Annotated in this window: 35 protein-coding genes and 3 pseudogenes; 19 read left to right on the forward strand and 19 right to left on the reverse strand. The window is 39.8% G+C overall.

Going from position 1 to position 46,727, the window contains the following annotated elements; translation table 11 throughout:
* The first annotated feature begins 260 nt into the window (after positions 1-260).
* Positions 261-749, forward strand: coding sequence for an LURP-one-related/scramblase family protein (locus BM057_RS06575; protein ID WP_177186188.1), 489 nt, complete (start codon positions 261-263; stop codon positions 747-749).
* A gap of 9 nt (positions 750-758) precedes the next feature.
* Here BM057_RS06575 and BM057_RS12080 read toward each other — a convergent pair.
* Positions 759-1,592: pseudogene (locus tag BM057_RS12080) on the reverse strand (sulfite exporter TauE/SafE family protein).
* A 74-nt stretch (positions 1,593-1,666) separates the two neighbouring features.
* Here BM057_RS12080 and BM057_RS06585 point away from each other — a divergent pair.
* Both BM057_RS06585 and BM057_RS06590 read left to right on the forward strand, forming a co-directional pair.
* The gene (locus BM057_RS06585; protein WP_092092343.1) at positions 1,667-2,581 is read left to right on the forward strand and encodes an aldo/keto reductase; all 915 of its coding nucleotides are present in this window, start codon (positions 1,667-1,669) and stop codon (positions 2,579-2,581) included.
* 84 nt (positions 2,582-2,665) lie between these two features.
* Positions 2,666-3,508, forward strand: a complete 843-nt coding sequence (locus BM057_RS06590; RefSeq protein WP_092092345.1) for an aldo/keto reductase — start codon at positions 2,666-2,668, stop codon at positions 3,506-3,508.
* Between the two features lie 92 nt (positions 3,509-3,600).
* On the opposite strand, the gene BM057_RS06595 is transcribed toward BM057_RS06590, so the two are convergent.
* The 6 genes and pseudogenes from BM057_RS06595 to BM057_RS06620 all read right to left on the reverse strand — a co-directional run bounded on the left by BM057_RS06595 (position 3,601) and on the right by BM057_RS06620 (position 9,256).
* Entirely contained in the window at positions 3,601-4,494 is an 894-nt protein-coding gene (locus BM057_RS06595; protein WP_218147454.1) for an ROK family protein, read from the reverse strand.
* 33 nt (positions 4,495-4,527) lie between these two features.
* Complete coding sequence (locus BM057_RS06600) at positions 4,528-5,352, reverse strand: MurR/RpiR family transcriptional regulator (protein ID WP_092092349.1); 825 nt, start codon at positions 5,350-5,352, stop codon at positions 4,528-4,530.
* A gap of 172 nt (positions 5,353-5,524) precedes the next feature.
* Complete coding sequence (locus BM057_RS06605; protein WP_092092351.1) at positions 5,525-5,971, reverse strand: NanQ anomerase/TabA/YiaL family protein; 447 nt, start codon at positions 5,969-5,971, stop codon at positions 5,525-5,527.
* 21 nt (positions 5,972-5,992) lie between these two features.
* A pseudogene (locus tag BM057_RS06610) lies at positions 5,993-7,531 on the reverse strand (sodium:solute symporter family protein).
* Positions 7,532-7,614: 83 nt separating this feature from the next.
* On the reverse strand, positions 7,615-8,517 hold the full coding sequence (locus BM057_RS06615; protein WP_092092353.1) for an N-acetylneuraminate lyase: 903 nt from the start codon (positions 8,515-8,517) through the stop codon (positions 7,615-7,617).
* A 37-nt stretch (positions 8,518-8,554) separates the two neighbouring features.
* Positions 8,555-9,256 (reverse strand): N-acetylmannosamine-6-phosphate 2-epimerase, encoded by a 702-nt coding sequence (locus tag BM057_RS06620; RefSeq protein WP_047392289.1) that lies wholly within the window; start codon positions 9,254-9,256, stop codon positions 8,555-8,557.
* Positions 9,257-9,560: 304 nt separating this feature from the next.
* Between BM057_RS06620 and BM057_RS06625 the strand changes: the two genes are divergently transcribed.
* The 4 genes from BM057_RS06625 to BM057_RS06640 all read left to right on the forward strand — a co-directional run bounded on the left by BM057_RS06625 (position 9,561) and on the right by BM057_RS06640 (position 16,293).
* The gene (locus tag BM057_RS06625; RefSeq protein WP_047392287.1) at positions 9,561-10,412 is read left to right on the forward strand and encodes an aldo/keto reductase; all 852 of its coding nucleotides are present in this window, start codon (positions 9,561-9,563) and stop codon (positions 10,410-10,412) included.
* 291 nt (positions 10,413-10,703) lie between these two features.
* Positions 10,704-12,656, forward strand: coding sequence for a fructose-specific PTS transporter subunit EIIC (locus tag BM057_RS06630; protein ID WP_342708097.1), 1,953 nt, complete (start codon positions 10,704-10,706; stop codon positions 12,654-12,656).
* Between the two features lie 95 nt (positions 12,657-12,751).
* Positions 12,752-14,716 carry a BglG family transcription antiterminator gene (locus BM057_RS06635; protein WP_092092355.1) on the forward strand — a complete coding sequence of 655 codons (1,965 nt, stop codon included), beginning with the start codon at positions 12,752-12,754 and terminating at the stop codon, positions 14,714-14,716.
* A gap of 104 nt (positions 14,717-14,820) precedes the next feature.
* The gene (locus tag BM057_RS06640) at positions 14,821-16,293 is read left to right on the forward strand and encodes a DUF438 domain-containing protein (RefSeq protein ID WP_092092358.1); all 1,473 of its coding nucleotides are present in this window, start codon (positions 14,821-14,823) and stop codon (positions 16,291-16,293) included.
* A 137-nt stretch (positions 16,294-16,430) separates the two neighbouring features.
* Here BM057_RS06640 and BM057_RS06645 read toward each other — a convergent pair whose 3' ends face one another.
* From BM057_RS06645 to BM057_RS06665, 7 genes are all read right to left on the reverse strand, one after another.
* Positions 16,431-18,458 (reverse strand): transglutaminase-like domain-containing protein, encoded by a 2,028-nt coding sequence (locus BM057_RS06645; RefSeq protein ID WP_177186190.1) that lies wholly within the window; start codon positions 18,456-18,458, stop codon positions 16,431-16,433.
* 40 nt (positions 18,459-18,498) lie between these two features.
* Entirely contained in the window at positions 18,499-18,648 is a 150-nt protein-coding gene (locus BM057_RS11670) for a hypothetical protein (protein ID WP_177186191.1), read from the reverse strand.
* Positions 18,638-19,081, reverse strand: a complete 444-nt coding sequence (locus tag BM057_RS06650; protein ID WP_245741862.1) for a DUF58 domain-containing protein — start codon at positions 19,079-19,081, stop codon at positions 18,638-18,640. The genes BM057_RS11670 and BM057_RS06650 overlap by 11 nt, the downstream gene beginning before the upstream one ends.
* On the reverse strand, positions 19,033-19,674 hold the full coding sequence (locus BM057_RS11540) for a hypothetical protein (RefSeq protein ID WP_177186186.1): 642 nt from the start codon (positions 19,672-19,674) through the stop codon (positions 19,033-19,035). The genes BM057_RS06650 and BM057_RS11540 overlap by 49 nt, the downstream gene beginning before the upstream one ends.
* Complete coding sequence (locus BM057_RS06655) at positions 19,565-20,635, reverse strand: AAA family ATPase (RefSeq protein WP_092092365.1); 1,071 nt, start codon at positions 20,633-20,635, stop codon at positions 19,565-19,567. The genes BM057_RS11540 and BM057_RS06655 overlap by 110 nt, the downstream gene beginning before the upstream one ends.
* A 191-nt stretch (positions 20,636-20,826) precedes the next feature.
* A complete protein-coding gene (locus tag BM057_RS06660; RefSeq protein WP_047392276.1) occupies positions 20,827-21,717 on the reverse strand; it encodes an SDR family oxidoreductase in 891 nt (296 codons plus the stop codon).
* 130 nt (positions 21,718-21,847) lie between these two features.
* Positions 21,848-22,582 (reverse strand): ZIP family transporter, encoded by a 735-nt coding sequence (locus BM057_RS06665; protein ID WP_092092368.1) that lies wholly within the window; start codon positions 22,580-22,582, stop codon positions 21,848-21,850.
* Between the two features lie 772 nt (positions 22,583-23,354).
* Between BM057_RS06665 and trpS the strand changes: the two genes are divergently transcribed.
* From trpS to BM057_RS06710, 8 genes are all read left to right on the forward strand, one after another.
* Positions 23,355-24,368 (forward strand): tryptophan--tRNA ligase, encoded by a 1,014-nt coding sequence (trpS, locus tag BM057_RS06670; RefSeq protein WP_092092371.1) that lies wholly within the window; start codon positions 23,355-23,357, stop codon positions 24,366-24,368.
* A gap of 689 nt (positions 24,369-25,057) precedes the next feature.
* Positions 25,058-25,438, forward strand: a complete 381-nt coding sequence (locus tag BM057_RS06675) for a VOC family protein (RefSeq protein ID WP_092092374.1) — start codon at positions 25,058-25,060, stop codon at positions 25,436-25,438.
* 133 nt (positions 25,439-25,571) lie between these two features.
* Entirely contained in the window at positions 25,572-26,123 is a 552-nt protein-coding gene (locus BM057_RS06680) for an NADPH-dependent FMN reductase (RefSeq protein ID WP_047392267.1), read from the forward strand.
* Between the two features lie 798 nt (positions 26,124-26,921).
* Positions 26,922-27,761, forward strand: coding sequence for a BglG family transcription antiterminator LicT (gene licT, locus BM057_RS06690; RefSeq protein ID WP_092092376.1), 840 nt, complete (start codon positions 26,922-26,924; stop codon positions 27,759-27,761).
* Between the two features lie 152 nt (positions 27,762-27,913).
* The gene (locus BM057_RS06695; protein WP_092092378.1) at positions 27,914-29,857 is read left to right on the forward strand and encodes a beta-glucoside-specific PTS transporter subunit IIABC; all 1,944 of its coding nucleotides are present in this window, start codon (positions 27,914-27,916) and stop codon (positions 29,855-29,857) included.
* Positions 29,858-30,005: 148 nt separating this feature from the next.
* Entirely contained in the window at positions 30,006-31,463 is a 1,458-nt protein-coding gene (locus BM057_RS06700) for a glycoside hydrolase family 1 protein (RefSeq protein WP_092092380.1), read from the forward strand.
* Positions 31,450-32,859: a glycoside hydrolase family 1 protein gene (locus BM057_RS06705; protein WP_092092382.1), complete on the forward strand. Its 1,410-nt coding sequence runs from the start codon at positions 31,450-31,452 to the stop codon at positions 32,857-32,859. The genes BM057_RS06700 and BM057_RS06705 overlap by 14 nt, the downstream gene beginning before the upstream one ends.
* Before the next feature lie 398 nt (positions 32,860-33,257).
* Positions 33,258-34,703: a DHA2 family efflux MFS transporter permease subunit gene (locus BM057_RS06710; protein WP_092092384.1), complete on the forward strand. Its 1,446-nt coding sequence runs from the start codon at positions 33,258-33,260 to the stop codon at positions 34,701-34,703.
* Between the two features lie 45 nt (positions 34,704-34,748).
* Here the strand turns inward: BM057_RS06710 and BM057_RS06715 are convergent, their stop codons facing one another.
* Positions 34,749-35,657 carry a 1,4-dihydroxy-2-naphthoate polyprenyltransferase gene (locus BM057_RS06715; protein WP_092092386.1) on the reverse strand — a complete coding sequence of 303 codons (909 nt, stop codon included), beginning with the start codon at positions 35,655-35,657 and terminating at the stop codon, positions 34,749-34,751.
* A gap of 319 nt (positions 35,658-35,976) precedes the next feature.
* Positions 35,977-36,366 carry a YbaN family protein gene (locus BM057_RS06720; RefSeq protein WP_092092387.1) on the reverse strand — a complete coding sequence of 130 codons (390 nt, stop codon included), beginning with the start codon at positions 36,364-36,366 and terminating at the stop codon, positions 35,977-35,979.
* Positions 36,367-36,627: 261 nt separating this feature from the next.
* Between BM057_RS06720 and BM057_RS06725 the strand changes: the two genes are divergently transcribed.
* From BM057_RS06725 to cydC, 4 genes are read left to right on the forward strand one after another with little or no spacing between them, the layout of a single operon-like run.
* Positions 36,628-38,028 (forward strand): cytochrome ubiquinol oxidase subunit I, encoded by a 1,401-nt coding sequence (locus tag BM057_RS06725; RefSeq protein WP_092092397.1) that lies wholly within the window; start codon positions 36,628-36,630, stop codon positions 38,026-38,028.
* Between the two features lie 3 nt (positions 38,029-38,031).
* On the forward strand, positions 38,032-39,069 hold the full coding sequence (gene cydB / locus BM057_RS06730; protein ID WP_092092389.1) for a cytochrome d ubiquinol oxidase subunit II: 1,038 nt from the start codon (positions 38,032-38,034) through the stop codon (positions 39,067-39,069).
* Positions 39,059-40,801, forward strand: a complete 1,743-nt coding sequence (gene cydD, locus BM057_RS06735) for a thiol reductant ABC exporter subunit CydD (RefSeq protein WP_047392256.1) — start codon at positions 39,059-39,061, stop codon at positions 40,799-40,801. The genes cydB and cydD overlap by 11 nt, the downstream gene beginning before the upstream one ends.
* Positions 40,794-42,590 carry a thiol reductant ABC exporter subunit CydC gene (gene cydC, locus BM057_RS06740; protein WP_092092391.1) on the forward strand — a complete coding sequence of 599 codons (1,797 nt, stop codon included), beginning with the start codon at positions 40,794-40,796 and terminating at the stop codon, positions 42,588-42,590. The genes cydD and cydC overlap by 8 nt, the downstream gene beginning before the upstream one ends.
* Before the next feature lie 447 nt (positions 42,591-43,037).
* On the opposite strand, the gene spxB is transcribed toward cydC, so the two are convergent.
* The 3 genes and pseudogenes from spxB to BM057_RS11680 all read right to left on the reverse strand — a co-directional run.
* Entirely contained in the window at positions 43,038-44,828 is a 1,791-nt protein-coding gene (gene spxB, locus BM057_RS06745) for a pyruvate oxidase (protein WP_092092393.1), read from the reverse strand.
* Positions 44,829-45,228: 400 nt separating this feature from the next.
* Positions 45,229-46,209, reverse strand: coding sequence for a polyprenyl synthetase family protein (locus BM057_RS06750; protein WP_177186193.1), 981 nt, complete (start codon positions 46,207-46,209; stop codon positions 45,229-45,231).
* Positions 46,210-46,407: 198 nt separating this feature from the next.
* Positions 46,408-46,727 (reverse strand): annotated as a pseudogene (locus BM057_RS11680) (IS4-like element ISTeha3 family transposase); the annotation flags it as partial.

Genomic DNA, 46,727 nt, shown 5'->3' on the forward strand with positions numbered 1-46,727 from the left:
AGTATGTGATAAAGGCTAGTTTATTGCACACTCGGCAGGCTAAATGAGTTCGAGTATATGATAAAGCTCTGTTTATCGCACACTCAGTAGGCCAAATGGGTTTGAGTATGTGATAAAGGACTGTTTATAGCACACTCGGCAGGCTAAAAGGGTTTGAGTATGTGATAAAGGACTGTTTATCGCACACTCGACGATTAAAGCAGCTTGAGTAGGTGCTAAAAAACTGTCAACGTATCAAATCTTTTAAAGGGAGAAAAAAGATGGAACTTTTTATTAAGCAAAAAGTATTTTCGTGGAAAGATCATTTTTCGGTAAAGGATCGTCAAGGTAGGGATTGTTATCTAGTTGAGGGAAAACTTTTTTCATGGGGAAAAAAGTTGCACGTTTTTGATCAGAGCGGGAAAGAAGTATTGTATATCGAGCAGCGTTTATGGAAATGGCTGCCGACATATGTTTTGTTTATCGAAGGAAAAGAAGCAGCAGTTGTGAAGCAAGAGTTTAGTTTCTTCAAACCTCGCTATACCATCGAAGGACCGAATTGGCGGATGGAAGGTTCATTTGGCGCCCATCAGTATCAAATCATGGAAAGCGGAAAAGTCATTGCAGATATTTCGAAGGAATGGTTTACGTGGGGAGATAGTTATGCTTTAAGGATCAATGACGAAGCCCATGCATTATTGGCGTTGGGCATCATCATTGTGATCGATTGTGTGATCGCCAGTCAGCAGGCTGCTAGCAGCGGATCTTAATAGGGGAAATCAAATAAAATCGATCCATAGGAAAATGCCAAGCAGGATAACTAAAATGAACACATAACGTTCAAATTTTTGGCTGGGGATTCGGTTATATAAGAAGTTGCCGAGCAAAATCGCCAGTATGATGGCCGGCAGAGAAAAGCCGTATAGCACAAAGAGTTCTTTAGACCAGAATCCGCCTAGAAAGTGTCCGAAAATAATCATCAAGCTGGAGACTAGAAAATGAGCCTGCAAAGTTCCGCGGAAAATGGCGGGGTCCCATTAGCGCATTGTGCCATAAACGACGATCGGAATGCCATTCATGTTATAAGCGCTCCCCAACATCCCGGATGCAAAACCAAAAGGCAGCGAACTGGATGGCTTTTGCAGCTTTTTGCCGACCTTGGTTTGGATCAACTTAGGATTGTTCAACGAATACGTACCATACAGAATGAGGAAAACACTTAAAATCGAAGTGGTCCATATTTTGGGAGCAAATTTGACGAGCAGCAGGCCAATGGGAATGCCAGCCAAGGTAGCTAACGAAAGCTGCAGCAAAACAGGTCGATCTACATTTTTCCAACCAGAAAGAACGGTCAAGATAGCGACTGTACAACCGACAAGACCAATCAGCGAGACAGAAGTGGAAAAACTGAGCGGCGGCAGTGCCAGCAACGGCATACTGACAACAGAATCGCCAAAGCCAAAAACGGCACGCATCAGCGAACCTAAAAATACTACACTGGCAACCAGTAAAATAAGGGTGAAATTCATGAGTGTCAACTCCTTTTTTCGATAGAGTAAGAAAAAGTAACCAATCTCTGTCATATCAAAAATAATGGATTCTAGTATCTTCATCGCTTGCTGAAAAGATAAAAAAAGACTATCGTATAAATAAGTGAAATGGCTATACCATAAGGAGGAACCATACAATGAACAAAATCAATTTAGGCAACAGCGGTCTTTTGGCTTCTGAGATCGGTTTGGGCTGCATGAGAATGAATGCTCTTTCAAAAAAAGAAGCTCAGACAATGATCGAAACAGCTATTGACCATGATATTAATTTTTTTGATCACGCCGACATATATGGCGATGGACAATCAGAAGAAATTTTTGCAGAAGCTTTAAAGCAAACAACTACTCAACGTGAAGAAGTGTTGTTGCAATCCAAATGTGGTATCGTCAAAAGCAAAATGTACGACTTTTCTAAACAGCATATTTTGGAATCGGTCGAAGGGAGTTTGCAACGTTTACAAACGGATTACTTAGACGTTTTGCTGCTGCATCGTCCAGATCCATTGATGGAACCAGAAGAAGTAGCGGAAGCTTTTGCGAACCTGCATCGTTCAGGAAAAGTCCGCAACTTTGGAGTCAGTAATTTTTATCCTTACCAAGTTGAACTGATCCAAGAAGCATTGCCGCAAAAACTAATCGTCAATCAGCTTCAATATGGACTCAAGCATACAGGCATGATTGACTTTGGCGTTCATGTCAATATGAAAGACGAACGCAGTCTCAACCATGACGGTGGTGTATTGGAATATTCTCGATTGAAGCAAATGACAATTCAAGCTTGGTCACCTTATCAATCCAGTGAAGGCGTCATGATGGACAATCCGAAATTCCCTGAATTGAATGCCAAAATGAAACAACTGGCAGAAGAAAAAGGCGTGACACCGATGGCAATTGCTTCCGCTTGGATTTTGCGTCACCCTGCAAAGATCCAAGTCATTGCTGGAACAATGAATCCAGAACGTTTAGAAAAAATTGCAGCAGTTTCAAAAGTAAACTTAAGCCGCGAAGAATGGTACGCCCTTTACTTAGCTGCAGGAAACGATTTGCCTTAAAAAGCTACAGCTCAAACGGCCAAATATATTGACAGCCAAGCTAATGAATGGGTTAAAATAGAAAGCAGCTTAATATGAAAGAGGATGATAGATGTGAAAAACGCAAATGTAACCGTCACTTTGACGAATGGGACGGAAATGCCGATCTTAGGCTATGGTACTTGGCAAAATACGGATCCTAAAGAATGTATAGATGGCGTAGAAGCCGCTTTAAAAGCCGGTTATCGTCATATCGATACCGCGCAAATGTATGGGAATGAACAGTTGGTAGGCGAAGGAATCCGAAACAGCCATGTAGCACGTGAAGAGATCTTTTTGACAAGCAAATTGGACAACATAAACCACGGCTATGAAAAAGCGAAACAAACCATTGAAGAATCATTAGAAAGATTGGGTGTTGACTATCTTGACTTGTTCTTGATTCATTGGCCGGTCGTTGAAGGGCATGAAGAAGACTGGAAACAAGACAATATTGAAACATGGCGCGCCTTAGAGGAAGCTTATGAAGCCGGCAAATTAAAAGCAATCGGCTTGAGCAACTTTAAAGTAGAACATTTGGAAAACTTGCTGCCAAACTGCCGTATCAAACCGATGGTCAATCAAATCCGTCTGCATCCAGGCGTTTTGCAAGAAGAAACAGTCGCCATGAGCCGCGAAAACGGTATGGTTGTTGAAGCTTGGTCGCCATTGTCTCCGATTCCGCAAATGAAAGAAAACGAAGCAGTGATCAAAATGACTGACAAATACAATAAAACGATCGCACAGTTGTTACTAAGATACTGCATCCAGAAACAGTTCGTTCCGCTAACAAAATCTGTCCACAAAGATCGTATCATCGAGAACTATGATATCTTTGACTTCGAGATCGATGAAGAGGACATGCATTACTTCGACCAGTTCGAAATGGAAGGCGACATTTTTATGTAGCTAAAGTAGAATTAGCAAAAAAACCATCTATAAAGATGGTTTTTTTGCTAATTTAATAGGAATAATCGAAATGGGTGTCTATTTCTTTTTTATTATACAGATGGGTGTTTTTCTTTGAAGTGGTAAAGAGCACCTATCATTCCGGCTGTATTTCCAAGATCAGCACAACGGATACTTTTTGGCATTAGACGTTCAGAAACAATGCTATTTTTCATCTTGTCATTAATCTTATTTTCAAGATACTCTTTTTGTGCAGCAATTCCGCCGCCAATGACGATCATATCAGGAGCAATCAGATAAGCAATAGTGAGTAAACCTTGATTCAGTGATGCAATCAATTCATCAATTGCACGAGCAGCATCAGCATCACCAGCTTTTGCTTTTTTAAAAATGATCTTTCCATTTAATTCCTCAACTGGAAAACTACTCATTTGGCTGTAATTGCGAACAAGTGCTGTGGTAGAAGCTTCGTCTTGAAAGGTATGGCCACTTGACAAAGGTAAGTAGCCTATCTCGCCGGCAGAGTGAGTAGAGCCTTTCCAAACTTTGCCATCTAATATGATAGCTCCTCCTACGCCTGTACCAACTGTCACGCAAACAAGAGAACGGCTACCTTTGCCGGCTCCTTTCCAAAATTCACCGAGGGCAGCGCAATTGACATCGTTTTCAACTTCGCAAGGGACAGCTGCTGTTTCTTCTATCCATTGTTTAATCGGAGTGTTGGTATATCCGGGAATGGTCGGACCTGCAAAAACAACAGTTCCTTTTTCAGCATCCACCACACCCGCGGTTGATACAGCGACTCCTGCAATGTCATGATTTCTTTTCATTTCGATAATGATTTGATCAACAGCATCTATGATGTGGTTGTCTGTTTCAGTTTTTGGGGTCGGTATTTCATATGTAATAGTCAAAGGAACCCCTGAAGAATCAAAAAGACTATATTTAATGGCAGTCCCGCCTATATCTAATGCTAAAATACTCATTGTCACTCACTCCTTGTTTATTAGAATGTAGATTTAATCTTCTTTTTCTTGTAATGCTTCAAATGTGTCTTGCCACATCTCTTGCCGGTCTTGTCGATTTGTTTCCATAAAAAAAGCATAAATGATATCAATGATGATAAGAATAGGCAATTGCGGAGAAATAATATTTCCTTTGCTTAAATTATCTTTTAAGGCAAAAAGCTGGATTTCATCACAGTAATCTAAAATTTTATTCGTTTGATTTGCGGTAAATAAAATCGTTTTGGCTCCTCTTTTTTTTGCCGCTTTCAAGCCGTTTAACACTTCTTCTGTTTGTCCACTAATGGACAGTCCAATTACCAAGCAGTCTTCATCAAGGATAACTTGATTCATTCGCATGATGTGATTGTCCGTGATGGCTTCACAAACCAGTCCGATTCGCATAAAGCGAAACTTCATTTCATTCGCAACGGATCCGGAACTGCCTTTTCCATAGATATAAACTCTGTTTTGAGATAGTAGCAGCTGAGTGATTCGAATGATTTTTTCTTCTTCAATAATGGAATACGTTTTATTTAAAATTTCTTGATAATTATCGATAACATTGGTCATGAGATTGGAAGAAAGCGGCTGAGGATTGGTCAAAGATTCTTGATACAAATAAATAAATTCACGATAGCCGGAAAAACCACATTTTTTAGCAAAGCGTGTCAATGATGCTTCTGAAACGTATAATATTGTAGAGATGTTTTTAGAAGAAAAATCAGTTAACGGATCATGATATTCAATAAAGTATTGAGCTATTTTTTGTTCCAATGGAGTCAATTGATTAACCATCGATTCAATGTACGGAACGATGCTTTTTTTATAGTCTTTCACGTTAATATTCTCCTTTGTAGAAGTTCTTTCCATTAGTTTAGCACGAAGAGCTACTCATTGTACTAAACTAATGGAATTGATGCAATAAAGAGAGTAGAGACAAAGCAAATAGCCTTGTCTCTATCTAATAGCTTTTTATTTTATTGTGCATTTTCCGACAGATTAGAAAGAGTCAGAGTTTAACTTTAAAAACGCCTTTTTTGATTGTCGCTTTTTGCTCTATCTTGATTCCCGTTTTGTGGGTATCTTCAGGATAGAAGACCAAAAGTTGATTTGGAGACAAATCGATTGTATTTGTTTTAATACCAGTGATTTCTAAGTAATCATCTTTTTCATGGTATTCGCCAATTTTCATTGATTCGATAAAGCTATGATAGATTCGTTCCGTTCCAGTAGCAACCACGTGAATATCTAAATAGGCTTTATGGGATTCCCAAATACGTTGTTCTTCGTTTGTTGTTTCATATTCAATGACGTTAACAAAAAAGTCATCGCCTTCTATAGAATGTGTTCCTTTTTCCATTGTTGCTAGATCATGTTCATTTAAATAGTCTATTACTTTTCTCTGAGCTTTTGTTACATTCTCGTTTAATTGGGACGTTATACTTATTAATTCCATTTCTTCTTTTCTCCTTTAAGCTTAATGAATGGGAGTAGTAGGATCTGCTTTAATTTCTGGAATATCCATAATCGTTGTAAATTTCGGTGCTGCTTTTTTCACTGGAACCAAGAGAGAAACAATGTAACCAACAACTAAAGAAACAGAAATTGAAATCAGTGAATAGGACCATAGACTGACAGCTTCTGATGGAAGACCATATTTAATGTAGATCATCACAAGTGAAGAAGAGATCAAAGCAGCATAAGCGCCATACTTATTTCCTTTTTTTGTGAAGATTCCTAAAGCAAATGTTCCGCCTAATACACCAAGAACAAGTCCCATAAACCCATTAAAGAACTCATAAGCAGATTGGATATTAGAATGAGCCATAACAATAGAAATCACGATAGCAAAAATGCCTACTCCTAAAGAGATGGAACGAGCTAGAGTTGTTTTAGCTTTATCATCCATATTCTTAGTGAGAACTTCTTGTACATCTAATGTCCAAGAAGTAGCAACAGAGTTTAAACCAGTTGAAAGAGTAGATTGTGATGCAGCATAGATAGCAGCTAATAGGACACCAGTCATCCCTACCGGAAGACGATAAGCAATAAAGTAGGCATAGATCTGATCTTGGGGAACAGCTGCGCCAGCATCACCTGGATTTTGCACCTTATAATATAAATAAAGTCCTGTTCCAATCAAGTAAAAAGCAGTTGCAATAAAGATTGACAGCACACCATTGGTAAACATCATTTTGTTTAATTGTTTGGTATCTGTAGTTGTGGTGAATCGCTGTACGATATCTTGCGAAGAGACATAAGAAGAACATGTATTTAAACCTGCTCCGATAACCATCATAATAACAGAAGTTTTTAAGATGTTTGGATCAAAAATAACATCGTCAGGGCCTAAAAACTTGTTATTTCCAAGAGCACTGAAGATTTCTCCGAACCCACCATTGATATCCTTAGCCAGGAAGAATAAAGAAAGCGTTACGCCAATTAATAAAACTACTCCTTGAATAAAGTCTGTCCATAAAACAGATTTTATTCCACCAGTTTAAGAATAAATAATAGCAATAACACCCATAACAATTATTAAAACGTTTACACTTATACCAGTAAGCGTTGACAATGCAATGGAAGGTAGATACATAATAATTGACATTCTTCCTAATTGGAAAATGATAAACAGTAAAGCACCAATAACACGTAATCCTTTTGAGTCAAAACGACGTTCTAAGTAATCATAGGCAGTATCAATATCTAGTTTAGCATAAATCGGTAAAAAGAAACGGATAGCGATTGGAATTGCAATGACCATTCCTAGTTGTGCAAACCATAAAATCCAACTTCCTGCAAAAGAATTTCCAGCTAAAGTTAAGAAGGAAATGGGGCTGAGCAATGTAGCAAAGATAGAAACAGATGTAACATACCATGGAATCGTACCGTCGCCTTTAAAAAACTCTTTTCCTTCCATATCTTTTTTGGAGAATAGCAAACCTGCAAATAACACTGCAAGCAAGTACACAACTAAAATAACAAAGTCAATTGTTGTAAAACCCGTTTTTCCCATAGGGGGAGCTCCTCTCTATATATATCATTAAAAATAAGATAAGATCTTGCCTCTTAGAACAAGAGGCAGATCTTTCTAAAGTTTTATTCTTTCACGTTTTTTAAATAAGCATCATATATTTCTTTTGAACGGTTGATTTGTTCTTGTGTGGCAGAAGCCATCGGTTTTCTTGATAAAAATGCCCCCTCATTGCATCCTTGTAATTTCAATAATTGCTTAATGGTCGGATAAAGCCCGTTATCGAGAATTGCTTCGATTAAGTCATTGGTTTCATTTTGAACAGCAAGAGCTTCTTGGATTTTGCCAGCTTGAGCTAATTCAAAAATCTTACGGCTGCGCAATCCATTAACATTGTAAGTTGAACCAATTGCTCCATCTACATTATTGATAACAGCCGGTAAAAGCATTTCATCAAAGCCAGAGAAGATTAAATGGTCAGGGCAAGCTTTCCGCAAACGTTCTAACAAGAAAAAGTCCGCTGCTGTAAATTTAACACCAATAATTTTTTCATTTTCAAATAATTCTTTAAATTGAGAGACACCAATCTCAACACCTGTAAGAGCGGGAATGGAATAAACAATCAAACGATTGTCTACTTTTTCGACTAAGTCGAAGTAATAGTTTTTCACTTCTTCAAAACTAAATTTATAATAGAAAGGAGTAACTGCTGAAATAGCATCATAACCTAGTTCTGTAGCATATTGTCCTAGTTCAATCGCTTCATACAAATTTGTACCGCCGACTTGTGCAATTAAAATTACTTCGTCTTTCGCTTCATCTTTAGCGATATCAAAAATTTGTTTTTTGGTTTCTTTTTCAAGCATAAAGTTTTCTCCTGAAGAACCGCCGACATATAGTCCATCTATTTTCATTTTTTCAATATTATGACGAATGATTTGTCGCAATCCTTTTTCATTTACCGTGCCATCTTCATTGAAGGGAACTAATAAAGCTGAAATCAATCCTTTTAAATCTTCGTTTGCCATGTTGATTATCTCCTTTAATATTTTTTATAATTAATTGCTATAACTTCTTTTTAATTGCTGCTGCAAATTTTTCTGTGATCAGCTGGGGACGAGTAATTGCTGATCCAACTACAACACTGTAAACTCCCAGTTCTAAAACGCGTTTTACTTTTTCAGGGGTGTCGATATTGCCTTCTGCTATAATGGGGTGGTCGATTTTTGTTAAGGCTTGCCGAATCAGTGAAAAGTCATCTGATTCAATTTTATTACCTTTGCTTTGTCTGGTATAGCCTACTAGTGTTGTTCCAATGAAATCAAAACCTAGTTCATCGGCTATAATCATTTCTTCTAAAGTCGAGCAGTCAGCCATTAACTGGCTGTCTGGGTATTTCTCACGAATTTCATGATAAAATTCGTGAAGCGTTTGCCCGTATGGACGAGTAGACAAAGTAGCGTCTAAAGCAATGATTTCAGGTTTAACTTCCATCAATTCATCGACTTCTTTCATCGTAGCTGTAATAAAAGCATCACTATTCTCATAATTCCGTTTGATGATTCCTATAATAGGCAAATCAACAATTTTTTTAATTTCTGTGATGTCTTCTGCTGAGTTTGCACGAATACCGCTCGCTCCACCTTGTTTAGCCGCTAAAGCCATGCGTCCCATAATAAATGAGGAGTGTAAAGGTTCGTCCTCTAATGCCTGACAAGAAACGATTAGATTTCCTTCAAGCTGTTTTCGCCATTTTGGCTGTTCCATATCATCACCTACTTTTTTTAGTACCGCTTACAAATGAAGTATAAATCATTATGAAACTAATTTCTATACTTCTTCAATTTTAGAAAGAGCTTTCAAAAATAAGTGAAATTTCCTTTGTTTGCTCTTCTTGTTGTGAAAGTGGTTTCATTAAAAAATTCTATTTTTCAAAAGCCGAACCTTCTCCCAAAATCCTTTTTGCTTCCTTCAGACCTATCATTTGAATTCGATAAGTTTGAGACGATACAATGGACTTGAAGTAAGTTTGAAATGAACTGATAAAAGGAAAAGAAAGGAAGGATAGGAAATGGCAAGTATTTTTGATATGACGGAACTGAACAATGGTGTCAGGATGCCGGTTTTTGGATTGGGAACTTCAGGAAACAAAGATCAGACTGTTTGCAATGAAACAATCAAAGCGGCGGTTGATGCTGGTTATCGCTTGATCGATACTGCTCAAATGTATGAAAATGAAGAGCAAGTAGGAAAAGCCATTCATCAGCTTGAGCTTTCAGATAAGAATCTATTTATAACCAGTAAATTAGATAATACGAATCATGGCTATGAAGCAGCCAGCAAAGCCATTGATGATTCATTGGAGAAATTAGGCTTGGAATATATTGATCTATATTTGATTCATTGGCCTGTTGTTAAAGGAAGAGAAGGAAGCTGGCAGGAAGATAATATTGAAACGTGGCGGGCTTTGGAAGATGCTTACGATGCCGGAAAAGTCAAAGCAATCGGCGTCAGCAACTTTATGGTGAAACACTTAGAAAACTTGATCAGCAATTGCCGCATTAAGCCGATGGTCAACCAGATTCGTTTGCACCCGGGTGTATTACAAGAAGAAATCGTCGTCTTTTGCGAAAAGGAGAATATCACTGTCGAAGCTTGGTCGCCACTATCGCCGCTCAAGCAAATGTCTGAAGACGAAAAAGTGAAAGCAATGATGGAAAAGTATAGAAAAACTATTGCTCAGCTGCTGCTGCGATTCAGCTTGCAACACAATTTTATTCCGCTGACGAAATCTTCGAAAGCTGAACGAGTCGTGGAAAATGCTGATGTCTTTGACTTTGAGATTTCTAAAGAAGATATGGACTACTTGAATCGTTTGAAGTTTGATGATTTAGAAGCACCGGATGTGGATGAAGAAAGATAACAAGCCGCTAGATTAGCATTGTGACAAAGAGCTTGGCTGAAAAAGACTAAGGAATAAAAAAGCAGCAAAAACTGTTTGTTGCACAAAAAAATAAATGGACAAGTTAAAGCTGAACCTGTTTTAACTTGTCCATCTATTTTTTTGCTAAAAAGCACTTATTTGCCACATGTATGGAAACAAAAAGGAGTTTATTTTTATTTGAAACGGTTTACAATAGTGTACGAAGTGTGAGGAAAATATAACTAGCTAGGAGTGCACGAATTGAGTGAGAAGAAAATAAAAATTGTTGCTATGACCGCTTGTCCAGTGGGAATCGCACATACGTATATGGCGGCAGAAAATTTAGAAAAAGCTGCAGAAAAAATGGGTGTCGAAATGAAAGTCGAGACGCACGGATCAATCGGGATCGAAAACGAATTGACTCCACAAGAAATCGATGAAGCAGATGGTGTGATTATTGCTTCAGATACTGGATTAGACAAGTCGCGTTTTGTTGGCAAACCGATGATCAGCAAAGGTGTCCAAGCCGGAATTAGAGAACCAGAGCAAATGATTCAACAAATCATTGACGGACAAGCCAGTGTTTACGGTAATGCTAAGGATAAGCAGCAAGTGCAAGCAGAAACTAAGCGCAATAAAGAAAATCCTATCTATAAACACTTGATGCAAGGTGTTTCTTATATGGTTCCTTTTGTAGTGGTAGGAGGATTGTTGATCGCTGTTGCTTTAACGTTAGGTGGAGAACCGACCGCTGAAGGGATCGTGATTCCTGAAAACACCATCTGGTCAACCATCAATGACATTGGCGGAGCTGCCATGACCTTTATGGTGCCTATCCTCTCCGCATTTATCGCGTATAGTATTGCAGACCGTCCTGGATTAGTTCCCGGTATGATCGGTGGTTTGATTGCTGCTGACGGAAGCTTCTATGGAAGTGAAACAGGAGCTGGATTTATTGGAGGAATCATCTCAGGATTCCTAGCCGGTTACATTGCTTTGTCATTGAAGAAATTAAAAGTGCCAAAAGCTTTACAGTCAGTTATGCCGATTATTTTTATTCCGATTTTATCTAGTTTAGCTGTAGGCTTGTTGTTCGTCTTTGTGATTGGTCAACCTATTGCGGCATTGTTCAGCGGATTATCAACATGGTTAGCCAGCATGCAAGGTTCAAGCGAAATATTATTAGCTTTAATTTTAGGTGCTATGATTTCAGTCGATATGGGTGGACCTTTCAATAAGGTGGCTTTCTTATTTGGGTCAGGTATGATCGCAGAAGGAAACTACCGTATTATGGGACCTATTGCAGTAGCCATTTGTATTCCTCCAATCGGTTTAGGTTTAGCCTCATTGGTAATGAAGAAGAAGTTTTCTAAAGGTGAACGAGAAACTGGGAAAGCCAGTTTGACCATGGGACTGTTTGGAATAACAGAAGGTGCGATTCCTTTTGCTTCACAAGACCCATTGCGCGTGATCCCAAGTATTGTGGTGGGTTCAATGGCCGGTTCAGTCTCTGCTACTTTAGGAAATGTCGGCGACCGTGTTGCACATGGCGGTCCTATCGTCGCTGTCCTTGGAGCAGTTGACAATGTGGTTTGGTTCTTTGTTTCTGTTTTGATCGGTGTAGCCGTTACAATACTGATGCTTCGTTTATTGAAGAAAGATATCGATCAAGGAGAACCCGTTATTTCTGCAGCTGATCAAGTACAACCGGCTGGTCAACCAGCGGCTTCTCCTGCAAATGAAACAAAAACCGCAGCTGATCCAACAGGCAATGAAAATGTAGAAATTTCAAAATTAACAGATATTTTAACAGAAGACTTGATTGAATTAAATCTGAATAATGCAACAAAAGAAGGGGCTATTGATGAGCTGATTGCCAAATTGGCAAAACACCAAGCCATTACTTCTGAAGCTGATTTTAAAGCAGCTATTCTAGCTCGCGAAGAAGAAAGTACTACAGGTATCGGCATGAACATTGCTATTCCGCATGGCAAATCAGCTGCTGTCAAAGAACCATGTGTTGTATTCGGAAGAAGAGAAGAAGGGATCGACTGGGAAAGCTTAGATGGCAGTCCGGCAAAATTGATTTTCATGATTGCTGTACCGGCCGACAATAAAAACGATGCCCACTTGAAGATTTTGCAAATGCTGTCTAGACGATTGATGGATGATCAGTTTAGAGAAGCTTTGTTGAATGTTACAACAAAAGAAGAAGCTTATGATTTATTAAAAACTGTTGCATAAAAAAATACAATTTGAAGAAAAGAGCCATTGTTTATATAATAGGTAAACAATGGTTCTTTTGCGTATGTTAAAAAGGATAGTGGAGGGGGAGCAAGATGAAAGAAAGACAAAAAAATATTTTGCAGCAGCTGATGAATCATATCCCTGAATACCATACGATTGCTGCTCTTGCAGAAAAACAACACTGCTCGAGCCGGACAATACGCAATGACCTCAAAACAATCGAAGAAATGCTAGCGGAGCAAAACATCGACTTATCAATCGAAAAGCAGCCCGGGCTTGGGATACGATTACATGGAAGTGCCAAAGAAGTAGAAAAGCTGATGCGCTACTTGTATGATTCTTTTCCAACGAGCGAAGAAGAGAACACATTCATGCGGCAGCAAAAGATTTTTTATGATTTGTTGATGGAAAACCAACCGATAACGTTGCAAGAGCTGTCAAATCGTTATTATGTCAATCGGTCGATCATTAAAGAAGATTTGATTCAACTGAAAAAAACAGCTGAAGAATGTCATCTTGATTTGGAAACAAAGCAAAATTTTGGAACGATCATCATCGGGAAAGAAAAAAACAAGCGAAAGGCTTTGGCAGCGACCATTCGAAACTTGAATCCAGGCAATAAAGGCCAAAAGTTATTGGAGACTTTTTTTGATGACATAGAAGTAAGAGTTGTTCAAGAAGCGCTGAATGAACTGCAACGGACAGAAAAAATAAACTTTTCTGCAGAAACAAAGCAAAGTTTGCTGCTCCATGTTTTATTTACGATCAAACGCATTTACTTGAATCAGCAGATCGAGTTAACGGCGGAAGAGCGGGCAGCGGTACGAGATACGTTGCCATTAGAATGGAGCAAAAAGATAACGCTTTACATCGAAAAAAGATTGAATCTATTTTTTACGGAACATGAATTAGCCTATCTCGCTTTGCATATAAGAGAAGCGAGACTCGAAAAGACCAATCGAATGATTTCTGAAAACGGGGAAAACAACCGATTTGCCAGTCAATTAGCCACAAAACTAATTGACGAAGTCGGCGAGTTGCTCCAATACCCGTTAAAAAAAGATAAAACCTTGCAGATCGACTTGCTGACGCATTTGACAACAGCTGTCAATCGCTTAAGAAGCGGCCTGATCATTTCGAATCCTTTATTAGCGACGATCAAAAAAGAATACGCTTATTTATTCTACATTGTACTGACCATTATGGAAGAGTTTAGTGATCAATGGGAAATCGAGATGCCAGAAGAGGAGGCAGGATATGTTACGGTACATTTTCAAGCAGCGATTGAACGCATCAAAACAAAAAAGCAACAGCCAATAGAAGTTGCCATCGTTTGTCATTATGGCATCGGTGTTTCAGCTTTTTTGCAAGCGAAACTTGAAGGAGAATTTCCTGATATAAAGGTAAAAGCTTTGCTTTCGCAAGAAGAAGCACCTGCTTATATCGCTGCGCATGCTCTGGATGGTTTACTGACAACAGTCGATATTCCGGACATTTCTGTTCCGACGATTCTGATTTCTCCTTTATTGAATCAAAATGAGTTGGCAGAAATTGCAACATTTGCTCGCAGACAAGCGACACAACAGCAAAAGCTGCCTCATCAGTGGAATATTTTAAACTATACGCAACCGTTTTTAGTTTATTTGAATGAGCCATTGAAGACAAAGGAAGCTGTCTTGCGTTACATGACAGAAAAATTGATGCAGCAAGGATATGTAGCAGAAAGCTATGCAGAATCTGTTTTCGAGCGAGAACGGCAATCTTCGACGGGCATTGGCTCAAAAGTAGCTTTGCCTCATGGAGACTCTAAACGAGTAAAACATTCTAGTATCAGTATTCTCACATTGGAACAGCCGATTGAATGGAATAAAGGGGAGCAAGTTTCCGTGATATTTCTTTTAGCGGTTAAAAAAGAAACGTTGAAGGAAGAAGGACTTAAAGGTTTCTTCACTTTTTTGAACCGACTTACAACAGATGCGGCTCTATTTGATCAAGTCCATAGTGAAAAAGATAAAATGAATTTTTTAAATTACTTTAAGAACGACGAACGAAAATAGAAGAGGCCTGTTGTTGAAATGGACAACCTTTTCGGATAACATGTGAACGAAAAAGCTATACGTGCCATTTCTATTCTTTTTAATTCATAAAAGAGGTGTGATAAATGAAAGAAATCAGTTTAAAAGAAACAGTTTATCAAATCATTAACCATTACCCTGAGCTAAAAGGAATTTTAGTGGAGATTGGGTTTACGCCTTTACAAAATCCCAGCATGGTCAATACAGTAGGACGCATGATGCCGCTTGGAAAAGGGGCTAGACGTGCGGGGGTAAGTGTAGAAACGATTGCCCAAGCCATCGAGCCGTATGGGTATGTGATCAAGGAACGAAAAGTGAGAGATAAACCAAATCCGAAAAGCCGCCGTGCTGAAGAGATGGAATCGAGACAGCAGGTGCTAAAAGATCTGATCTTGCGATTGCATGATGGCGAAGACCAAGAAGTGATCAAAGCAGAGTTTCAAGAACATTTCGCGCATGTCAGCGCTTTTGAGATTTCGATGATGGAACGCCGTTTAATGGGAGAAGGGATCGAAGCAGAGGAGATCATGCGGCTGTGCAATATTCATGCTTCTTTGTTTGCCGGATCAGTCAAACCAGCCGAACATACGTCAAAAGAGATGGAAAAAGCGGGGCATCCGCTGCGTGTATTGAAAGAGGAGAACTTGGCGCTGGAGAGCACGTTGGACCGGATCGAACGTCTATTGCAAGCTCACGTTGAAGAACCGGCTGCTTTTTTAAAAGATGGTCTGCTCAAACAGTCAAAGTTGTTATGGGAATTTGATAAGCACTATGCGCGCAAAGAAAATAGCATTTTTCCAGTAATGGAAAGATATGGTATTTTAGCACCTCCTAAAGTGATGTGGGGTGTAGATGATGAAATTCGAGAGTTGTACAAGCAATTTGAAAAAATGATTCAGCAAGATCAATTAACAGAAGCTCCGGAAGCATTTACCGCTTTGAAACACGAGCTGATGGAAATGATCGTCAAGGAAGAAGACATTATGATTCCGATGGTACAAGATATCTTTAACGAAGATGATTGGTTAAAGATCGCTGAAGAATCTGAAGAAATCGGCTATTGCATTGTGAAGCCAGAAGCCAAGTGGATTCCGGAAAGAACAGATTTTGATGAGGAATCAGCAGAAACTGCACCGGTTCAAGATGACGGGAATTTGCCATTTAAAGTCGGTTATCTGACGATGAATGAATTGGAAAACATGCTCAATCTATTGCCGCTTGAACTGACATTTGTAGATGCCAATGATACTGTGAAATACATCAATAATGGTAAAGACCGGAAAATATTTCCGCGGACTAAAAGCTCGATCGGCCGGCAAGTACAGAATTGTCACCCGCCGAAAAGTTTGTCGATCGTCAATCAGCTGTTAAAGGACTTAAAATCAGGGAAAAAAGATAAAGAAGTCTTATGGTTCCATGCACGCGATCATTTTGTCATGGTAACGTATTGTGCCGTTCGCAATGATGACGGTTCATATGCAGGAACATTAGAATATGTACAAGACATTCAGCCGATAAAAGATCTAGAAGGCGAGAAGAAATTGATCGAAGTTGAATAAATTGAAAAAGCAGAAGCATGATGGAAGATAAGTACCTTCCAAATGGTTCTGCTTTTTTTGTGTCCTGCTCTATAAGTAAAAGACTAGGTTAGCATAAATAACTTGAACCTGTTGCTGTCCTGTACGATAAGCAATATTTACGCATCAGCAACATAGGTTTCTAAACACTTCAGCATTTTTTCCAGCAGCTGTTGTTGTTCGTCTGAAGGAAGAGCGGTGGGATTTTCTTGACGGTAAAAAGCTTCTTGAGCCATGTCGACGAAAGCAAGAATCGATTGCCGACATTGCGGCATAGTGGTGGTCCACTCTTCAAAGTATTGCTGCAATGTCTGATAAGGCAGTCTTTTTTTCTGGCGCTCATAAAGGCGGATCAGTTGCAGACATTGTTTCACTAATGATAGCTGATTCTTTTGAACAGAACGTCTCACCGGCCAAATTTGGATCTGTCGACGCTTCAAATAGCTGAAATAACCCGCAATAAGCAGTAAAAAGAAGAGTCCGTAGCGAAAGACAGAAAAAAGTCTGTTGTTGGTTGAATCAGATTTTTCGCTAGAAGGGTCTGTTGTGGATGAACGCTCTTCTTGATTGGGTTGATTGTCGACAGAAGTGTCAGATGCAGGTGCTTCTTCAGAAGAAAGGTCAGCTGATTCTTCATCTTCAACTGTTTCGTCTGCTCCATCGTTTTCAGCAGCTTCGGATAGATCAGGTTGTGCGAAAGAAGGAGTCGGTTCAAATGGGACCCATCCAACGCCAGAAAAATAAACTTCAGGCCAAGAATGCGCATTGGCATTTGTCACCTGATAATATTGTTCGGTACTGTTTGATACTTTTTCTCCCGGTGAAAATCCTTTTACCCAGCGTGTTGGAATATCAAGCGTGCGTGCTAAAACAACGAATGCAGTTGAAAAGTTGTCACAGTAACCTACTTTAGAATGAAATAAAAAGTGGTCAACATAGTCTTGATTTTCTGGAACGAATGGTGTGTCACGCAAGCTGTAGCGAAAACCGCCATCCTTTTTTAAATAAGCCTCAAGAGAAAGGACTTTGTCAACTTGTGTCGTATCATTTGAGGTCAACTGGAGAGCCAGTTCTTGGACGCGTTGTGGCAAGTCTTTGGGCAGTTGGGTATATTGAGCCAGCTCATCAGCAGATAGGTCTTCAGATGAAGAGGCATCTAGTGAATCAAGATCAAGAGGCGCTGCTAAAGTTTTTAGCAAGTAATGATTCAAATTTTCTCTAGGTTTTACTAATGTCAGCTGCTCGGTTTCTGGTTGAAATGTTACTTCTGCTTGCGCGTTCTGTTCTTGAAAGTCCATTTCTTTTGTGCCATAAGTATAGGGCAGATAGGCAAAGGAAGGTGCCAGTTCAATAGGGATCTCCGTTGTTTCTCCTTGGGTTTCCAAATGGGGAAAGAGACCCGTGAACGGCAAACTGGCCTCTAGCGTTGCTGGACGTTGACTAGACTGCCAGCCTTTCCCTGTGTGCTCATCTTTTGATGCGATCCGCCAATAATGTGGATGGTCCGTATAAGCTTTGAAAACAAGATCAAAGTTTTGGCGAAGAGGTCCGCCCAAAACTTGGTCATTAGTGCCGTAACCCATTTGCGCAACGGCTCCGCGAGGACTATAACGATCGATCCAGTCAAAAAAGCCTTTTTCCTGCAACTTATTTTTGTAAGAGCTGGTCTGGCGTTGTGCCCATTCTTGCTGGCTGCTGAAGTTGGCTGTGCTCCATTGGGATAGGCGAGACAAACCAAAACTGACCAATCCAATAACCGCTAACGTGATCAGAAGGGAAGAGCGTTTTTCATCAGTCGGGATGCGGGCAGCACCGATAAGGATCAAGCCCCAAAATAAAACAGGCATCAGCAAAGTTGTAATGACTGTAGGGGTGAAAGTTTGCAAGATCAATAAATAACCTAAGCAAACAAAAACAGACCATAACGGTTGGAACTGATTCAGCAAAGTATAGCAAGCCAACACGATCAAGCTGACGATCAAGGCGAGTGCCAGTATTTGATTCAACTGACTGAGTTCGCTGCCCGTTAGTTGACCAAATAGGCTTTTTAATTGCGTGTAGAAATGTCTGATCCATTGCAGGCCAAATTTTTCTTCAGCAGGAAAATAACGATAAAAAACCAGACTGATCGTCAAGGGTTGGGTCAAGAGCCACAGATGCCATTTGGAAAAAAGGATCAAAACGATCTCAGAAGCGATAAAAAAAAACGAGCAGCGGCCGTGCCGAAGGGAATTCATTGACTTGAATAAACAACTGCAGTATTGGCCAAAAGAGGCAGCCGTTCAAAATGGCCAAAATGATCTTCTTTAGCCATAGCTGTTGCATTTTAGTTTCCATGATTAAACGAGCCTCCTGATTTCTTCAGCAATGCTTGTTCGGTTAGAGTAGAGGGCGCAGAACGAGTTTCAGTGAACAGCAGCTCTTTTGTTTGCTGCGGAAGAATCACCAAATTTTGACCGCCCTGGGTTGATAGCTGTTGCCAATGGTGAAAAAGACTTTCGATCTGTTGAACAGGTTGAATGGACAAAAAATCTGCCGGTGTTTTTTTGACTTGCAAAGAGCCATTATATTGTCCGATCAAAAATAAACGAACTGGACGTTGCTGAGAAAAATCAAGATAAATCGTGTACGCTAAACTCAGTAACTGCTCAAATGACGCAGAAGGCGCAGCCAAAAAGAAAAGATTGAGCGGTTTTGTGTCTTCCGTTTCATATTCTTTTACTAATAACCGTTGTTTGCGGAAGCTAGCTTTCCAGTCGATATCTCGCATTGGATCTTGTTGGCGATAAGTCCGGAGCTGCTTGAGCTCCATATTATTGATAAAGCCGTTTTTTTTTTCAAAGAAAGATCAGTAGGCAACTGCTTAAGAACCTGTTGATACAGGTCAGGTGTTAATGGCTGTGGATAAATAGACCATTCAACAGGGAGCTGGCGGACCAGCTGGCGAGAGAACCAGCCGAAAAGATCTTTGGTTTCTAATCGGATGTGGACATGAGAATAAATACCATGTGCTGCAGGTGTCTCTGAAAAATCTGCTTCCACTTTCCTTTTGAATAGAGTTGGAACAAGGATAGGGGAAGACGCTGACAGTTGTTTGACCGACAGACGGACAAAAGGCGTCCATAAAGGCAGTACAGACGTAAAACGAATGCGTAACGCAAACGTTTTTTTCTGTTGTTGGATTCTCATTGGCTCTAGTGAGACACGCGGTTTAAAAGTCAACACAGAAAGGAAAGAAAAAAGGATCAGGAGGCTAGTAAAATAAAATAAAGACCACGAAGCCGTGCTGGGAAATGTTATGGTGTAGAATAAAATGGCGACATAAACAACAAGCAGAGCAAAGTTTTTTAGATAGCGCATCATTTTTTAGCCCTCTTTTGACAGGGACAGCAGATTGCTGGATCAGCTGATGAATGGAGCGGTCCTTTTGTTCTGCAGAAAGATTTTTGTAAAACAAGAGCCGATGACGATAAACAACAGAAACAACAGCCAAAATGTCATCAGGAAGCAAATAATCTCTTTTTTCCAATAAAGCATAAGCTTTCGCAGCAGCTAAGCATGCTCTGTTGCCTCGAGGGCTGATGCCCAAACGAATAGCGGCATCTTTTCGCGTGTGCTGTCCTAAATCAACGATATAAGTAGCTAAGTCTGGATGGACATAAACCGCGTTAGCCCATTTTTTCAAAGCTGCAAAGTCAGCTAACTGCAATAAAGGACGCAGCTCTGTTAACGTTTCTTGCGGATCTTCCGTCAGCAACATTTGCACTTCTTGTTGGGGAGAAGGATAACCTAAAGAAAGCTGCATCAAGAAACGGTCCAGCTGGGCTTCAGGCAACGGATAGGTTCCTTCATAGTCAATAGGGTTTTGAGTCGCAAGAACAAAAAAAGGATCCGGCAATTCATGCGTCTTGTCATCAAGCGTTACATGACCTTCTGACATCGCCTCTAATAGGGCTGCCTGTGTTCGCGGTGATGTCCGATTGATTTCATCAGCAAGCAGCAAAGAAGAGAAAAGGGGACCTTTTTTAAATACAAAGTGATGTTCTTCAGCAGACGGAACAGAAAAGCCGATAATATCGCTGGGAATCAGATCCGGTGTAAACTGGATCCTTGAAAAATCAATCCCTAGAAGGCGCGCGATCGTTTTGACAAGCAAAGTTTTTCCAACTCCAGGAATGTCTTCGAATAAAACATGTCCGCCAGCAAGCATCGCCGCAATAGTCAAACGCGTCGTCTCTTTTTTTCCGATCACGATATGATCAACTGTATCAATAAGCTCATGCAATTGATCGATCGTCTGTTGTTGTTGTTTTGTTAATGTCATGGTTCACCTCTCCAATCGTATGATGAGGGTCATTCGTATATTGGATTTTTCTTATTCTATCTGGAATAGGCGACAAATTCAACGATTCTGTTAGAAGAAATCTGGCAGAAAAAACAGGTTCGTTATTGTCTAAAACAGGTAAAAAAGCACCGGACCTTAATGGATCCAGTGCTGCAATGTATTTTTGACGCTTAAGCTAATTCCGTTCCGCCCGTTACACCATAAATCTGGCCGGTCACATAGCTGGCACTGTTGGAAGCTAAAAAGACATAAACATCTGCTAACTCGACCGGTTGTCCAGCTCGTGCTAGCGGCGTTTGTTGGCCAAATGCAGGAATGGCTTCTGAAGGCTGACCGCCAGAAATTTGAAGCGGCGTCCAGATCGGGCCAGGAGCAACAGCATTGACACGGATACCTTTTGGTGCAAGTTGTTTAGATAAGCTGCGGGTGAAGCCGTTGATCGCAAACTTCGTAGAGGCATAATCCAACAGATTGGCACTTGGATTGTAACCTTGAACGGAAGTCGTCGTTACAATAGAAGAACCTTTTGGCATAAGCGGTAAAGCTGTTTTGATCACCCATAACAAGGAGAAGACGTTGACTTCAAATGTTTTACGGAATTGTTCTGTGGTCAAATCCATAATATCTTCAACTGCTTGTTGTTTTCCGGCTACTAAAGTTAATACATCAAGCCCGCCAAGTTCTTGATGCGCTTTGGTCACTAAGTCAATACAAAATTGTTCTTCACTTAAATCGCCAGGGATCAGCACAGCTTTGCGCCCAGCCTCTTCGATCAAAGCTTTCACTTCTTCAGCATCGGACTGCTCTTCAGGCAAATAGTTAATGGCCACATCTGCTCCTTCGCGTGCATAAGCGATCGCAGCTGCGCGACCGATACCAGAGTCACCCCCTGTTACTAAGGCTTTTCTGCCAACCATTTTGTCATTGCCTTTATACGATTCTTCTCCGCAATCAGGCTTAGGATCCATTTTGCTTTGAATACCGGGAGCTTCTTGATATTGTTTATGAAATTTATCTGGATGATAAAGTTTTGTAGGGTCTTTTGGATGTTGTTCTGTCATGATCTTCCACTCCTTCAATTTATAAATAGGGACACTGTCAGTTTAATGTCTTTACAGCCAGCATTCAAAAGATATGCCTTGACGTACCAAGACTTTTTCTTTGAATAGGGAGCAACGAGCTATAGGCAAATCAAACCATCAGCAGCAAGAAGGTATAACCAACTACCCCTATTAAGAAACTGGTGATACTACTTTTTTGTTCTTCCGGTAATTCTTCCTTCATAACGTTTAAAATAACGCCGCCTGCAATAAATGCTTGCAAAATGGAGATGCCAAAATCGCTGATCTCGGTAAATACACCAATGACCCACCCGAAAAGTGTGGCAAATGATAATAATAGGCGGCCATATTTGTCATACGCTTGTTGATGGTCTCTGCGTAAACTCCAATCGTTCGTGATGAAATGGACAGCTAACGCTAAAAAGTAAAAGAGCAAACCGCCAGGACGAGTAAATCTTTGATGCAGCAGCAAGTAACCAATCACAGCATTATAAATAAAGAAAGAAGCCATATGGATCCAAAAGACGCCCGAACTAGCTTCATCTGCATCTTCCAAGTCATTGCGTTCGCGAGACAGTTTTACTAATCTCTCCAAGGCGTAGAACAAGACTAAGCCGAACATGGCAACGAGATAAATATGATTTTCAATGTAGCCTAGACTGCTGTTCTTCAGTCGTTCAGAAACCAATTCTTGGTATTCATTCAGTTCCGGCAGCAAATGCACGAATACATAAGATACGGCCACCCCAGCTGCCATAGACAAGAATCTGCTGCGCGGTACTTTTCCTGCAAACTGCATGTAGCGCGAAAAGTAATGAATCAAAGAAAAACCGAACGCACAGAGAAACGTAAAGGTGATGTACATGATCTTCCCCCTTCCTACTCAAACAAAAGTCTTTTCTCACTTTTTAGCTTAAAAGGACTTTCATGTAAAAGCAAAACTTAAGCTCTTTAAACACAAGCATTTGAGCAAAAAATCCCTCTTCTGCTACACTAGTATTGTCTATATTTGAGTATAATACTACGACTCCGCCCATAGACTAGGCTTAATGTATGAAATCTTCAACTCGTTCACAGACTAGGCTTCTGTGATCAAGTTCAGAGCATAAAACCTTCAACTCGTTCACAGACTAGGCTTCTGTGATCAAGTTCAGAGTTTAAAACTTTCAACTCGTTCACAGGCTAGGCTTCTGTGATCAAGTTCAGAGCATAAAACCTTCAACTTGTTCACAGACTAGGCTTCTATGAACAAGTTCAGAGCATAAAACCTGCGACTCGTTCACAGGACCGGCTTCTATGAACAAGTTCAGGGTTTAAAACCTTCAACTCGTTCACAGGTTAAGGGGGTGTCGACAAGTTGACTCTATTGAGTCGCAACTCGTTCACAGGACCGACTATCATCCAGTTTTGCAGCAAATCATCCCCAACGTGATAGGAGAAAACTAAAAGGTCTTTAATGGTACAAAGAAAGGCTTTGACCTAATCGGCTTTTTTAGATGAAGCTGTGCAATAAGAATGGCTTTTCTGCAATGATATCTATTCATTTTTTTGCAAAAATGCAAAATAAAACTGTTGTATCTGTGTTATGATAAGAAAGAAAAGCAATGGCGAATTTTAGATCAATAAAGGAGAAGTCCATGAGTAAAATTATTTTAACTGGAGACAGACCAACTGGGAAATTACATTTAGGACATTATGTTGGTTCTTTGAAAAACCGCGTAAAATTGCAGAACGAAGAAGGCAATAAAACGTTTATCATGATTGCGGATCAGCAGGCATTAACGGATAACGCGCGAAACCCACAAAAAGTCAGCAGCAATTTGTTAGAAGTAGCGTTAGATTACTTGGCTGTGGGCATCGATCCGATGAAATCAACGATTTTTGTCCAATCTCAAATTCCTGAATTAGCAGAACTAACGGTTTACTACTTAAACTTAGTAACGATTTCACGGTTGAAACGAAACCCTACTGTTAAATCAGAAATCAATGAAAAAGCATTTGGACAGAGTATTCCCACTGGCTTTTTTGTCTATCCTGTCAGTCAAGCTGCGGATATTACAGCATTCAAAGCGACTCATGTACCAGTAGGAGAAGATCAAAGCCCGATGATTGAGCAAACGCGCGAGATTGTTCATGATTTTAACCGGATTTATGAAAAAGACGTGCTGGTTTCTCCAGAAGGCATTTTGCCGGAAAAAGGGCAAGGCAGATTGGTTGGGATCGATGGCAAAGGTAAGATGAGCAAATCGTTGAACAACGGCATTTATTTGGCCGATACAGAAGAAGAAGTCAAGCGCAAAGTGATGAGTATGTATACTGATCCAGGCCATATTCATGTTTCTGATCCTGGTAAAGTAGAAGGAAATGTTGTCTTTACTTACTTAGATGTTTTTGGTGAAGACAAAGAACAAATCCAAAGCTTGAAAGAACAGTATCAACGTGGTGGATTGGGAGACGTTAAGATCAAACGGTATTTGAATGAAGTACTAGAAGATTTTCTGAAACCAATCAGAGAAAAACGGGCACAGTATGCAGCTGACAAAGGCGAAGTTTTGAATATGCTGAAAGCTGGCAGCCTTGAAGCTGAAAAAGTTGCCGCACAAACTTTAGATGAAGTTAAAGATGCAATGGGCATCAACTATTTCAAATAATCGAAAAAAGCTGCTCTTATCAAATAGGAGCAGCTTTTTGGATTTCATGCGGACTTGTTCAATACACAGCTAATGCAAATTGCTGAGGTTTTCCTTCTGTGATATTGCATCACTTGTTCACAGACTTGGTTTCTGTTACCGAGCTCAGAGCATATAGCCTTCAACTTGTTCACAGACCACGCTTCTGTTACCAAGTTCAGAGCATAAAGCCTTCAAATTGTTCACAAGTCCCGTTTCTAGGACCAATTCGGGTAAACTAGCTTACTTCTCTTGATTTGATTGATAAAAGACGTTAAGTAGTTTTAGCAGTACATGGTGGCAAATTTGACAATGAGGAGGCAGTTGTCCAATCTTTTTTTAACGAATTTAAGAAAGTTAGTAGACTCTGGCAGTTTGCAAATGAAGAAAGTGAAATTTGATGATGAAGAATCGATTGGAAGCTACTAGTTGATTTTTGAGACACGTCCATGTATGCGCTTGAAATAAGCTGTGCAGGTACGTTGCTTCAGTTAGGTTAATCTGTTAATCTTAGCTCATCAGCATATGAAGAAATTCTTCGATTGAACGAAGATGATAGTCAGGGAATACGCTGTGGTTTCATGGAAACATCTGACTAGTATGATTATCAAAAGGTTAAAAGAAATTTGAAGAAAAAACAAATTAATTTCTTAAGGAAAGCAGGGAGTAAAATGAAAATTGAACACATTGCACTTTGGGTAAAAGATTTGGAAGCAACAAAAGAATTCTATACCACTTATTTTGAAGCGGAGTCTAATGATTTATATCATAATCCGATGAAAGGTTTTAAATCTTACTTTTTGAGTTTTGAAGAAGGATCAAGGTTGGAACTGATGAGTCGGACAGATGTAACAGATGTTCATCTGCTAGATACTTTAGGTTGGGCTCACATGGCTATCTCTGTAGGAAGCAAAGAAAAAGTAGATCAATTGAAAGAAAGATTAGAAAAAGACGGTTACCGCTGTCAAAGCCAGCCACGCACAACAGGAGACGGCTATTACGAAAGTGTTGTTGAAGACCCAGAAGGTAATTGGATTGAGATAACCGTTTAAAGGATGCGAAACTTGGTCAACAGGAGCGGCAGAAAAACGAAAGTGCAATCTTTTGACAATCTTTGTTCACAAGGCTTACAATTTATAAATTTATAGTGTAGAGCAAAATAAGAACAAAGAAAGGAGAAAACATATGACAAAAGTTGCTGTTTTAGTGGGCAGTTTGCGCAAAGAATCTTATACGAAAAAAATAGCTGCTGCTTTGATGCAGTTGTTTCCAGAAGATGTAGAGACTGAGTTTGTAGAAATCGGGGATCTACCTTTATACAATCAGGACTACGATGACCAAAACGAGGTACCTGAAGCTTACCGGACATTCCGTGAAAAGATGAAGCAAATGGATGCTGTTTTGTTCGCTACGCCTGAATATAATCGTTCTGTTCCAAGTGTACTAAAAAATGCTATTGATGTGGGTTCACGCCCTTATGGAGAAAGTGTTTACGACGGCAAACCTGCTGCTGTAGTTAGTGTATCTCCAGGAGCCATCAGTGGATTCGGTGCCAACCATCACTTGCGGCAGTCACTTGTTTTCTTAAATATGCCGACACTACAACAACCCGAAGCTTATATCGGGAATGTCATCAATCTGTTAGGTGAAAATGGAGAAGTGACAAACGAAAGCACGCTTGAATTTTTCCAATTGATTGTTAATTCTTTTGTTGAATTGATTCACAAATATCAATAAAATCAATCTAACCATAAAAGAACTGCCTAGAAAGCCAACATAGTATTGGTTTTCTAGGCAGTTTTGATTTGTCCGAAAAAATTTTTTCATTAGGTGGGAAGCATTTCGGTTTAAAAAAGATAGTTTCATTTATTTAGGTTAAACTGACGCTTCTTTGGAATCTAAACGCAACAAAGTGATCAGTCTTTGATTAAGTTTTTTCGTTCTAAATATTCCTCTTTACTTATTTCTCCATTAGCGAATTGTCTATCTAAAGACGCTAGAGCTGTTTCTTTAGAAGCAGGTTGTTTGTTCCTGTGTCGAATAACGAGAAAAATCACTAGGGAGATCATAAGAAAAATACTCCAATTGAAAAAGTGACCGCTCATAAAGCTGTGACTCATGGGATTCCCCATAGACCCATGCTGGGTAAAAAGGTTTCCACAAAAATTTTGGAATGAATGGTGCATGTTTAAATCACGCTCCTCAAAAATATATTTATACCTGTATGGGTATACGGTAACATGAACTTGCTTTTTTAACAAGTAAAAGAATGCACAATCAATAACGAAAGAAAAAGAAAAGACATTCACTAGTCAATAATGACTTTTCATTTATTTTGGAAACAAACAAGTAAAAAAGAAATTTTAAAATTAAAAAGAAAGGGCTTGCAAGAAAAGCAAAGTTATGCTATTATTTTCCCATAAAGGATTGTGACTGGTGATGCAGGCAAAACCTAGATTAATGCGAAGGGACAAGTGGTTTGTCATTTGGCATTAGTTTAGGTTTTTTTTTATTGGAAGAGGTGATGTTTACTGTATGCGGATAGAGAAAGTCTTTAATAACAACGTCGTGCTCGCAAAAGCCAATGATCAATCTGAGATGATCGTAATGGGAAAGGGAATCGGCTTTCAAAAGAAAGTAGGAGATACTTTTGAAGAAGAACGGATCGATAAAAAGTTTGTCATTCAAGAAGATGATCCGGCTCAGCGCTTAAAGGAAATCTACCAAGATATTCCTGTGGAAGAATCAGATGCTGTTTTTATCATCATTTCTCTAGCTGAGCAGAAGTTGCAGCAAACCTTTGATCCCAATGTCTATCTGACATTAGCAGACCATATTCATTATGCTTTGCAGCGAAAAAAAGAAGGTATCCAATTAAAAAATCCACTAGCTTGGGAAGTTAAGAAATTTTATCGCCGAGAATATGAACTTGGCAAAGAAAGTTTATCTGTCATCAAAACTCATACACATACGCAGCTTGATAATGATGAAGCCGCATCGATTGCTCTCCATTTTGTAAACGCTCAAAAGGAAGGACAATTAATTGAAGAAACGATTAGAGTAACTCGAATTGTTCAAGATATTTTAAATATTGTACGATTGCACTTTGGTATAACTTTTGATGAGGAATCTATCTCTTATAATCGTTTTTTAACTCATTTGCAATACTTTGCACAGCGAGTCGTTCTGGGAGAGTTATACCAGTCTTCACAAGACACTTTTTTATTAGAACAAATAAAAGCCAATTATCCAGGATCTTATACTTGCACAAGCAAAATTGCTATCTATATTGAAGAAAGCTATCATTTTAACATCTCGCCCGATGAAAAAGTGTATTTATCGATTCATATTCATCGTGTAGTCAATCAAAACTAAATCATTCATCTGCTTTTAAAGGATTGTGACTGGTCATGCAGGCAAAACCTAAGCAGGTAGCTGTTGGAATAGAATTTTTTCTGTTCTTCTCTAGCTATCTGTTTGGGTTTTTTACTTTTTCTAGACAAACCAAATAAGAAAGAAGGATTAATATGAAATATGAGGAAATAGCAAAAGATATTATCGAACATGTCGGCGGTAGAGAAAATGTTAATAGTTTAGCCCATTGCATCACAAGGTTACGTTTTAAGTTAAAAGATGAAAGTAAGGCAGATACAGATTATTTAAAAAAACGTGAAGGAATTGTTACCGTCATCAAAAGTGGCGGTCAGTATCAAGTCGTCATTGGAAACCATGTACCTGATGTTTATGATGCAGTTGTTAAAGTAGGTAACTTGAATGCTGAAGGAGAAGTAGAGGCCGATGAGGGAGAAAAAGGAAATTTATTGAATCAGTTTATCGATATGATTTCTAAGATTTTCCAACCTATTCTTGGACCATTGGCAGCTACGGGAATGTTGAAAGGACTGGCTGCTGTATTGGTTGCATTTGGTGTTGCTCCAACCAGCGGTACTTACTTGCTGATTCAAGCAGCAGGTGATGGACTGTTTAATTTTTTGCCGATTTTCCTAGCATTCACAGCAAGTAAACGTTTTGGTTTGACGCCTTTTACCGGGATGGCGATTGCAGCAGCTATGCTGTACCCTAGTTTGATAAATCCAACAGATATTGAACCTTTGTATACCTTATTTGCTGGAACGATTTTTGAATCACCGATCTATATGACATTCCTAGGTATCCCAGTCATCTTAATGTCGTATGCTTCTTCTGTAGTGCCTATTATTTTAGCTACTTTCTTTGGGGCTAAAGTCGAGAAGCTGATGAAAAAGATTGTTCCGGATGTTGTGAAGTTATTCTTTGTTCCATTCCTTACTTTGTTGATTGTTGTACCAATCACAATTTTAGCTATTGGACCTATTGCTACTTGGGCAGCGACTTTACTGGGAGCTGGTGTCTCTGTTATTTATAACATCAGTCCTGTCATAGCAGGTGCATTGATGGGCGGTTTGTGGCAAATTTTAGTCATGTTTGGTTTGCATTGGGGGATTGTTCCTATTGCAATCAATAATTTATCAACAATGGGATATGACACATTATTGCAAACGGTCGTAGGTGTTTCTTTTGCTCAAACAGGTGCGATCATTGCGATTGCAATGAAAACAAAAGAGGCAAAAGTTAGACAATTGAGTATACCTGCGATTATTTCAGGTTTCTTCGGTGTTACAGAACCGGCGATTTACGGTATTTCCTTACCAATGAAAAAACCATTTATTTTAAGCTGTGTGGCAGGAGCGATTACAGGCGCTGTTGCAGGTTTTTATCGTCTAACCGGATATGCAATGGGTGGTTTGGGTATTTTTGCTTTGCCTTCTGCTATCGATCCTTCAGGAGTTAATAGCTTTAATGTTTGGGCGGCTTTAATTGTTTTTGCATTAGGCTTGGTGCTTGGTTTCTTACTTGTTTACTTTACAAAAATTCCTACTTTATACGAAGAACCAGCTGTAGAAACAGCAGCACCTAAAGCAGTTTCGCCTGTAGCGGGAAAATCAACAGTTCCTGCAAATGCAGCACATACAGTAGAAAAAGATTTGATTGCAAGTCCAATGACTGGCGATACAATCGGTTTGGAAGATGTCAAAGATGAAGCTTTTTCAACCGGAGCTTTAGGAAAAGGCATTGCCATTCAACCTGTTGATGGAAACGTATATGCACCAGCAAATGGAACGATAACCATTTTGTTTCCGACTCGTCATGCAATTGGTATGACAACTGAAAATGGTACAGAAATTTTGATTCATATTGGTATGGACACTGTTCAATTAGATGGGGAAGGTTTCACGGCTCACGTCAAACAGGGAGATAAAGTTGTTGCAGGACAATTATTATTAACGGTTGATTTAGAAAAATTGAAAGCGAGAGGATATGAGACTATCACACCAATCATTGTTACCAATACAGGCAATTTTATAGATATTTTGCCTACTAAAGAAAACCACTTGGCTAATGGAGATTATTTGCTCTCTGTTTTAGGATAACCAGAAAAAGTGTTATTGCTTGTTTTCAGGTTCTATGTCAAAAGTATAGGACATAGGGTCTGAAAACAACTAAAAAATGATGTTCATTTATTAAGAAAAAATGAATGTGTTATGCTAGAAATAACAAAGTAAAGGAAGGAAGGATTGTATGTCGAACGTATTTCCAAATGACTTTTTATGGGGCGGCGCAACAGCTGCCAACCAATATGAAGGAGCCTATAACGAAGATGGTAAAGGGCTCTCTGTACAAGATGTCACTCCTAAAGGCGGTTTTGGACCAATCACGATCGAAGAGGGGTCCACTAAAGATAATTTAAAATTAGAAGGTATTGATTTCTATCACCGTTATAAAGAGGATATTAAGTTGTTTGCAGAAATGGGCTTTAAAGTTTATCGGACGTCTATCGCATGGTCACGCATTTTTCCAAATGGAGACGAGGCAGAGCCGAATGAAGCGGGTCTAGCCTTTTACGATCGAGTTTTTGATGAACTGCACAAGTACGGTATTGAACCATTGGTCACGCTGTCTCATTACGAAACACCTCTTCATTTAGCTAAAAAATATAATGGCTGGGCCAATAGAGAATTGATCGGTTTTTATGAAAAGTATGTTCGTACAGTATTTGAACGTTATAAAGACAAAGTTAAATATTGGTTGACCTTTAATGAAATCAATTCAGTTTTGCACGCGCCATTTATGAGCGGAGCTATTTTGACTCGACCTGAAGAACTGTCAAAACAAGATCTCTATCAAGCTGTTCACCATGAACTGGTCGCCAGCGCTTCAGCAACCAAGATTGCACGTGAAATCAACTCTAATTTCAAAGTAGGTTGTATGGTTATTTCTATGCCAACTTATCCGATGACTCCGAATCCAGATGATGTAATTGCAGCAATGGATATGGAACGTCAGAACTACTTATTCTCCGACATTCATGTTCGTGGTCGCTATCCTGGCTATATTAAACGTTTCTTCCATGAACATGACATTTCGATTCATTTTGAACCGGGTGATGAAGCATTGTTGGCTGAGAACACTGTTGATTTCATTTCGTTCAGTTATTATATGAGTGCCACAGCTTCTGCGCATCCAGAACAATTTGAAAAAGGCGCAGGCAATATCTTAGGCGGAATACCAAATCCGTATTTGACATCTTCTGAGTGGGGATGGCAGATCGATCCAAAAGGTTTATATATTGTCTTGAATGAATTTTATGACCGTTATCAAATGCCATTGTTTATTGTAGAAAACGGTTTAGGTGCAGTTGATGAACTGGTGACAGATGAAAATGGTCATCAAACGGTCAATGATGATTATCGTATTGCTTATATGAATGATCATCTGGTCCAAGTGCGTGAAGCAATCGAAGACGGTGTAGAAGTGATGGGCTATACTTCGTGGGGCTGTATTGACTTAGTCAGTGCATCTACAGCTGAAATGAAAAAACGATATGGTTTTATCTATGTTGATCGTCATAATGACGGTACAGGAACTTTAGAACGCTATAAGAAAAAGAGTTTTTACTGGTACAAAGATGTAATTGCATCAAATGGCGCAATGTTAGTAGAAAAAGCAGAAGGCGGGTCTGAAGATGAAGCAAAATAAAACATTTCCTGACCAATTTTTGTGGGGAGGTGCAACTGCAGCTAATCAACTTGAAGGCGCTTGGAATGAAGATGGAAAAGGACCTTCTGTGATTGATGGACTGACGTGTTCCCGTGATTTCACAGAAAGGTTCAATGGCGTGGGAAATAAATACCCTTCTCATGTCGGAATCGATTTTTATCACCGATATAAGGAAGACATTGCGTTGTTTGCGGAAATGGGTTTTTCAATTTTTCGAATGTCTATTGCTTGGACGAGAGTCTTTCCTAAAGGAGATGAAACTGAGCCGAACGAAGCAGGCTTAGCATTCTATGATGCTGTTTTTGATGAATTAGCCAAGTATAATATCGAACCCTTAGTGACTATTTCCCACTTTGAAATGCCACAATATTTAGTGGACCATTACGGGGGATGGAAAAATCGTCAGTTAGTTGATTTTTATGTACATTTTGCGACAACTTTATTTGAGCGGTATAAAGGAAAAGTCCGTTACTGGCTAACGTTTAATGAAATCAATATGGCTACGTTCATTCCACAGATTTCAATCGGTTCTTCTGCGGCAGAAGGAGAAAAGGAAGAAGAAGTGATGTATCAAGCTTTGCATCATCAATTCGTAGCAAGCGCGCTCGCTACGAAAGAAGCAAAGCTGATCGATCCAGTAAACCAAGTCGGCTGCATGATCGCATATGCGCCTGTCTATCCTCTTTCTGCAAAGCCGGAAGACGTCTTTACAGCTCAGCAGAAAGAAGAAGAAAAGCACTTCTTTACGGATGTGCAAGTACGTGGCTACTATCCTGATAATAAATTGGCCTATTTTGCAGAAAATGAAATCCATATCAATATTGAACAGGGTGATGAAGAAATTTTAGCTGCGTATCCCGTTGATTTTATTTCTTTCAGTTACTATTCTTCAAATGCTGCAAGTTTTGAAAAATCAGGCAAAGAAAGCACTGGGAATGCGATGCTTGGTGAAAAGAATCCTCATTTAGAAGAATCAGATTGGGGTTGGACGATTGATCCTTTAGGTTTACGTGTGGCGCTCAATACCCTTTACAATCGGTATCAAGTTCCTTTGATGGTTGTAGAAAATGGACTAGGTGCAGTCGATGAAGTAGAAAATGACGAAATTCATGATGATTATCGCATTGCTTATATGAAAGCTCATGTCGAAGCAATGCGAGACGCCATTATAAAAGATGGAGTAGATCTGGTTGCGTATACTTCATGGGGATGTATCGATTTAGTCAGTGCAGGAACAGGTGAGATGGCGAAGCGTTATGGTTTTATTTATGTTGATCGTCACAATGATGGGTCAGGAACCCTCAAGCGTTTAAAAAAAGATTCTTTCTACTGGTACCAAAAAGTAATTGAAAGCAATGGTGCTGATGTAGATTAAGACAGGATCAAAGATAAAACAAGTAAACTTGGTGCAGTTTTGAAGCTGATTTTTAAAGGCTGCGCCAAGTTTATTTTGTTGTTTTTCAAAAAAAATATAAAAAAACTTGATAACTGGACCGTTAGAGGAGTACACTGTTACCTGAGAAGTTTTTAGTTGTAAGAGAATAGGTTCGCTCAGTAGCAAAAATACGTATATCGCATATGAATCATCTCCTTCCGTAAAAGAAAGAGGTGTTTTTCTATTTTTTGCGGCTCTTCTTAGCGCTAGGAAGGAAACACTTTTATTTAATAGAATAAATCAGTTGGTTCCTCGTTTAGTCAAAGAAAGGTGAACCCGTTAATCTTTTATAAAATGAGCTTTTTTACTGAAAAAAATATTTAAAGGAGAAATGTACGATGAAAAGTGACACTACCCAGAGAAGTACATCTTTTGCCCAAATCGTATCGATTTTAGGGGTTATCATCATGGGCTCATTTGTCACAATATTGAACCAAACCTTGATGAGTACAGCATTGCCGCGGATCATGCATGAATTTTCCATCACACCGACACAAGGACAGTGGCTGACAACCGCTTATATGCTGATCAATGGGATCATGATCCCTATTACGGCTTTTTTAGTTGACCGGTTCACGACGAGACAATTGTTTTTGTTTTCCATGTCTATTTTCTCAGTTGGAACATTGATTGGAGCAACCGCTCAAGTGTATAGCATGCTGATCGTTGGACGAATGATCCAAGCAATAGGTGCCGGCATTATTTTGCCTTTACAAATGATCGTGGTCTTATATATGTTCCCTCTAGAAAAGAGAGGCTCTGCTATGGGCTTGATCGGCTTAGCGATGAACTTTGCTCCCGCTATCGGCCCGACTTTTTCAGGATGGGTAGTCCAAAACTTCCACTGGAATATGTTGTTTTACTTTATTTTGCCATTTGCAATATTAGATGTGATCGTTGCTTTCTTTGTATTAAAGAATGTTGGAGAAACGAGCAAGCCGAAACTGGATTTCTTAAGCGTCATTTATTCTACATTAGGCTTCGGCGGGATGCTGTTTGGATTGAGCAATGTTTCTTCTCAACCTTTCTTCAGTATAAATGTGGCTTTGCCGCTGGTAGTCGGTGCGATTTCACTGGTCCTTCTGGTCAAAAGATCAAACCAGTTAGACGAGCCGTTATTGAACTTTAGTATCTTTAAATACCGCAATTATCGTTTAAACTTGATCATCACACTGATCCAGTTGGCTGGAATGTATGGAGCCATTATTTTATTACCGATTTATTTTCAAGATATTCGAGGACTGACACCGATGCGCTCTGGAATGGCCTTGTTGCCGGGGTCGTTAGTGGTTGCTGCGATGAGTCCTATTACTGGAAGAATGTTCGACAAAATAGGCGGAAAGAAATTGGCGGTTGCTGGTTTGTTTTTAGTCACTATTGGTACCGGCTTGATTGGTTTTGTTGATTTATCTACACCGATATCTCACATTATTCTCTTGCAAGTAGTTCGTTCTTTCGGTTTTGCATTGACGCTGATGCCATTGCAAACTTCTGCATTTAATGCGGTGCCGCTACATCTTGCTTCCCATGCGTCCGCTCTATTTAATACGATGCGCCAATTGGCTGGTTCGCTGGGGATTGCGCTGTTTGTCGTTTTGATGACATTGGTTTCACAAAATTCGCTAGCCAGCAATCATGCGCAACGTGTAGCTGACTTAGCTGGATTCCGCGCTGTGTTTATAGGAGCTGGATTATTAACGTTAGTGGCCTTCCTATTGACTTTTATTATGCGTGATGAACCCTATACGGAAGCTGAAAAAGAAAGAATTGAAGAAAAGATGTAAAAAAACGCTGATCGATGACACCGATCAGCGTTTTTTGATTAAAAATTAGAAATTCAATAAGATTCCCAAAATGGTACTTACAATCATAAATAACGGGATAACAGCTGAGTTTTGAACAGCTGTAATAAAGGTTTCTTCTTTAACTTGTTTGTTCATAAAAATGTTGATGTTCTTTTGAATAATAGGGAACGAGAACAAGGTCAAAAGGATCAATTTTGGATAAATGCCAAGAAAAACAGAAACGATCAAAGAAAGGTAAGCGATATAGTATAATCCTTTATAAAGCGCAAGCGATTTTGGCTTGCCGATATAGTAGGGCAATGTAAAGCGGTTGTCTTCAACATCTTCTTCTAGGTCGCAAATGTTGTTGGCTAGCATAATATTTGTAACTGTAATGACAGTAGGCAAGGAAGCTAAAAAGATTTTGCCGACTGTAGCAGCGTTTAACACCATGACATTAAAGCCATTTACGTAAACAACGACAAAAAGAATGGCGAATCCCATTGCTAGTCCTGAAAAAATTTCTCCGAATGGTGTGCTGGAAATAGGTCTGGGACCAGCTGTATAAAAAATCCCGATTAAAAAGCAAATAATGCCGACATATAATAGCAGCATGCTGGTTTGCGCAACCAAATAAAATCCAAGTAAGGCTGAGATGATTCCAACAATATAATAAGAAGCACGAACAGCTGGTAAAGATAGCTTTTCCTGCCCGATCACCATGTGGTTTACGGAAGAGGAATGTTTATTTGAAGCGACAACGTAATCTAAGTACTCGTCACGGATATTCACTGCCATATGAAACAAGATGGCCACGACAAAAGCAATGGCAGTCAGTCCTAAATGGAATTCCCGATAATTATACCAAGCATATAAAACGCCAATAATAGCTGGAAAAATACTTGCTGTGGTAGAATACATCTGAGATAATTTAAAAAATGATTTGATGTCCAATTTATTTTTCTCCTTTGTTTATTATTGTCTATGCTAAATGTATTGCGACTTTAATAATATGCACTTTTTAATAGCTGCTGTCAAGGCATGGGGCCTTACAGATAAATCGAAAAAGGCTGTTAAGCATTTCCCTAACGGCTGACTAAGTAGTTTGTTTCGCGTAGGCAAGCTGAAATAAAAAGAACCAACCTATCTATAAGAGATTGAACTTACAGATAAGCTGGTCGAAGCAGCTGGTATTTTAAAGAAATAGGGGAGAGATAGACTCGCATGTATACTCTTTGCTACTTTCGCTTGCAGATCAGGTTTTGACGTCACCTTACTCTTTTTCTTTTTCGACAGGTCGCGTCGGGATAAAAAAGAAGAGCACGATGGTTTGTGTAACCAACATAAATACCAGCATCAATCTAATGAGGGGAAGAGGGGTGAAATAGATAGAAATGCCGACCATGATATAAACCGATAGCAGAATGTTTAGCTTATTCCGCATAGAAATAGAACGGGTCTCTAAATATTCAGCTACATAGCGTTGATAGAGTCTAGTCGTTTTCAGCCAGCGGTGAAAAGCTTCTGAACTGCGTATGAAACAGAAAGCAGACAACAGAAGAAAAGGTGTTGTAGGCAGAAGCGGCAGAACTGAACCGATCGCACCTAAGATAAAAGAGATTAAACCGATGCTGACAAGTAATATTTTTTTTAAACGTTTCATTGTTTCCTCCTAGAAAGCATTCTTTGTATACTTTTGAACGCAATGGTCTTGCAGATACTAGTCTAACGTGTTAGAAGAATAAAAGAAATAGATTTTCAAATAAATCGTCGGCTTATAGAATTTTTTTAACAAGTACACCTTGTAAAATAGCTTAGAATGATTATAATGTAAAGAGGAGTGAAAAGTTACAACGCTGTAAGAATACGAACTGTTTGCAAAGGCAGTGACTGTTTATTTTACTAAGGAGGAGTTTAATTGAATTTGGATATTGTATCGCTAGCACGTTTTCAATTTGCGATGACAACAGTGTACCATTTCTTCTTTGTACCTTTATCGATTGGATTGGCTTTCGCTATTTCAATCATGGAAACCATGTATGTAGTTAAAAAAGATGAAATGTATAAAGATATGGCTAAATTCTGGGGTCATATTTTTCTGTTGAGTTTTGTAGTAGGGGTCGTTACTGGTTTGATCCAAGAGTTCCAGTTTGGTATGAACTGGTCTGATTATTCCCGATTTGTTGGAGATATTTTCGGTTCGTTATTAGCTTTAGAAGCTTTATTGGCCTTTTTCTTAGAATCGACTTTTATCGGGTTATGGATGTTCGGCTGGGATCGTTTTAACGCGAAAGTTCATGCTGCTTTTATGTGGTTGATTTGGTTTGGATCTATTTTATCTGCCTTCTGGATTTTAGTAGCGAACAGTTTCATGCAACATCCAACTGGCTACACGATCCGCAATGGACGGGCAGAATTGGACAACTTCGGTGCTTTGCTGACCAATGCGCAAGCTTGGTATGAAGTGACGCACGTTGTCTTTGGTGCTATTTTACTAGGTGGATTCGTAGTCGCAGGATTATCTGCCTTTAAATTATTACGCAAGCAAGACGTGAAGTTCTTTAAACGTTCATTAAATGTTGGTTTGACGATTGGCTTAGTTGGTGCAGCTTTGGCTGTCTTCTCAGGAGACTTGCAAACGAAAGCACTCGTGGAAGACCAACCAATGAAATTTGCCGCAACGGAAGGACTTTATGAAGATTCAGGAGATCCAGCTTCATGGACAGTTGTGGGGATTCAGGATACTGTCAACAAAAAATCAACTTGGTCGATCGAGATACCTTACATGTTGAGTATTTTATCATTCAATAAACCAGAAGGCGCTATTCGCGGAATGAATACCATAAACAAGGAATTGATAGAGACTTATGGTGAAAGAGATTATTACCCAGCTGTGAGAACTTTATTCTGGAGTTTTAGAGTAATGGCGATCAGCGGTGGATTCTTATTGATGATTGGTGCACTTGGCTTGTGGTTCAGTAAGAAGAAACAAAAGATTATGGAAATGAAATGGCTGTTGTCCATTATTGCATTTTGTACGTTTGTTCCATTCATCGCTAATACGGCTGGATGGTTGATCACTGAATTAGGACGTTATCCTTGGACCGTTTATGGCTTATTCACGATTGAAGATAGTGTATCGCCAAACGTATCCGTAGCTTCCTTAGTGACAAGTAATTCGATCTACTTTGTCTTATTTACAGCTTTAGGAGCTGTGATGGTCTACCTTGTTTACAAAGAAATGCAAAAAGGTCCTTACCATGTAAGTGAATTGGAAAAGGGCGAAAGCGAAGAACAAGATACGTATGAAAAGGGGGCGTTGTAAAAAATGGCTGATGTTAATAATTTACAACTGCTGTGGTTTGCTTTGATCGGTGTCTTGTTTGCCGGCTTCTTCTTTCTAGAAGGTTTTGACTTTGGAGTCGGAATGGCAACGCGCTTTGTAGCCAAAGACCTGCCTGAACGCAATCAGTTGATCTCAACGATCGGTCCAGTTTGGGATGGGAATGAAGTATGGCTGATCACAGCTGGGGGAGCATTGTTTGCTTCTTTTCCTGGCTGGTATGCTTCTTTGTTCAGCGGCTTTTACTTGATTTTACTGATCATTCTGTTTGGTTTGATCATTCGTGGTGTTTCGTTTGAATTTCGCAGTAAGATGCAGACTCCTGCAACACGCGCAATTTGGGATTGGACGCTCTTTATCGGCAGCTTGATCGTGCCTTTCTTCTTTGGCCTGATGTTTACGAGTATGGTCAAAGGGATGCCAATGGACGCTGAAGGCAACATTCGTGCAACTTTTACCGACTATTTCAATCTCTTCTCGATCGTTGGCGGGGTAGCGATGGTTTTGCTGTGCTTCTTGCATGGTTTAAATTATATTCGCTTAAAAACAATTGGAGAAGTACATGTACGAGCTGGTGTTTATGCTAAGCGACTATATATTGTACTCTTTATAGGTTTGGCAGCATTTGCTGGTCTATTGTATACTTCAACAGATTTCTTTACTGTGCATCCTGTTTCAACATGGTCACTGCTTGCTTTAATCATTGTCTTGTCGATCTTGGCAACTTTTGGGGCCTATAAAGACAAAGAAATCTTGGCCTTTATCACGAGCGGTTTGACTTTAGTAGCACTTGTAGCCTTGTTGTTCTTCGGCTTGTTCCCACGCGTGATGGTCAGCTCCATCTCTGCTGAAAACAGTCTGATGATCAGTGAAGCATCAAGTACACCTTATACGTTGAAGATCATGTCTTGGGTTTCCTTGACCTTCCTACCGATCGTTTTAGGTTATCAAACTTGGTCTTACTACGTTTTCCGGAAACGGATCAAAAAAGAAAGTGGAGTGGAAGATTCATATGGTGGATAAACGTTTATTCAGTTTATCCGGCATGAAAAAAATCATGATATTGCTTGCAGGAATTTCTTTTCTGCAAGCTTTTATGATTGTTTTTCAAGCGCGCTATTTAGCTTTAGCAATAACAGGTTTGTGGAACGGCGAAGGATTAACAGCTCAGATTAGTCGCATGCTGTTCTTTTTTTTATCCTTTGCTGGCCGCCACTTTCTCACGATGTTGCGCGAGAAAATGCTGGATAAATTTTCTTATGAAAAAAGCCGGGAACTGCGAAAAGAACTATTAGATAAAGTCTTTTCTCTTGGACCAAAACTGGTTCAAAAAGCAGGGACGGGTAATGTCGTAACGATGGCACTAGAAGGGATCCGCCAATTTGGCGACTATGTCACGTTGTTCCTTTCTAAAATGATGAATATGATGGTGATTCCTTGGATCGTGTTAGCTTATACCTTTATGCTCGATACGACTTCAGGTGTAACCATGATCGTTGTTTTTCCGATTATTATTTTATTTATGATTATTTTAGGCTATGCGGCGCAAAGCAAGGCAGACCGCCAGTATGCCACTTACAAAATACTGTCCAATCACTTTGTAGACTCGTTGCGAGGATTGGAAACATTAAAACTGCTAGGGCTAAGCAAGTCCTACAGCAAAAACGTTCATCGTGTTAGTGAAGATTATCGCAAAGCAACGATGGGCGCGTTGTCGATCGGGATTCTATCGACATTTGCATTGGATTTCTTTACGACGCTGTCTATCGCGATCATTGCAGTCTTTTTAGGGCTGCGTTTATTGAATGGCGAAATGCCATTACTGCCAGCTTTGACTGTTTTGATCTTGGCACCTGAGTACTTTTTGCCTGTTAGGGAGTTTTCAAATGATTATCATGCTACGCTAGATGGCAAAAACGCCATGGAAGCTATTTTTACCATTTTAGCTATTGAAGTGCCAGAAGATACGGAACGTTTGTCTGCAGACAAAGCCAAATGGCAAGAAACAAGTGAATTAACGATCAGCCATTTGAATGTCCGGCACGAAGAAAACAGTCCGAATGCTTTAGAAGATATCCAGCTGCATTGGAAAGGATATGGCAAAATCGGTATCATCGGGATGAGTGGATCGGGCAAGTCGACCTTTATTGATACCTTTGGCGGCTTTTTACAACCGTTAGAAGGTGTCGAGATCGATATCAACGGCGTAAAAGTGCCTCACTTTGCACAACGCAATTGGCAAAAAGAAATCATTTATATTCCGCAAAAACCGTATTTGTTCCATGACACATTGGCCAATAATATTCGTTTCTATACACCTGAAGCTACAGACGAAGCGGTCCAACAAGCAGCTGAAAAAGCTGGCTTGGCTTCTTTTATTCGCGAATTACCAGCTGGGCTAGAAACGATCATTGGGGAAAGTGGACGGATGTTGAGCGGCGGACAAGCACAACGAGTAGCTGTTGCACGGGCTTTCTTAGACCCTGAGCGAAAAATTTTGCTGTTTGATGAACCGACTGCACACTTGGATATTGAAACAGAAGTAGAGTTGAAAGAAAGTATTCTGCCCTTGCTAGATGAACATTTGGTGCTCTTTTCAACGCATCGCCTACATTGGATGCATGAAATGGATTATATTTTAGTGCTGGATCACGGACGGATCGTGGACGCTGGGACACATGAAGAGCTGTTGGAGAAAAATGGTGCCTATACGACTTTGATGCAGCAAATGAGAGGAGGAACAACACATGCATAATCAGCAACTGAAACAAATCTTAGCTGTTTTTAAACAAGATACTTGGGTCAGACCTTTTATGAAAAAATATGGAAAACTGCTTTATCTTGTGCTGTTCTTAGGATTTATGACCCTCTTTTGCGGCAGTGCATTGATGTTCACCTCTGGTTTTCTGATCAGCAAGTCAGCTAGTCAGCCAGAAAACATTATGCTGGTCTATGTTCCAATCGTATTGACGAGAGGATTTGGGATCGGCCGGCCAGCTTTTCGATACGTTGAACGACTGACGAGCCACAACTGGGTTTTAAAAATGACTTCTGATTTGCGGGTGAGATTGTATCGTTCGCTTGAAAAAGAAGCTGTCTTCTTCAAAGAAAAATATAAGACGGGAGATATTTTAGCTGTTTTAGCAGAAGATATCGATCATTTGCAGAACCTTTACTTGCGCACCATTTTTCCAACGATTATTTCTTGGTTGATTTATATCGTAGTGATTATTGGATTAGGTCTTTTTTCAGTACCTTTTGCTTTCATGATGCTGTTGATGATGACGGTGGTGGTTGTGTTGATGCCGCTCGTTTCGCTATTAGTCAATGGGGTTAAAATGGAAAGACAAAAAACAGCGCGTAATCACTTGTATGATCAATTGACCGATGCTGTATTAGGGGTAGGAGACTGGTTATTTAGTGGACGTCGAGAAGATATCGTCAGCAGCTACGAGGACAGTGAGCGAGCCGTACGCAAAGATGAATATCAAATCAAACGCTTTGATCGCATGCGCGACTTCCTGCTGCAAGTCTTCTTTGCACTATTAGCAGTAGTTGTTCTAATATGGACGAGCTTTGTCTTCAAAGGCAATCAAGGAGGAGCAGCCAACTGGATCGCTGCTTTTGTTCTGGCGATTTTTCCATTGGTAGATGCTTTTGCGCCCATACCGGCAGCAACTTCAGAATTGACGATTTATAAAGACTCTGTCAAACGATTGAATGCTCTCCCAGAAGCTGAGTTGGAGGATACTAAACCAACTTCAGCAGCTGTAGCTTTATCAAAAGAAACATTTGAAGAATTGAAAGTGAATCAAGTTGTTTTTTCTTATGAACCTGACACAAAAAAGGTGTTGAATCAATTATCGCTAACTGTACCAAAAGGGGAAAAGTTGGCGATCTTAGGTAAAAGCGGCGCCGGAAAAAGTACGCTGGGACGTATGATTCGTGGCGACTTGCTTCCACAAAGCGGATCGATCACGTTAAATGAGGTACCGGTTCAGCAGCTTGGAGAAGACATCTCTCAATGGGTCGGTGTGATCAATCAAAGTCCACATTTGTTCAATACATCAGTACTGAATAATGTTCGTTTGGGCAATCCTTCAGCAACAGATGAAGAAGTGATCAAAACGTTGTACCAAGTAGGGCTCGGCAAAATGATCGAGCAGTTGCCGGATGGCTTTCATACAGTAGTGGAAGAAGCAGGTGGACGTTTTTCTGGTGGAGAACAGCAGCGAATCGCACTTGCACGTATTTTGCTCCAAAATACGCCTGTAGTTTTGCTTGATGAGCCTACTGTAGGATTAGACCCTGTGACTGAACAAACCCTCTTAGACACGCTATTTGATGCCTTAGAAGGCAAAACGATCATTTGGATCACTCATCACTTACAAGGGGTAGACCAAATGGACCACGTAGTCTTTATCGAAGACGGCCAAGTCGCTATCAAAGGAACCCCTCACAAATTGTTAGAAAACAATCCGCGCTACCAGAAACTTTACAAACTCGACCGTGGAGAAAACCAAGATGCGGAGCGAGGACGATAGAATCATTAAGCCGCAAAGTCTCGCTATGCTCGCTTTGTATCATTTCGCTAAATTTATTGCATAAATTAAGCTCAATGGCAAAAGAGTCACAGTAAAAATAGAAAAAGTGTTTAAAAAGGTTTCTTCCTCTTTTAACGTTGGTAAAGAAATTTCCTATGATCGATGGGCTACTGATGGAAAGCCATGAGAACACATTGAGCCGAAAATCGCGTCTCAATGCTTGCAAGCTTCAAACTTAGTGTAACGGCTAAAGCCTAATACTAAGTGATTTACATTGCATCTTTTTTCATGGCTACCAGTAAGCCCTATGTGCCTCCTGAAATTTCTAGAAATAGGATTCTAACGAGTTTAGCATTAAAAAAATGATTTTTTTACAGACCAACGTTAAATATTGTAGAACCTTAAAAAGAGGCTGTCTCGAAAATCGAGATAGCCTCTTTTTTTAGATTATTTTTCTTGTTGCAGATTTGATTCAAGACCTTCTTTTTGTAAAAAGTAGCTGAGCGGTTCAAGTTCTTCAGCTTCAAAACGTTCTTTAAAGGCCTGGATTTCCTCTTTTGAATAAAGTGCCGGTTCTAATTTCAAAGCTTCAGCAGGTAGCGGACGATCGCGAGAAATTTTTACATCGATCAAGACAGTGCGGCCTGCTTTTTCATCTTCAACCGCTTTTTCGAAGACTTTTTTCAATTGGCTGATTTCAGTGACGGTATAGCCCACTGCGCCTTGTGCTTCTGCGATCTTAGCAAAGTCTACTTCATTGAAGAAGACGCCATAGTAATCGTGGTTGGTGTCTTCTTGCTCATCTTTGATGAAACCATATTGAGTGTTTGAGAAAACAACGTTGATGACGGGTAACTCGTACTGTACAGCAGTAACAATATCTTGCATCACCATTGCAAAGGCACCATCACCGGCTAAGTTCCATGCTTGACGATCTGGAAAATCAGCTTTAGCAGCTATAGCACCTGGTAAGCCATTTCCCATCGTGGCAAAAAGGGCAGAAGTACGCCACATATTTTTTGGTGTCAGGTGCAGGTGACGGACAGAAGTTTGTGTTGTATCTCCAACGTCGACTGAGTACAATGCATTTTCATCTGCAACTTGATTGATAGCATTGTAGACTTGGTAAAACTGCAATTCACCATCTGTTTTTTGCTCGAGCTTATCCGTATACGTTTTCCAGTTCTTAATGTTGTTGAGATTTGCGCGATACCAACTTGTTTCAGGCTTTTCTGAAATCTTTTTCGTTATTGCACGGATGGCATCACCAGCATCAGCAAGGATCGCAACATCTGTTTTATGGCGCTTGCCTAGCTTTTGTGGATCGATATCGATTTGAATAAATTTTTTGGTATGTTTGAAAGTATCTGAAACTTCAGCAAAAGGATAATTGCTTCCAGCAAATAAAACCACATCTGCTTCGTCAAATACTTCTACAGCAGGTTTTCTTGAGACACGATAAGCAGAGCCGAGCAATGCTTCAAAGTCGTGCGGGAAAGTGTCATAGTTGATACCAGAAACGGCTACAGGTGCTTTTAATTTTTGGGATAGCTCCATCACAGCATCCCCATTGCCACGGGTTCCGATACCGGCATAAATCACAGGACGTTTTGCTTGTTCAAGAAGCGCTGCAGCTTCATCAATATCTTTTTCATCTACAGCAGGATAAAGGTAATTTCTGTAAGCATTTGCTGAAGAGTACCAGTCTGTGTCATCGATTTCTACCCAACCGTAATCTACAGGAACTTCAACAGCTGCTACACCTTTTTTAGCGATTGCTGTACGAACAGCTTCATCAATGATTTTTGGTAATTGTTCTGGATAAGCAACACGACGATTATAAACGGCAACATCTGCAAAGACTGGGTTTTGATTCATTTCTTGAAAAGCATCCATATTGATTTCACGTTCTGAACGCTGACCAATGATCGCCAACACGGGTACATGATCTTCACGCGCATCATATAACCCATTCATCAAATGCGTTGCACCAGGGCCAGCTGATCCTAAAGCCACGCCGATTTCACCAGTAAATTTTGCATGCATGGATGCAGCAAGAGCACCAACTTCTTCATGACGAACTTGTATAAATTGGATGCTTTCTTTTTCTTTGTTTAGTGCATCCATCCAAGAATTCAATGATCCAGCTGGAATGCCGTAGACGTGCTTAACGCCCCAACTTTCCAATACTTTGACCGCAGCCACGCCAGCTTCAATCTTTTTACCTTTATCAGACATTCTATCGTCAACCTCCTACAGGTTTTGAAAACCACAAAAGTAGTTTTGTAGAAATGTATTAACTCGTTGCATAAATCTTAGACAGAATCAAAGAGCATCTAAGCATATACAAAACAAGCCTTTCTGTACTCTACGATAGCACTTTTAGTTGTAAATGCAATGATTTGCTCTAAAAGCTGGTTGCAAAGATCTGGAATAAACAAATCGGATGTTGATCGATCCAGCAGCCTGAGCGAAAAAGCTGTTCATATCTGTTATAACGAATTTGAAACCAGTGTTATTTATTGAGGTGTTAGAAACAAAATCGTTTTTATTATTTGCTGAGGATAAATATAAAAAGAGCGCCCTTAAAGCTCAAAGGTTTCTTCGAGTCTTAGGACGCTTGTCGTTTCAAATCCTTTTAGAAATTGCGGTATAGAAGCTCTTCTGTTAAACGATAAAGGATCTTTTTTTCTGGACGATCAGGCAAGGCTTGAATACCATTTAGCGCTTTATCTGTATAACGCTGGGCAAGTTGTTGAGCTTTAGAAGTCCCGTGATACTTTTCAATCAAGTGAACAACTTGCTGCGTATCTTCGGGCGTCATGTCTTTGCCTTTTCGCAACAAAGGCTCAAAGGCTTCTTTATGGCCACGCATTGCTAAAATGAGCGGTAAAGAGTAAACGCCTTGTTTAACATCTTCCAGAACGGGCTTGGCTAACGTTTCGCTGTTTTGTGTATAATCTAAAATGTCATCCAACATTTGATAGGCAATGCCGATATGATGACCAATGTGCCGACTGCTGATGATAACGCTAGGGCTGCAGAAGCCCCATTTGGCACCTTCAAAACAGCTTAAAGAAAACAGCTGTGCCGTTTTTCCAGAAATACTTCTTAAATACTGGCGAAGGGTGATGTCCATGTTATAACGTTGGTGCATCTGATCGAGCTCGCCGAGCAAGATCCGTTTCATAGCAAAGGCATTCAATTTGACGGCTGCCGTAGAATCAGTAGCATGTGCGAGCAAATCAAAGTAAACGGTAAATAAAAAGTCTCCTGTATAAACGGCGATATCTTTACCGAATTTAGACTGGATCGATTGTGTGCCGCGTCTTGTGGGGGAATCATCAATAATGTCATCATGGACCAGCGTTGCGATGTGCAGCATCTCAACGGAAGAAGCGGCATACAGCAGCTTTTTATGGTCTTGCTTTTGAAGATTACCAAAGCGGGAAAAGAGAATAAAATAAGCAGGACGCAAAAGCTTCCCGCCGCCATTCAATAAATCAAAGATGGCTTCTTGGATGTCTTTGTTGCGGATCCGTACTTTCTTTTCCATTAAAGCATAGCAGCCCACTAAATCTTCTTTGATTTCTGGAAAATTGTCCCATATCGGGTGAATTGGCATGATCTTTTTTCCTTTCAGTTTGATATAAAGCCTCTATTTTCATTGTAATATCAATTAAAGCATCAATCATAATTTATCTTATTCCGTGATGTGTGTCAATAAGCGTGTCCGAATCATGTCATGAATAGTCTCCTATTTGTTTGGTTAGTAGCTAAAAAAAGAACATAAAGAAAGAAAAACATTAAATTTTACTCAACTTTCGCAGTTCAATTGTGGTAGGTATCCCTTGATATAACTAGGCAAACAAGCTGCCCATTGTTGTACTTGACAGTCGATAAATGTTTTGAGCCTTTTGGTTGCTTTCTGGCTGATTTCTTCCAGCAATGAGAGAAGTGTCTGTAAAGCTGCTGCCCAGTCTAATTCATTCACTTCGTCACACAACTCATAAAACATGCCGCCTAGTGTACGTTGATCGCTGCCACATCGGTTCTGCCAAGATAAAACGATATAACGGACAAAAACAATGGTCGTATGAGCAATCAGTGAATCATAGCTTCTGCCTTGGTGCTCTG

Origin of the sequence: Pisciglobus halotolerans (assembly GCF_900113675.1) — a bacterium.
In the GTDB taxonomy this organism is placed as follows: Bacteria; Bacillota; Bacilli; order Lactobacillales; family Carnobacteriaceae; genus Pisciglobus; species Pisciglobus halotolerans.

Coding starts and splice junctions, on each gene's coding strand:
- BM057_RS06700 (WP_092092380.1), top strand. CDS start 30,006: ATGTCGAACGTATTTCCAAATGACTTTTTATGGGGCGGCGCAACAGCT.
- licT (WP_092092376.1), top strand. CDS start 26,922: ATGCGGATAGAGAAAGTCTTTAATAACAACGTCGTGCTCGCAAAAGCC.
- BM057_RS06590 (WP_092092345.1), top strand. CDS start 2,666: ATGATAGATGTGAAAAACGCAAATGTAACCGTCACTTTGACGAATGGG.
- cydB (WP_092092389.1), top strand. CDS start 38,032: ATGGCTGATGTTAATAATTTACAACTGCTGTGGTTTGCTTTGATCGGT.
- cydC (WP_092092391.1), top strand. CDS start 40,794: ATGCATAATCAGCAACTGAAACAAATCTTAGCTGTTTTTAAACAAGAT.
- BM057_RS06710 (WP_092092384.1), top strand. CDS start 33,258: ATGAAAAGTGACACTACCCAGAGAAGTACATCTTTTGCCCAAATCGTA.
- BM057_RS06720 (WP_092092387.1), bottom strand. CDS start 36,366: ATGAAACGTTTAAAAAAAATATTACTTGTCAGCATCGGTTTAATCTCT.
- BM057_RS06630 (WP_342708097.1), top strand. CDS start 10,704: ATGACCGCTTGTCCAGTGGGAATCGCACATACGTATATGGCGGCAGAA.
- BM057_RS06575 (WP_177186188.1), top strand. CDS start 261: ATGGAACTTTTTATTAAGCAAAAAGTATTTTCGTGGAAAGATCATTTT.
- trpS (WP_092092371.1), top strand. CDS start 23,355: ATGAGTAAAATTATTTTAACTGGAGACAGACCAACTGGGAAATTACAT.
- BM057_RS06665 (WP_092092368.1), bottom strand. CDS start 22,582: ATGTACATCACCTTTACGTTTCTCTGTGCGTTCGGTTTTTCTTTGATT.
- BM057_RS06620 (WP_047392289.1), bottom strand. CDS start 9,256: ATGGAACAGCCAAAATGGCGAAAACAGCTTGAAGGAAATCTAATCGTT.
- BM057_RS06705 (WP_092092382.1), top strand. CDS start 31,450: ATGAAGCAAAATAAAACATTTCCTGACCAATTTTTGTGGGGAGGTGCA.
- BM057_RS11670 (WP_177186191.1), bottom strand. CDS start 18,648: ATGGAAACTAAAATGCAACAGCTATGGCTAAAGAAGATCATTTTGGCC.
- BM057_RS06660 (WP_047392276.1), bottom strand. CDS start 21,717: ATGACAGAACAACATCCAAAAGACCCTACAAAACTTTATCATCCAGAT.
- BM057_RS06605 (WP_092092351.1), bottom strand. CDS start 5,971: ATGGAATTAATAAGTATAACGTCCCAATTAAACGAGAATGTAACAAAA.
- BM057_RS06615 (WP_092092353.1), bottom strand. CDS start 8,517: ATGGCAAACGAAGATTTAAAAGGATTGATTTCAGCTTTATTAGTTCCC.
- BM057_RS06640 (WP_092092358.1), top strand. CDS start 14,821: ATGAAAGAAATCAGTTTAAAAGAAACAGTTTATCAAATCATTAACCAT.
- BM057_RS06650 (WP_245741862.1), bottom strand. CDS start 19,081: ATGCGAGATATCGACTGGAAAGCTAGCTTCCGCAAACAACGGTTATTA.
- BM057_RS06680 (WP_047392267.1), top strand. CDS start 25,572: ATGACAAAAGTTGCTGTTTTAGTGGGCAGTTTGCGCAAAGAATCTTAT.
- BM057_RS06655 (WP_092092365.1), bottom strand. CDS start 20,635: ATGACATTAACAAAACAACAACAACAGACGATCGATCAATTGCATGAG.
- cydD (WP_047392256.1), top strand. CDS start 39,059: ATGGTGGATAAACGTTTATTCAGTTTATCCGGCATGAAAAAAATCATG.
- BM057_RS06635 (WP_092092355.1), top strand. CDS start 12,752: ATGAAAGAAAGACAAAAAAATATTTTGCAGCAGCTGATGAATCATATC.
- BM057_RS06625 (WP_047392287.1), top strand. CDS start 9,561: ATGGCAAGTATTTTTGATATGACGGAACTGAACAATGGTGTCAGGATG.
- spxB (WP_092092393.1), bottom strand. CDS start 44,828: ATGTCTGATAAAGGTAAAAAGATTGAAGCTGGCGTGGCTGCGGTCAAA.
- BM057_RS11540 (WP_177186186.1), bottom strand. CDS start 19,674: ATGATGCGCTATCTAAAAAACTTTGCTCTGCTTGTTGTTTATGTCGCC.
- BM057_RS06595 (WP_218147454.1), bottom strand. CDS start 4,494: ATGAGTATTTTAGCATTAGATATAGGCGGGACTGCCATTAAATATAGT.
- BM057_RS06675 (WP_092092374.1), top strand. CDS start 25,058: ATGAAAATTGAACACATTGCACTTTGGGTAAAAGATTTGGAAGCAACA.
- BM057_RS06695 (WP_092092378.1), top strand. CDS start 27,914: ATGAAATATGAGGAAATAGCAAAAGATATTATCGAACATGTCGGCGGT.
- BM057_RS06585 (WP_092092343.1), top strand. CDS start 1,667: ATGAACAAAATCAATTTAGGCAACAGCGGTCTTTTGGCTTCTGAGATC.